The organism is Kordiimonas lipolytica, assembly GCF_042651265.1.
In the GTDB taxonomy this organism is placed as follows: Bacteria; Pseudomonadota; Alphaproteobacteria; order Sphingomonadales; family Kordiimonadaceae; genus Kordiimonas; species Kordiimonas lipolytica.
In genome coordinates, this window is record NZ_JBHSCR010000014.1 from 391,008 (window position 1) to 446,257 (window position 55,250).

The 55,250-nt window shown below is 55.0% G+C and carries 58 protein-coding genes and 1 tRNA gene (1 of these 59 only partly in view); 24 read left to right on the top strand and 35 right to left on the bottom strand.

Features of this window, described 5'->3' with window-relative positions; translation table 11 throughout:
• Positions 1-98: 98 nt before the first annotated feature.
• Positions 99-1,229: an NAD(P)/FAD-dependent oxidoreductase gene (locus ACFO5Q_RS14430; protein ID WP_068143831.1), complete on the top strand. Its 1,131-nt coding sequence runs from the start codon at positions 99-101 to the stop codon at positions 1,227-1,229.
• Here ACFO5Q_RS14430 and ACFO5Q_RS14435 read toward each other — a convergent pair.
• Genes ACFO5Q_RS14435 through ACFO5Q_RS14445 form a run of 3 tightly spaced genes read right to left on the bottom strand, consistent with a single transcriptional unit; the run spans position 1,226 to position 1,953 of the window.
• A complete protein-coding gene (locus ACFO5Q_RS14435; protein WP_068143832.1) occupies positions 1,226-1,483 on the bottom strand; it encodes a GlsB/YeaQ/YmgE family stress response membrane protein in 258 nt (85 codons plus the stop codon). The genes ACFO5Q_RS14430 and ACFO5Q_RS14435 overlap by 4 nt on opposite strands.
• Positions 1,480-1,728: a hypothetical protein gene (locus ACFO5Q_RS14440; RefSeq protein ID WP_068143834.1), complete on the bottom strand. Its 249-nt coding sequence runs from the start codon at positions 1,726-1,728 to the stop codon at positions 1,480-1,482. The genes ACFO5Q_RS14435 and ACFO5Q_RS14440 overlap by 4 nt, the downstream gene beginning before the upstream one ends.
• A 9-nt stretch (positions 1,729-1,737) precedes the next feature.
• Positions 1,738-1,953: a hypothetical protein gene (locus tag ACFO5Q_RS14445; protein WP_068143836.1), complete on the bottom strand. Its 216-nt coding sequence runs from the start codon at positions 1,951-1,953 to the stop codon at positions 1,738-1,740.
• 242 nt (positions 1,954-2,195) lie between these two features.
• Between ACFO5Q_RS14445 and ACFO5Q_RS14450 the strand changes: the two genes are divergently transcribed.
• Positions 2,196-3,560, top strand: a complete 1,365-nt coding sequence (locus ACFO5Q_RS14450; protein WP_068143838.1) for a methyl-accepting chemotaxis protein — start codon at positions 2,196-2,198, stop codon at positions 3,558-3,560.
• Positions 3,561-3,650: 90 nt separating this feature from the next.
• Here the strand turns inward: ACFO5Q_RS14450 and ACFO5Q_RS14455 are convergent, their stop codons facing one another.
• Both ACFO5Q_RS14455 and ACFO5Q_RS14460 read right to left on the bottom strand, forming a co-directional pair.
• Positions 3,651-4,109 (bottom strand): gamma-glutamylcyclotransferase family protein, encoded by a 459-nt coding sequence (locus tag ACFO5Q_RS14455; RefSeq protein ID WP_068143840.1) that lies wholly within the window; start codon positions 4,107-4,109, stop codon positions 3,651-3,653.
• Between the two features lie 80 nt (positions 4,110-4,189).
• Entirely contained in the window at positions 4,190-4,486 is a 297-nt protein-coding gene (locus tag ACFO5Q_RS14460) for a putative quinol monooxygenase (RefSeq protein ID WP_068143842.1), read from the bottom strand.
• 137 nt (positions 4,487-4,623) lie between these two features.
• Here ACFO5Q_RS14460 and ACFO5Q_RS14465 point away from each other — a divergent pair, with 137 nt between their 5' ends.
• A complete protein-coding gene (locus ACFO5Q_RS14465) occupies positions 4,624-5,034 on the top strand; it encodes a hypothetical protein (RefSeq protein WP_068143843.1) in 411 nt (136 codons plus the stop codon).
• A complete protein-coding gene (locus ACFO5Q_RS14470) occupies positions 5,012-6,328 on the top strand; it encodes a pentapeptide repeat-containing protein (RefSeq protein WP_156431855.1) in 1,317 nt (438 codons plus the stop codon). Before ACFO5Q_RS14465 ends, ACFO5Q_RS14470 begins: the two co-directional genes overlap by 23 nt.
• Positions 6,329-6,578: 250 nt before the next feature.
• On the opposite strand, the gene ACFO5Q_RS14475 is transcribed toward ACFO5Q_RS14470, so the two are convergent.
• The 6 genes from ACFO5Q_RS14475 to ACFO5Q_RS14500 form a co-directional block, all read right to left on the bottom strand.
• Positions 6,579-6,716, bottom strand: coding sequence for a hypothetical protein (locus ACFO5Q_RS14475; RefSeq protein ID WP_156431856.1), 138 nt, complete (start codon positions 6,714-6,716; stop codon positions 6,579-6,581).
• A 245-nt stretch (positions 6,717-6,961) separates the two neighbouring features.
• The gene (typA, locus tag ACFO5Q_RS14480; RefSeq protein ID WP_068143846.1) at positions 6,962-8,794 is read right to left on the bottom strand and encodes a translational GTPase TypA; all 1,833 of its coding nucleotides are present in this window, start codon (positions 8,792-8,794) and stop codon (positions 6,962-6,964) included.
• 132 nt (positions 8,795-8,926) lie between these two features.
• A complete protein-coding gene (locus ACFO5Q_RS14485) occupies positions 8,927-9,661 on the bottom strand; it encodes a substrate-binding periplasmic protein (protein ID WP_068143848.1) in 735 nt (244 codons plus the stop codon).
• Between the two features lie 1,240 nt (positions 9,662-10,901).
• Positions 10,902-13,520, bottom strand: a complete 2,619-nt coding sequence (locus tag ACFO5Q_RS14490; protein ID WP_068144086.1) for a TonB-dependent receptor plug domain-containing protein — start codon at positions 13,518-13,520, stop codon at positions 10,902-10,904.
• Positions 13,521-13,560: 40 nt separating this feature from the next.
• A complete protein-coding gene (locus tag ACFO5Q_RS14495) occupies positions 13,561-13,788 on the bottom strand; it encodes a hypothetical protein (protein WP_156431857.1) in 228 nt (75 codons plus the stop codon).
• A 74-nt stretch (positions 13,789-13,862) separates the two neighbouring features.
• Positions 13,863-14,783 carry an N-formylglutamate amidohydrolase gene (locus ACFO5Q_RS14500; protein ID WP_068143850.1) on the bottom strand — a complete coding sequence of 307 codons (921 nt, stop codon included), beginning with the start codon at positions 14,781-14,783 and terminating at the stop codon, positions 13,863-13,865.
• Between the two features lie 152 nt (positions 14,784-14,935).
• Here ACFO5Q_RS14500 and ACFO5Q_RS14505 point away from each other — a divergent pair.
• Both ACFO5Q_RS14505 and ACFO5Q_RS14510 read left to right on the top strand, forming a co-directional pair.
• Positions 14,936-15,011: transfer RNA gene (locus tag ACFO5Q_RS14505), tRNA-Val, on the top strand.
• A gap of 107 nt (positions 15,012-15,118) precedes the next feature.
• A complete protein-coding gene (locus ACFO5Q_RS14510; RefSeq protein WP_068143852.1) occupies positions 15,119-15,796 on the top strand; it encodes a DUF502 domain-containing protein in 678 nt (225 codons plus the stop codon).
• Between the two features lie 44 nt (positions 15,797-15,840).
• Here the strand turns inward: ACFO5Q_RS14510 and proB are convergent, their stop codons facing one another.
• Positions 15,841-16,998: a glutamate 5-kinase gene (gene proB, locus ACFO5Q_RS14515; protein ID WP_156431858.1), complete on the bottom strand. Its 1,158-nt coding sequence runs from the start codon at positions 16,996-16,998 to the stop codon at positions 15,841-15,843.
• A gap of 315 nt (positions 16,999-17,313) precedes the next feature.
• Here proB and proC point away from each other — a divergent pair, with 315 nt between their 5' ends.
• The 3 genes from proC to putP all read left to right on the top strand — a co-directional run bounded on the left by proC (position 17,314) and on the right by putP (position 20,998).
• Complete coding sequence (gene proC, locus ACFO5Q_RS14520) at positions 17,314-18,093, top strand: pyrroline-5-carboxylate reductase (RefSeq protein ID WP_068143857.1); 780 nt, start codon at positions 17,314-17,316, stop codon at positions 18,091-18,093.
• A 47-nt stretch (positions 18,094-18,140) separates the two neighbouring features.
• On the top strand, positions 18,141-19,406 hold the full coding sequence (locus tag ACFO5Q_RS14525; RefSeq protein ID WP_068143859.1) for a glutamate-5-semialdehyde dehydrogenase: 1,266 nt from the start codon (positions 18,141-18,143) through the stop codon (positions 19,404-19,406).
• 92 nt (positions 19,407-19,498) lie between these two features.
• Complete coding sequence (putP, locus tag ACFO5Q_RS14530) at positions 19,499-20,998, top strand: sodium/proline symporter PutP (protein ID WP_068143862.1); 1,500 nt, start codon at positions 19,499-19,501, stop codon at positions 20,996-20,998.
• Between the two features lie 3 nt (positions 20,999-21,001).
• Here the strand turns inward: putP and ACFO5Q_RS14535 are convergent, their stop codons facing one another.
• The 7 genes from ACFO5Q_RS14535 to nirD form a co-directional block, all read right to left on the bottom strand.
• Complete coding sequence (locus tag ACFO5Q_RS14535) at positions 21,002-21,490, bottom strand: Csu type fimbrial protein (protein WP_068143863.1); 489 nt, start codon at positions 21,488-21,490, stop codon at positions 21,002-21,004.
• Positions 21,487-23,802: a fimbria/pilus outer membrane usher protein gene (locus ACFO5Q_RS14540; protein WP_068143865.1), complete on the bottom strand. Its 2,316-nt coding sequence runs from the start codon at positions 23,800-23,802 to the stop codon at positions 21,487-21,489. The genes ACFO5Q_RS14535 and ACFO5Q_RS14540 overlap by 4 nt, the downstream gene beginning before the upstream one ends.
• Positions 23,799-24,527, bottom strand: a complete 729-nt coding sequence (locus ACFO5Q_RS14545) for a fimbrial biogenesis chaperone (RefSeq protein ID WP_068143867.1) — start codon at positions 24,525-24,527, stop codon at positions 23,799-23,801. Before ACFO5Q_RS14545 ends, ACFO5Q_RS14540 begins: the two co-directional genes overlap by 4 nt.
• A gap of 21 nt (positions 24,528-24,548) precedes the next feature.
• Positions 24,549-25,016 (bottom strand): hypothetical protein, encoded by a 468-nt coding sequence (locus ACFO5Q_RS14550; protein WP_068143869.1) that lies wholly within the window; start codon positions 25,014-25,016, stop codon positions 24,549-24,551.
• Between the two features lie 67 nt (positions 25,017-25,083).
• A complete protein-coding gene (locus tag ACFO5Q_RS14555; protein ID WP_068143871.1) occupies positions 25,084-25,605 on the bottom strand; it encodes a Csu type fimbrial protein in 522 nt (173 codons plus the stop codon).
• Between the two features lie 159 nt (positions 25,606-25,764).
• Positions 25,765-26,496: an ABC transporter permease gene (locus tag ACFO5Q_RS14560; RefSeq protein WP_068143873.1), complete on the bottom strand. Its 732-nt coding sequence runs from the start codon at positions 26,494-26,496 to the stop codon at positions 25,765-25,767.
• 99 nt (positions 26,497-26,595) lie between these two features.
• Positions 26,596-26,940 carry a nitrite reductase small subunit NirD gene (gene nirD / locus ACFO5Q_RS14565; RefSeq protein WP_068143875.1) on the bottom strand — a complete coding sequence of 115 codons (345 nt, stop codon included), beginning with the start codon at positions 26,938-26,940 and terminating at the stop codon, positions 26,596-26,598.
• A 374-nt stretch (positions 26,941-27,314) separates the two neighbouring features.
• On the opposite strand from nirD, the gene ACFO5Q_RS14570 reads away from it, so the two are divergent.
• Positions 27,315-28,493: a pyridoxal-phosphate-dependent aminotransferase family protein gene (locus ACFO5Q_RS14570; RefSeq protein WP_068143877.1), complete on the top strand. Its 1,179-nt coding sequence runs from the start codon at positions 27,315-27,317 to the stop codon at positions 28,491-28,493.
• A 54-nt stretch (positions 28,494-28,547) separates the two neighbouring features.
• On the opposite strand, the gene ACFO5Q_RS14575 is transcribed toward ACFO5Q_RS14570, so the two are convergent.
• The gene (locus ACFO5Q_RS14575; protein WP_068143878.1) at positions 28,548-28,787 is read right to left on the bottom strand and encodes a hypothetical protein; all 240 of its coding nucleotides are present in this window, start codon (positions 28,785-28,787) and stop codon (positions 28,548-28,550) included.
• Positions 28,788-29,122: 335 nt separating this feature from the next.
• Here ACFO5Q_RS14575 and ACFO5Q_RS14580 point away from each other — a divergent pair, with 335 nt between their 5' ends.
• On the top strand, positions 29,123-29,674 hold the full coding sequence (locus ACFO5Q_RS14580) for a DUF1697 domain-containing protein (RefSeq protein WP_068143880.1): 552 nt from the start codon (positions 29,123-29,125) through the stop codon (positions 29,672-29,674).
• An 11-nt stretch (positions 29,675-29,685) separates the two neighbouring features.
• Here ACFO5Q_RS14580 and ACFO5Q_RS14585 read toward each other — a convergent pair whose 3' ends face one another.
• Together ACFO5Q_RS14585 and ACFO5Q_RS14590 are read right to left on the bottom strand one after the other, a co-directional pair.
• Positions 29,686-30,849 (bottom strand): alpha/beta hydrolase, encoded by a 1,164-nt coding sequence (locus tag ACFO5Q_RS14585; protein WP_068143882.1) that lies wholly within the window; start codon positions 30,847-30,849, stop codon positions 29,686-29,688.
• An 88-nt stretch (positions 30,850-30,937) separates the two neighbouring features.
• Entirely contained in the window at positions 30,938-32,059 is a 1,122-nt protein-coding gene (locus ACFO5Q_RS14590) for a fatty acid desaturase family protein (protein ID WP_380084392.1), read from the bottom strand.
• A gap of 266 nt (positions 32,060-32,325) precedes the next feature.
• Here ACFO5Q_RS14590 and ACFO5Q_RS14595 point away from each other — a divergent pair, with 266 nt between their 5' ends.
• A complete protein-coding gene (locus ACFO5Q_RS14595; RefSeq protein ID WP_068143885.1) occupies positions 32,326-33,243 on the top strand; it encodes a glutaminase in 918 nt (305 codons plus the stop codon).
• Positions 33,244-33,251: 8 nt separating this feature from the next.
• On the opposite strand, the gene ACFO5Q_RS14600 is transcribed toward ACFO5Q_RS14595, so the two are convergent.
• The 5 genes from ACFO5Q_RS14600 to ACFO5Q_RS14620 form a co-directional block, all read right to left on the bottom strand.
• Positions 33,252-33,815, bottom strand: a complete 564-nt coding sequence (locus tag ACFO5Q_RS14600) for a DUF7010 family protein (RefSeq protein ID WP_068143888.1) — start codon at positions 33,813-33,815, stop codon at positions 33,252-33,254.
• A gap of 94 nt (positions 33,816-33,909) precedes the next feature.
• Positions 33,910-34,665, bottom strand: a complete 756-nt coding sequence (locus tag ACFO5Q_RS14605; protein WP_197420923.1) for a substrate-binding periplasmic protein — start codon at positions 34,663-34,665, stop codon at positions 33,910-33,912.
• A 118-nt stretch (positions 34,666-34,783) separates the two neighbouring features.
• Positions 34,784-36,181: a serine hydrolase domain-containing protein gene (locus tag ACFO5Q_RS14610; protein ID WP_068143892.1), complete on the bottom strand. Its 1,398-nt coding sequence runs from the start codon at positions 36,179-36,181 to the stop codon at positions 34,784-34,786.
• A gap of 67 nt (positions 36,182-36,248) precedes the next feature.
• Positions 36,249-36,665, bottom strand: a complete 417-nt coding sequence (locus tag ACFO5Q_RS14615; RefSeq protein WP_197420924.1) for a group I truncated hemoglobin — start codon at positions 36,663-36,665, stop codon at positions 36,249-36,251.
• A gap of 3 nt (positions 36,666-36,668) precedes the next feature.
• Positions 36,669-37,535 (bottom strand): DUF3034 family protein, encoded by an 867-nt coding sequence (locus ACFO5Q_RS14620; RefSeq protein ID WP_068143894.1) that lies wholly within the window; start codon positions 37,533-37,535, stop codon positions 36,669-36,671.
• Between the two features lie 162 nt (positions 37,536-37,697).
• Here ACFO5Q_RS14620 and ACFO5Q_RS14625 point away from each other — a divergent pair, with 162 nt between their 5' ends.
• Together ACFO5Q_RS14625 and ACFO5Q_RS14630 are read left to right on the top strand one after the other, a co-directional pair.
• Positions 37,698-38,897, top strand: coding sequence for an acyl-CoA dehydrogenase family protein (locus ACFO5Q_RS14625; RefSeq protein WP_068143896.1), 1,200 nt, complete (start codon positions 37,698-37,700; stop codon positions 38,895-38,897).
• A 14-nt stretch (positions 38,898-38,911) separates the two neighbouring features.
• Positions 38,912-40,015: an acyl-CoA dehydrogenase family protein gene (locus ACFO5Q_RS14630; RefSeq protein WP_068143898.1), complete on the top strand. Its 1,104-nt coding sequence runs from the start codon at positions 38,912-38,914 to the stop codon at positions 40,013-40,015.
• A gap of 86 nt (positions 40,016-40,101) precedes the next feature.
• On the opposite strand, the gene ACFO5Q_RS14635 is transcribed toward ACFO5Q_RS14630, so the two are convergent.
• A complete protein-coding gene (locus ACFO5Q_RS14635; RefSeq protein WP_082719674.1) occupies positions 40,102-40,812 on the bottom strand; it encodes an energy transducer TonB in 711 nt (236 codons plus the stop codon).
• Between the two features lie 338 nt (positions 40,813-41,150).
• Entirely contained in the window at positions 41,151-43,241 is a 2,091-nt protein-coding gene (locus ACFO5Q_RS14640) for a TonB-dependent receptor domain-containing protein (protein WP_068143902.1), read from the bottom strand.
• Between the two features lie 311 nt (positions 43,242-43,552).
• Here ACFO5Q_RS14640 and ACFO5Q_RS14645 point away from each other — a divergent pair, with 311 nt between their 5' ends.
• Together ACFO5Q_RS14645 and ACFO5Q_RS14650 are read left to right on the top strand one after the other, a co-directional pair.
• Positions 43,553-44,131, top strand: coding sequence for a PAS domain-containing protein (locus tag ACFO5Q_RS14645; RefSeq protein WP_082719675.1), 579 nt, complete (start codon positions 43,553-43,555; stop codon positions 44,129-44,131).
• Positions 44,132-44,242: 111 nt separating this feature from the next.
• On the top strand, positions 44,243-45,193 hold the full coding sequence (locus ACFO5Q_RS14650) for a DMT family transporter (protein WP_231727082.1): 951 nt from the start codon (positions 44,243-44,245) through the stop codon (positions 45,191-45,193).
• 31 nt (positions 45,194-45,224) lie between these two features.
• Here the strand turns inward: ACFO5Q_RS14650 and ACFO5Q_RS14655 are convergent, their stop codons facing one another.
• Entirely contained in the window at positions 45,225-46,004 is a 780-nt protein-coding gene (locus ACFO5Q_RS14655) for a substrate-binding periplasmic protein (RefSeq protein ID WP_068143908.1), read from the bottom strand.
• Positions 46,005-46,353: 349 nt separating this feature from the next.
• Here ACFO5Q_RS14655 and ACFO5Q_RS14660 point away from each other — a divergent pair, with 349 nt between their 5' ends.
• Entirely contained in the window at positions 46,354-46,734 is a 381-nt protein-coding gene (locus ACFO5Q_RS14660) for a helix-turn-helix domain-containing protein (RefSeq protein WP_068143910.1), read from the top strand.
• Here the strand turns inward: ACFO5Q_RS14660 and ACFO5Q_RS14665 are convergent.
• Positions 46,725-47,513 carry a substrate-binding periplasmic protein gene (locus ACFO5Q_RS14665; RefSeq protein ID WP_068143912.1) on the bottom strand — a complete coding sequence of 263 codons (789 nt, stop codon included), beginning with the start codon at positions 47,511-47,513 and terminating at the stop codon, positions 46,725-46,727. The two genes, ACFO5Q_RS14660 and ACFO5Q_RS14665, sit on opposite strands and share 10 nt — an antisense overlap.
• Positions 47,514-47,646: 133 nt before the next feature.
• Here ACFO5Q_RS14665 and ACFO5Q_RS14670 point away from each other — a divergent pair, with 133 nt between their 5' ends.
• The 5 genes from ACFO5Q_RS14670 to ACFO5Q_RS14690 all read left to right on the top strand — a co-directional run bounded on the left by ACFO5Q_RS14670 (position 47,647) and on the right by ACFO5Q_RS14690 (position 51,066).
• Positions 47,647-48,786: a fumarylacetoacetate hydrolase family protein gene (locus ACFO5Q_RS14670; protein ID WP_068143913.1), complete on the top strand. Its 1,140-nt coding sequence runs from the start codon at positions 47,647-47,649 to the stop codon at positions 48,784-48,786.
• A gap of 559 nt (positions 48,787-49,345) precedes the next feature.
• A complete protein-coding gene (locus ACFO5Q_RS14675; RefSeq protein ID WP_068143915.1) occupies positions 49,346-49,834 on the top strand; it encodes a hypothetical protein in 489 nt (162 codons plus the stop codon).
• Position 49,835: 1 nt separating this feature from the next.
• On the top strand, positions 49,836-50,309 hold the full coding sequence (locus tag ACFO5Q_RS14680) for a DUF4279 domain-containing protein (RefSeq protein ID WP_068143917.1): 474 nt from the start codon (positions 49,836-49,838) through the stop codon (positions 50,307-50,309).
• Between the two features lie 12 nt (positions 50,310-50,321).
• Positions 50,322-50,567: a hypothetical protein gene (locus ACFO5Q_RS14685; protein WP_068143919.1), complete on the top strand. Its 246-nt coding sequence runs from the start codon at positions 50,322-50,324 to the stop codon at positions 50,565-50,567.
• 295 nt (positions 50,568-50,862) lie between these two features.
• Positions 50,863-51,066: a hypothetical protein gene (locus tag ACFO5Q_RS14690; protein ID WP_068143921.1), complete on the top strand. Its 204-nt coding sequence runs from the start codon at positions 50,863-50,865 to the stop codon at positions 51,064-51,066.
• 20 nt (positions 51,067-51,086) lie between these two features.
• Here ACFO5Q_RS14690 and ACFO5Q_RS14695 read toward each other — a convergent pair whose 3' ends face one another.
• A complete protein-coding gene (locus tag ACFO5Q_RS14695) occupies positions 51,087-51,704 on the bottom strand; it encodes a TetR/AcrR family transcriptional regulator (protein WP_082719677.1) in 618 nt (205 codons plus the stop codon).
• A 92-nt stretch (positions 51,705-51,796) separates the two neighbouring features.
• Here ACFO5Q_RS14695 and ACFO5Q_RS14700 point away from each other — a divergent pair, with 92 nt between their 5' ends.
• The gene (locus tag ACFO5Q_RS14700; protein WP_068143923.1) at positions 51,797-52,276 is read left to right on the top strand and encodes a PaaI family thioesterase; all 480 of its coding nucleotides are present in this window, start codon (positions 51,797-51,799) and stop codon (positions 52,274-52,276) included.
• A gap of 200 nt (positions 52,277-52,476) precedes the next feature.
• Here ACFO5Q_RS14700 and ACFO5Q_RS14705 read toward each other — a convergent pair whose 3' ends face one another.
• On the bottom strand, positions 52,477-53,256 hold the full coding sequence (locus tag ACFO5Q_RS14705) for an RDD family protein (RefSeq protein ID WP_068143925.1): 780 nt from the start codon (positions 53,254-53,256) through the stop codon (positions 52,477-52,479).
• Between the two features lie 181 nt (positions 53,257-53,437).
• Between ACFO5Q_RS14705 and ACFO5Q_RS14710 the strand changes: the two genes are divergently transcribed.
• Positions 53,438-54,244 (top strand): hypothetical protein, encoded by an 807-nt coding sequence (locus ACFO5Q_RS14710; RefSeq protein ID WP_068143927.1) that lies wholly within the window; start codon positions 53,438-53,440, stop codon positions 54,242-54,244.
• 54 nt (positions 54,245-54,298) lie between these two features.
• Here the strand turns inward: ACFO5Q_RS14710 and ACFO5Q_RS14715 are convergent, their stop codons facing one another.
• Positions 54,299-55,105 (bottom strand): hypothetical protein, encoded by an 807-nt coding sequence (locus ACFO5Q_RS14715; RefSeq protein WP_068143929.1) that lies wholly within the window; start codon positions 55,103-55,105, stop codon positions 54,299-54,301.
• A gap of 61 nt (positions 55,106-55,166) precedes the next feature.
• Positions 55,167-55,250, bottom strand: partial view of a hypothetical protein gene (locus tag ACFO5Q_RS14720; protein WP_068143930.1) — the 3' end only. The gene runs 768 nt beyond the window's last position; only the last 84 of its 852 coding nucleotides appear in the window; its start codon lies off the right edge, out of view; the stop codon is at positions 55,167-55,169.

Sequence of the window (55,250 nt, forward strand, 5' to 3'; positions counted from 1 at the left end):
AAGTTCCCGTGACGTGAGTGAACAAAGATTTTCATCAATGGCGCCTTGCCATTGCGGCCACTTTAGACCACAAATTGCCCGGAAGAAGCAACGGATGTATGGCAATGGAAGCTGATTTTCTGATCGTCGGAGCCGGTATCGCGGGGGCAGGGCTTGCGTACCGCCTGACGCCACATGGCAGGACGGTCATGCTGGATATGGAAGAGCAGGCTGGCTACCACACGACCGGACGGTCCGCAGCCTTTTATGCTGAAACATATGGCGGCCCGAAGCTTCAGCCGCTCACCACTGCTTCCAAAGATTTCCTGACCAATCCGCCAGAGGGTTTCAGTGCGGCCCCACTGATGAACAAATTGGGTGCTATCCATGTGTTCAGGGAGAACCAGCGCACGCAAGCTGAGGCCGTCTTCAATGAAATGCACGGCGCCTTGCCGGGCGTTCGCATGCTGGATGCTGACGAGGTTCTGGAGCAGGCCCCGCACCTCAAAGAGGGCATCTTCGCCGGCGGCATTGACGACCCCGATTGCGGTGACCTGGATGTCGCTGCGCTCCACCAGGGGTATTTGCGTGCGGCTAAGAAAACGGGCGTGGAAGTGCTTCTGGGAGCAGGGCTTGAGGCAGCGGCGCACGATGGTACCATGTGGCATGTAAAAACCCGGTTGGGGCAGGTGAAAGCGCGTGTGCTCATCAACTGTGCAGGCGCGTGGGCAGACGACATTGCCCGCCGCGCTGGCGTTGAGCCGCTTGGGCTGAAGCCGCTCAGGCGAACCATCATTACGGTGCCGAAACATGAGGGCGTGCCGTTTGACCGCCACGGCCCGGTGATTATTGATGTGGACGAAGAGTTTTACTTCAAGCCCGAGGGTAATGGCTATCTCGTCTCCCCCGCCGACGAGACGGAAAGCCAGCCATGCGATGCCCAGCCAGAGCTGGAGGACGTTGCGGTCGCGGCCATGCGGTTTGAGGAAGCGACAGGGATGCCGGTTGAAAAGATTGAGGCCAAATGGGCAGGTCTCAGGACCTTTGCACCTGACAAGGCGCCGGTCATTGGGTTTGATGCTGATCACCCGGCCTTTTTCTGGAATGTGGGGCAGGGCGGCTACGGCATTCAGACATCACCTGCATGGTCTGAATTGGCAGCAAGCCTGGTTCTCAAAGAAGGTGTGCCGGACATGCTTGCCCGGCACGGTGTGATGGCTGAGGCGTATCGGCCTTGTCGCCTGCGTTAATGGCGCCTGCGTCGGCGCCTGCGGTGCCGGGTTTCGCCGAAGGCAAACACCAGGATCAGGGCTCCTGCAACGCCTGCAATGACATCGCCGATCCAGCCTGTGGGCCCAAGGCCAATCACGCCGAACAGGAAATTGCCTATCATACCGCCGAAGATGCCCAGTATGATGTTGCCAAGGGCGCCATAACCCTCGCCCCGGATGATGTGGCCGGCCAGGAAGCCGACGATAGCGCCTGTAATGATGGTTCCGATCATAAAGCCTGCTCCTCCTGGTTGGCGGGGTGTGTGCTGAAGCGGAACAGCATTGCGCCCGAAAAGCCTGTTATAACAGAGCCGAACATGTTGATCGGGCTGAAGCCCAGCAGACCGACAATGAACCAGGCCGCGATTGCCCCTATCGCACCCAGCGCGATGTCGCGGGTGCCGCCAAGGCTTTTTCCTTCAAGAAGTTTTCCTGCAAGCAGCCCGGTAAGGGCGCCAGCCAATAATGCACTGATCATGCTGCCCTCCTAATAGCGGTAGCGCCTGCCGTAACCGCGGTCATAGTCGAACTCGCGGCGGAGCTCGTCATTGCGGTATTGGCTGAGCGCATAAATGGCCCACATGGCAGCCACAGGCCAGCCAATGAAGGTCATCCACAAAAGGGCATTCATCAAACCCTGAAAAGGGCGCCAAATGGTGAAAAACACCATGGGTGGGAAAAGTATCGCCAATATCAGGCGCATCTGATCCTCCTCTATCCTCGCTATGTGTCGACATTTTTTTGTCTTATTTAAAAGATGTGGGAACAGACCGGTGTGTTTTCAAGTTTCGCCGCCTGCAAGCCCTGCTGAAAGCCGCCCCCGGGACGACGATATGTCGCTGCTGTTTTTGATACGCAACCGCCAGCTACTGTGCTATTGAGCCAATCAGGCACATGTTTATGTGGGTTAGGGAAGCCTCTCGAGGCTAGGGGTTGTGTATCGAGATGATCAATTTTCTGCGTAATTTCAAAGTGAATGTCCGTATCTGGACGCTGACTATTCTGGCGTTTCTGGGCATGATTTTCATCGTTTGGGAATTTTCGACGCTGGTCGCGGAACTACAGGCCGGACGCGTGTCGCAGGCTGAGTTCGAAAACCACCAGAACCTGGTGTATATTGTGACAGCCATTCTGATAGCGGCGATCTTTGCCCTGTCTTGGGCCATTACTGCCAGCATCATGGGGCCGCTCAGGCGCCTGCAGGCTGAGCTAAGCTATCTTTCTGAAGGCAAATATGACAAGCCGGTGACCGATACGGACCATGGCGACGGCATCGCCGCCATGGCGCGCGCGGCTGAGTTCCTGCGCAACAACGCGCTTGAGACCGAGCGGCTTCGGCAGGAAGCGGATGACGCGAAGGCGCAGCAAGCCGCGGCAGAGCGTGAAGAGGAAGAACGGCGCCACGCTGAGGAAACGCGCCGCCTGCAGGAAGAGCAGGACAAGGAACGCCAAATGAAGGCCGAGCGGGACGCGATGCGTTCTGACCTTGCGGACAGCTTTGAAAACGAAGTCTCCGGCGTTATCCAGTCGCTCTCCGGCGCGGTGGCCGAGTTGCAGATGGCAGCCGACACCATGACCGATGCGATTGAGCAAACCACGATGGAAGTGAGTGCGGCTGCGAGCGCAACCGACGCCACAAGCCAGGATATGATTTCCGTCGCCGAGGCCACAGAGGGACTGACGGGGGCGATCGGCGAGATCCGCACGCAAGTGGAGCAGGCGAATTCCATCAGCATCAACGCCATGACGGTTACCAAAGATGCCGCAGAGCGCGTAGGTTCGCTGTCGAGCGCGTCCGAACGGATCGCGGAAGTCGTACACCTGATCAACGATATCGCAGAGCAAACCAACCTGCTGGCGTTGAACGCCACCATTGAGGCAGCCCGGGCAGGCGAGGCAGGCAAGGGCTTCGCGGTGGTTGCCAATGAAGTGAAAAGCCTAGCGAACCAGACGGCACGTGCGACGCAGGAAATTGAAGAGCAGGTGGCTGCCATGCAGTCTGCCACCAAGGAAACCGTGGACGGCGTGAATGAAATTCACCGCACCATCAATCAGGTGAGCGAGATTTCCGGCATGATTGCCGCCGCAGTGGTGGAACAGGAAGCCTCAACGGGCGAGATTGGCCGAAGCGTTCAGAACGCCAGCCAGGGCACAGCCAACCTGGGCCAGAACGTCGGCCGGGTGCAGGAAATGGCGCAGAAGAGTGCCGGTGCCGCCAATGTTGTGAATGAAAGCACCGGTGGCCTGACCGACCAGGCCAGCATTCTGGAAGATTCCGTCAACCGCTTCCTGGCGCGCCTGCGCGGATAAGCTAGCGGCTTGTAGGATCAATAAAGGCTCGCCTTTCGGCGGGCCTTTTTCATGAACTGCAGCGAAGAGGCCGGCGCAGATGCCTTTGCCCTAGTTACGCTTTTTCGGGTCGCCGATCGGCCGGTGGCTTTCGATATGGTCAATGTACCAGCCAGGGAAGCCATAGCTTTTGGCTGCCTTCAGGACCTTTTCGATATATTCGGTTGTTGCCTGCTCGGGCTTCATATTATCGCACACATAAACAAGCGCAGGCACGATCTTGCCGCCGCGGGTCATCACCAGCATGGCCTCAGGCCGATACTTATAGTCCGTGAAGGATGACAGGTGCGTGGTGTAAAGCGTTTCAAGTTCATCGTGGGTCAGGTTCGCCAGAATCCCGTATACAACGCCGTCGCCGTTTTCGTGCAGATTGGCAACGGGTTGCATCAGCATTTCATAGCCATGAATGCAGGCTGGCGCAAACGCGCGCTTCTTGATGCCGGCTTCTTCCAAAACGCTCAAGCTGATAAAAGAACCGTAGAAAAAAACCTGTACCTTGCGGTCGGTCATATAACCCTCTCCCAATTTCCCCAGCAGTTTCTTATGAACACGCGCAGGCGTGTTGCGTCAAATATTATCTTATGTGGTGGCTATAGCTTTACTGGGGTCGCTTCATAGCGTTTCACATTGATCGACAAAACCTGCATGCCAGCAAGGGCCTGGCGGAACTTTGCCGTATTTTCCGATTTCAAGTGCCTGGCGAGGGCTTCCTTGGCTTCCCATTCCTCATAGAAACGGAAATTCCCCGGCATATCGATGTCTTCCGACATCTGGTAGGTGATGTTGCCTAGCTCCTTGCGCGCGGCGCGAACGAACTGTTCGAACGCTTCTGTCGCCTCGCGCCGGTATTCCGGCGATATCTCAATCAGGCCTGTTACAATCAACAAGTCGGGCCCTCCCGCAGTGCATTTGGGCCAGTATAGTCACAAGACCTTTCGCAGCTGTTAATGCCACGAGCGCCTTTTGGTTGCATGGGTGCGACCCTTGCGGTCATAGTTGGTGTGAACCAAGGATGGGGAGCGCCATGGTTGATGACAAAAGAACCGACGAGCAAGGGTACACAGATCCGGAAACGGGCAAGCCGATCATCTATGCCGACAATGTGCCTGAGTTGTTGCGGGGTGATTTGATGCTGTCACCAATGCGGCAGCGATATGCAAAACGGCTGGATGAAATGACGCACTTGGAGCGAGCCAAACGCGGTAAGTTAGCTTGGAATTCTTGGGTGATAGCTACAGCAGACAAATGGCTTACTCGTCACGACAGAGCAAACCAGATTGAGGTGGTTATCTCTGCTATAAATTGGATATGCTTCGAGGATGAACTTCCATCAAATGTAAAGTATATTTCACATACTAGCTTCGCTGGGTATTGCTTTCCATGCAATGTCTCTTTTCAGGGCATTACATTTAATGGCAAAGCTGCCCCCCCCTAGCATTCAGCTTGTCGAGGATGTTTCTTTTCCGATTTGCGTTTCATTTGTTGGGGCGTTTTTCTGCCAACAAGCTGATTTTCGTAATGCCTTATTTTCGGGGACTGTGGAGTTTGACAAGAGCAGATTTGTAGCGGACGCAAATTTTAGTGGGGCTGAGTTTCTGGGAAAAGCGCATTTTAGGCAGGTGCTGTTTGAGTGGTTTGCAGATTTCTCGGGCCACGCCCTAGGTTCGATAGGGCCCAATGAAAAGGGGGCTGCACGTTTTGTAGCACACGCGGACTTTCAACAAACGGTATTTGTTGGCGGAGCAAGATTTGCGGGAAGGCAGTTTGTAAGGGGCGTCGAGTTTATTAGCGCCGTGTTCCTTTCTCATTCAGATTTCTCAGGTTTCATTGTACGCCGAGGAGCTTCGTTTCAAGATGTATATTTCGTGGGAAATGCAAGATTTGCATATGCCACAATTGTTGGGGCTGCAAACTTTGATAAGTCGGTGTTTCTTAATGGGGCTAGCTTTGTTGCAGCTAACGTAGGAGCAGGAACATCTCTTGAAAATGTTGAATTTGGAAAAGTAGGCAGGGGACTGCCTAATGTCACTTTCGGGTGGTGGCCTGAACGATTGCGCATAATGTTCTTGGAATTAGTCGAAAAATCGAAGACAGAAAATTGTGTCCCAGATTTCCGAAGTGCGCAATTCGCCATTGCCCCCAACCTGGGACAAACTCATGTGGTGATACCGGATACACCTCCTCTCAGCCTACGCGCATGTGAAAGAATGTTTCTACCCTCTGAAGCATGGCGTGTCGCGGACTCTATGGCGGCGGCAAAGCTCCGGCGCATGCAAGAACTGGCAGCAGATGGACATCATCATTTAGTGGAAAAGCGCTTCTTTAGGGCGGAACTCCTGTGCCGCCGTGGGCATGAAGCTACGGTGCGGGAAACGCTGATGATCAACTTGTTTGAGCTGTTCAGCATGTGCGGCCTGAGTTTCCGGCGGCCTGTCATGTGGTGGCTAGGGTTGTTTGCTGTGTTCTTTGCCGTTTATGGCGGGTTTGCGGGGTTGTTTGAGGCTGGCTGGTCAGTGGAAGACAGCTTTCATCTTATCAATTATACCTTCTCGAACGCGACACCTGTGCTGGGTGTGATCAAGGCCAATGATAGCGCGGCTGTGCAGGCGCTGTTCACTGGCGGGCAGCCGCCCTGGGTGACGCTACTGGCGGGCGTGCATAACCTGATTTCCACAATCTTCCTGTTCTTCGCGCTTCTGGCCATCCGCAACTATTTCAAGCTGGGCTAGTGGCCTTTGCCCAGTGGACCCTGTTTGCAGCGCTGGCGGTACGCCAAACGGGTTCAGGGTGACAGTTGAGAAATAGTGATCACTGTCATGCTGAACTTGGATCAGCATCCATTAGTTTCGTGGATCAAGATAGATTCCGTTCCCTCGCGGCTTTCGCCGCTCGCCCGGAATGACGGAGTGCTGGCATGCGGGAACGCGCAGCAGGCTGGCCTGCTGCGGCGTAAAAATTCTTCATATGGCCGGGTGGCTGTTAGCCGCGCTTTTTCTTGAAGCGGGCAAAGAAGCCTTCGCCTGGCGTATAGGACTGGGCAGCTTCCCATTCCTGCAGCTGGCGGGCATATTGTGCTTTGGTGATACCGTATGTGGGCACAGGCTTCTGCTGTTGCATTGTCTCTTCCTTCGCTTGTCGTATCGAGCCTTTATGTTGGCCCTTTTGTCGTGTTTTTTATGGTGCCTCTTTGGGCGCCTCTTATTCACCTTATCTGGTGATGTTTTTCATAAATACAAGATACGGATTAATGCGGCATTAAAAAGGCGGCGAGCGGTGCAATAAAAAAGGCGATCCGTTTGGATCGCCTTTAGAATTCTCTTTTCCCCTGTACAGGCATGAAGCCTCAGGGAATGACAGCGGCCTTATTCAGCAGCCTTCGCGGCTTTCTTGCGCTCATGCGGCAGCAGGAAGCGCTTGCGCAGACGAATGCTCTCTGGCGTTACTTCAACAAGCTCGTCGTCGTTGATGTAGGCCAGTGCTTCTTCCAGCGGCAGCTTGCGCGGTGTGGTCAGCTTCACGGCTTCGTCCTTGCCAGCGGCGCGGATGTTCGTCAGCTGCTTGGCTTTTTGGACATTCACGTCAAGGTCATTGTCGCGGCTGTGCTCGCCAATGATCATGCCTTCATAGCACTCATCGCCACCTTCGATCATGATCACGCCGCGTTCCTGCAGGTTAAAGAGCGCATAAGTCACGGCCTTGCCGCTTGCGTTCGCAACCAGAACGCCACGCTGACGGCCCTGGATCGGGCCTTTGTAGGCGTCGTAGCGGTCGTAGGAGCGGTTCATGATGCCGGTACCGCGCGTGTCGGTGAGGAACTCGCCGTGATAACCGATAAGGCCACGGGCAGGGGCGTCAAAGGTCAGGCGGACCTTGCCGCCGCCTGATGGCACCATGCCGGTCAGTTCCGCTTTGCGGAGCGACATCTTCTCAACCACCGTGCCCTGATAGGCTTCGTCCACATCCACCTGAACCGTCTCGTATGGCTCCAGCTTCTTGCAGTTTTCGTCCATCTTCATCAGGACGCGTGGGCGGCTGATCGCCAGCTCAAATCCTTCGCGGCGCATGGTCTCGATCAGAACGCCAAGCTGCAGCTCGCCGCGGCCTGCCACCTCAAAAGCGTCCTTGCTTTCGGTTTCGGTGATCTTGATGGCCACGTTGCCTTCAGCTTCCTTCATCAGGCGGTCGCGGATTACGCGACTGGTCACCAGCTTGCCTTCGCGGCCCGCCAGCGGGCTGTCGTTTACGGCGAAGGTCATGGCAAGGGTTGGTGGGTCAACCGGGATGGAGTGAAGCGCTTCCTTGACTTCAGGAACGGCAATTGTGTCGGCTACCGTGGCGGTCTGCAGGCCGGCGATGGCAACAATGTCGCCCGCTTCGGCTTCTTCAACCGGCGTCCGCTCAAGCCCGCGGAAGGACAGTAGCTTCGAGATGCGGCCAACTTCGATCACTTTGCTGTCACGGCTGAGCGCGTGGATTGCGTCACCCACTTTCGCACGGCCCGTTTCAATCCGGCCCGTCAGGATACGGCCAAGGAAGTTGTCACGGTCCAGCATGGAAACCAGCATGGAGAACGGCTTGTCGGCGTTACCATCGGTCACCACTTTCGGCGCCGGAACATGTTCCAATACTTTCTCAAAAAGCGGGTGCAGGTTTTCGCGCGGGCCGTCCAGTGTGTCATCGCACCAGCCGTCGCGGCCGGAAGCATAGAGGATCGGGAAGTCCAGCTGGTATTCGTTGGCATCCAGGTTCACGAACAGGTCGAATACTGCGTCGGTTGCAGCGTCTGGGTCTCCGTCCGGCTTGTCTACCTTGTTTACAACCACGATTGGCTTCAGGCCAAGTGCCAGTGCCTTCATGGTTACGAACTTGGTTTGCGGCATCGGGCCTTCGGCTGCGTCCACCAGCAGAACAACGCCGTCAACCATCGACAGGATGCGCTCAACTTCGCCGCCGAAGTCGGCGTGACCTGGGGTGTCCACAATGTTGATGCGGGTGTCGCCCCACATCACGCTGGTGCATTTCGCCAGGATGGTGATGCCACGCTCGCGCTCCAGGTCGCCCGAATCCATCGCGCGTTCTTCAACGCGCTGGTTTTCGCGCACGGTGCCCGACTGTTTGAACAGGTTGTCCACCAGCGTGGTCTTGCCGTGGTCAACGTGGGCGATGATCGCGATGTTGCGAATATTCTTACTCATGTCTGCTTCCTGGGGGCTGTCGTTGCCCCAACTTAAAAAAGGCTTCCGCTGTTATCGGAAGCCCCCAAATAAAAGATTTGCGCGGCTTATACGCGGGAATGACCGTTGCGGCAAGTGGAAAGGGCAGTGGTGCTAGGGTTTCGCTGTCTTCAAACAGTCATAAAGCTTGCTGCCCTCGGCAAAGGCTGCTGATCGTTTCTTGGACAGTGCCAGATACTGGCCGCTGGCACCAAGGGGCGGTTCCAGAATTCGGATGCGTTGCGGGATTTTCGATTCCGTCATGTGGTAGATGATCATGGCCGAGCTGTCGGCAATGAAATCTATGCGCCCGGACAAGAGGTCGTCTATCAGCGATATGCTGTCGCTGCGTTCCACAAGGGTTGCGTTGCCGTCCCTGACAAAAGCATCGAAATTGTCTTCAAGGAGGGCTTTGGTTCGCACGCCCACTTTTTTGCCCCTCAGGACTTCCAGGCTGCTGAAATGGTCTATGGGGCTGTCTTTGCGAACAATCAGGCTTGGGATCAGGTCAACAAGGGGGCTGACTGGAAAATCGAAATACGCCAGTCGGCTTTCTGCGAAATTGGTGGGAATCACCGCATCTACAATGCCGACCTGGGCCATCATGTAGGCGCGGTTCCATGACGGCGAGATGATAAATTCAACGCTAGCACCACACTTGGCGGTAAGGCTTCTGACGGCATTCACAGCTGTACCGGTTAAGGTGCCCTCTTCGGTTTCACGCACAATAAGGGGCGGTGCCACAATCGCAGAAACGCGAAGTGTAGGTGTTTCAGTGGTCGGGCCGGCGTCGAGCACTGTTCCGGAAAAGATGAATGCGCCAGCCATAAGAAGCGTCGCAATATGCAATCGGGCCCTCCTTGATGAGAGGAGTGCTGCTACTCTCGTGTGAACAGTATACCGCAATCCACTATAGGAAAGGTTAATGATTGTCATTGATTGGTGCGCGCGGCGCCCTGTCGCTCCACCGCCACCGCTTACCGATTAAAGCCTGATTTTGTCGGAGCGAGGTGCGAAGGCTAGGCAGAACAAGATCAAGGTATCGGGAACAGTAAACATGGGCCGTAACGTAGATGAAACGATAGATATCTCCTACAAACTGCTTGGAGTTCTTTGGGTTATTGCTTTGATTTGTCTTTGCGTGAGTTTTGCGGTGGATGAGCATGCGGCAGACTGTCAGTTGGCGACCTACCACATTGATAAATGTTGATCTTTTGGTCAAATCCACCAAAAAGTGTATTTTGCGTCAAGGTGATCATCCGGCAGTATTTCTCGGACCAAGCCGATGCGGGTTGAAAGCCTATCCTTGGGGAGGAGCCGTTTTTTGGATGGGGGCATCTTGCAGACAATTGGCATATCCTGCGGTTTTTAAACGAAAAAAATAGCTATTGCGCCGCTGGTTTGGTGGGGCAGGGCCAAGGCGCAAAGATTGACCTTGCGCCGTATTCAAATTGGCAAAGAAATTGAAAAGCTGTGAGTCGTTGCTGGATTTCTACGTGTCTGAACAAGTGGGCCAACTATTGGGCCAAGTTTTGTGAAAAAAAATTTCAAAAAGAGCACTAGTTAAAATCCATACATTTCATAAACTTATCTAAAATTAACAGATTTTCAAGGATTCGTGACCTACCCTGTACTTGGAATTTGAGTACGAAGCATTTATCTTAATGCTTAGCGGGTAGCCCCCGCGAATGCCCTCCGTGGGCGTTTCCTCCCTGAGCCTGGGCCACGCGAAAGCGTGGCCTCTTTTTATCCGGCAAATATTTTTCGGCACCTGTGGCATTTTTGCTAGGGGGTTCCTCTGCCAACCTCGGCAAGCGTTTCCTGCTGATTTGCGACACTTGGGTTTAGCGATGCGAGCGGGGCGGTCAGCCTGACACATGTGCATTATATTGGCGATGAATGGCGGAGCGAGCGCTCTAGGGCCATTTTCGGTGCATTTCGCATTTTTCACTTATGGGTAGAGTATTGCGAACGCTAGAAAATACGACTCGCTTGTGGCGAGAAGGTCTGCATTTCCCTGCGGTCGTATGCATGAGCCAAAAGAAAAGGGGCGCCGAAGCGCCCCTGATAAACCGTTTTGGGTCAATCCTTAGAAGGTGTAACGAGCCCGTACATAGTACATGCCACCGTTGAAGCCCATTGGGGCCGTTACCGGATACGCGGCACCAGCCACGCCAGCCCATGGGTTGGCGTCTGGGTAGTTGTCGAACAGGTTGTTCGCGCCAACGACAACTTCCAGGTTCTCCATCACATTGTAGCCAATCTCGGCATCAAGGGTGATTTCGGACCCTGCGAACACTGGCAGGCCGAAGGAGTCAAGGTGACGCTCGGTGTATTTGCCAAAGTAGTTCACCCGCGCCAGCATGCGCCAATTGTCTTCATTATGCGTGAAGGTGGCGTTGAACCGGGTTTTAGGCAGGTTGTTTTCCAGCTGGTCCTGACGAAGCTCATCAATGCCACCGCCGAGGACTTCTGTCTTGGTGTAGTTACCAGCAACTGCGATGTTGCTTGAACCGCTATCGAACAGATCCAGAGGGATCGTTGCTACAACGTCAATGCCCTGCGTGCGGGTGTCAAAGTCGTTGATGTAGTAGCGGAAAGCAGCAAGGTCAGCTGCGAAGCTCACGCCGCTATCCAGCAGTGCCTGACGTTCGGCTGCAGTCAGGATTTGCGTAGCAGACTGCGAAATACGGTCGGACACTTTAATGTTGAAATAGTCAACAGTGATGCTTGCTGCACCAACATCCCAAGCCATGCCAAGGGTGAAGGCATCGGATTTTTCAGGGCCAAGAGGCTGAGCGCCTTTGGAGACCGAAACAGGGTTGGTTGGTGGAATGGTACCACGCTGTGCAAGTTGCAGGCGGCCATCAACTTCCTCGAACACTGTCGAGATGTTCACAACCTGTTGCTGACCAACAGTTGGTGCCCGGAAACCGGAGCTGATGGAACCGCGGATGCGGAAGCTGTCGGTTACTTTGTAAAGACCGCTGATCTTGAAATTGGTCGTGGAACCAAAGTCAGAGAAGTCTTCCCAACGGAGAGCCGCGCCGAGGATCAGGTTCTCGGTTACGTCCGCTTCCATATCAACGTAGAACGCGATGTTGGAGCGGTCCCAAGTGCCTGCAACCTGTGGGCTGAAGCCAGAGAAACCGTTGGCGCCAATACCGAAGCCTTGAGTGCCTTCGATGATGTCTCCAACGTCATTCTCGAGCGCGAATGGCTCAGCCAGCACGCCTGTCTCCCAGGATTCGACCTGGCCAATACGAGCTTCAAACTGCTCCTCGCGCCATTCGAAACCGGCGGCTACGTTCAGGTCAGAATAGAAGCCAACGTCGATTGGGTAGGAAAGATCGGCGTTGAAGTTCTTTTCAAGCTGAATGTAGGAACCAAGCTCGAAGTTGTTGGGTGTTGCAGAGCCAAGGCTTGGGTTCACCGTGTTGTTGATGAAGAAGTCAGCCTGGTTGCGGCCCACATGCATGGAAATGTCGTAAGCAAGACCGCTTTCCATTTCACCGCGGTAGCCGAGAGCGATCGCTGCGTCGTTCAGTTTACCGCCGAACTGTGGCGTAAAGCCGCCTGGGAACATTTCGTTAAACACGAAACAGTTTGGATCAGCGAATACTTGAGCGAGCAGCGCGTCCTCGTTATCTGCGCCAACGATGATCGGATCAACCACAGTACCAGTGGTTGCTTCGCCTTCGTTGAAGTTGATGCCGCCCGGGCAGGTGATGCCGTCATCTGGCGTCATGTCACCTACAAGGCGCTGGGTGCCAGATACGTTCACACCGGAACGGGTGTCCGGGTTACGGAAGAAGAAGCCGCCTTCAACTTCACGCTCGGCGTAGTTACCGAACATATAGGCTTCACCGGAACCAGTGTTCAGGCCGGCATTCAGGAAGACTTTCCAGTCGTCACGAACTTCAGGTTGACCCCAGATCTGGGCATATGGCTGGCGAACATTGGTGTTGCCGTCAGCAATCAGGCCCAGGGCATCGTCACGCTGGACGCTGCGGCTGGTTGGGTCTTGCTCGCGCCACTCGGCGGAGAAGTTTGCAAAGCCGTCAGGGCCCAAAGGCAGGCCGATGTTGGCCGCGAACATACGCTGGTCGCCGTCGCCTTCAAAAGTCTGGCCCCATTTGGCTTCAACAGTGCCGCCTTCGGCATCGTCGCGCAGTACGAAGTTCATCACGCCCGCGATGGCGTCAGAACCATACTGTGCGGCCGCGCCGTCACGCAGCACGTCAACTTGCTTGAGTGCGATCGCAGGAATAACTGAGATATCAGGGCCCTGCGCGCCATCGGAAATACCGCCACCAAGGAAGGCGATTACAGCTGCGCGGTGACGACGCTTACCGTTCAGGAGGACCAGCGTCTGGTCTGGTGCGAGGCCGCGAAGGTTCGCTGGGCGAACAAGTGTCGCGGCATCCGAAATTGGCTGCGCATTTACGTTATAGGACGGCACAACAGTTCGCAGCAGGTTCGACATGTCGCCGTCGCCCTGGTTTGCAAACTGATCACCGCTGATGACGTCAACAGGTGCTGGCGTATCTGCCGCAGAACGTGCTGCCCGACGTGAACCGGTTACAACAACTTCTTCAATTGCCAGTCCGCCGTCGTCGGCAGAAGCATTGTCTTGCGCGCTTGCCGCAACAGTTGGCAATACTGCCGCCATCGCTACGCAAGACGTACCTAATAGGAATTTTTTCATGGTGTCCACAGAACCCCTCCGTGTTTTTTAAGGTGTGGTTTCAGTTCTTCGCTGCCAACCTCCCAGAAGCACAGCGAATGCACTCGATACCTACAAAGACGGATAGTAAGCCTGCTTTAGGAATAAAAAGATCAGAAAAAGGGTGCTTTTCTTCGTTGTGGCCAAGAAAAGTTAAAAAGTGTTGTTTTTGAAACACTTGTGTACTGTTTGGTCTAGAAAAGGAAATTTTGTTACCAATATTCGCCTTGCGCGCAATTTTTGGGAACACATATCTGCCCTGTGTCAGCTTGGTTACAATGGCTTTCGTGACTTGTGGACGGGTGATTAATTGGGGGTGGTTGGCTATTCTGCGGCCTTGGGTAGGTCAGTGCACTGCCGGCGGGCGTGGAGTTCTGTGAAGCGAGCAATTAGGTTTTCGCTAAACCACTGAAGTTTATCGTGAATTTCCCCAAACTCGGGCAGCGGCTCCAGTTTGTTTTCGTTCATATAGATGGCGCGGTTAATTTCAATCTGCAGCGCGTGCCGCCCCTGGTTGGGGTTGCCATAATACTGCGTGGTGAAGCCGCCGGAATAGGGAACATTCCGGCGCACGCGGAAGCCGGCGCGGATCAGAAGCTCCTCTGCGATGGATGTCATGTCACGGCTGCAAGCTGACCCCCAGTTATCTCCCAGCACTATATCCGGGCCGTATCGCTTCCCATCCCTGTTTTCTGACGGCATGGAGTGGCAGTCGATCACGACCGCATAGCCAAACTGTTTCCGTCGGGTGCTTATCAGAGCGGCTAGCTTTTCATGATAGGGCTTATAGACTTGATCAATCCGGAAAAAGGCTTCTCGGGCTGGCAGCTGCTTCGTATAGATGGGAACATTTTCCGCCACCAATCTTGGGATAATTCCCAGCCCGGCTTTCACCCTGTGGGTTTCCTGGACCATTGTTGGGTCAAGGGCAGGGGTGAACATGGTGGGGTCCAGTTCCATCTCGTCCCGGTTCAGGTCCAGGTAGGCGCGAGCGTGGGTTGCGACCAATAGTGTGGCACCAGATTCTGGGGCGCTCTTGAATAGGCGGTCCACAAAGGCATCTTCCGATAGCCGCAGTGTATGGTCTGAGAGGTGTGTGGCTGCCCGCATGGCTTTTGGATAGAAGCGTCCGCTGTGCGGCAGGGCAAAAACGAACGGCCCCGGTTTGGGGGCAGGCCGGCACAGGTAGGGGGCTGGCGCCTTCTCGATATTCCCGCTCGTATCGTCGCAGCTTTCTTGTGTCATGGTTTTACCCTATCGCGATTTCGGGGCGAAGTCATCGCAGATCTTGCATGTGGACGGGCTATAAAATTTGGCTTGCGCGGGCGTGGGCAGCGGTGTAAACACTGGCCCGTTCCCACCCGCTTGCGGGTCGGGCCTCCACATATGAATGGGACGGTCGGTTAGCTCAGTTGGTAGAGCGCATCGTTGACATCGATGAGGTCGTTGGTTCGAACCCAATACCGACCACCATTTAAAATCAAGCACATGCAAAACATATAGACTTTCGGCGCGGTACTCAGTGTATCATTAGCGCATCGCACGGAAGTGGCCTCAAGTGCCGAAGGGAGAAAAGTGTTATGGACAGTGAAAACAAGCCATCCCTGCTGGCTCAAATTCGCCGCAACATGCTTGTGGGGCTGTTTACGCTGATCCCCATCTGGCTGACCTTGTTGCTGATTTCGGTAATCCTGGAATTTATCAATGATCTGGCGGCGCCGATTATTAAGTGGATGACGGCGGGCGTCCGGCCAGATAATGCGCTTTATGAAATTATAAAGTCGCCCTTCTTCAATACGTCGCTTTCGGTGATTGTTCTGTTGCTTCTTTTTTATGTGGTCGGCTGGTTGGCGTCGCGTTATGTGGGGCAAAAGGTTCTCACGCTTTTCGAGCAGACGGTCGACCGCATCCCGGTGGCGAAATCCATTTACCGCACCATCAAGCGGCTCGCGGATGCAGTGCAGACCAGCTCGAACGATGTGGAGCGGGTTGTGTTGATTGAATTTCCGTCGCGCGACATGAAGACTGTCGGGCTTGTAACCCGTACGTTCAAGGACACAACAACCGGGCGGGAATTGGCGGCCGTTTATGTGCCGACAACGCCCAATCCCACGTCAGGGTATCTTGAGATTGTGCCGGTGGAATATGTCACGCCTACCAACTGGAAGATGGATGAAGCCATGTCCTTCATTATTTCCGGTGGTGCGGATGTGCCGAAAACCTTTAACTATGACAAAGCAGCCCCGCGCCAGGAATAGCGCGAGGCTGGTGAATGGTTTATTGGGTGTCCATGCCTGCCTGGCTAGGACGCCACTTGTTGCAGGTCTTCTGTTGGCACATCCCAAGACAGGTGATTGTCGTTGAGGATCACCAGATTTTTCGTGGTTATCACATCCGGTACGGCGGAATAGCCCAGAAGCTCCCCTGTTGTGGCTTCCGGGTGCCGCGCCAGCAAAAGCACTTCGTCTGAGCTGAAGTTCGTCAAGCCGCGGGCAATTTCCTGCCCCTTTTCATCATAGATATGCAGGATGTCACCCTTCTGGAATGTATCCGCCACGGAAACGATATCCGTGTGTTTGACTGCTTGCGGGCTTGAAACCAATTCATCGGCGGCGCTCTGTTTCAGGATCAGGCTGCCGGCTACCTGCAGCCTGTTGGTCAGCCATACTTTCCAGGCGGAAGCCGGTGTGCCGATTGCGGTGCAAGTTGTGTGGCGGCGCTCACCCTCAAGAACGGATAGAAGTGGGCGTTCAATCACGCCTTCAGCGATGATCGTGCTGCAACCGGCATGCTGTGCCATGTTGGCTGCCTGCAGTTTGGTGTACATGCCGCCGCTGCCCAGCGCGTTGGTGCCGGTGGTTGCCTCCAGATAGGTGCTGACATCCTCCAGCTTTTCGATGAACTGGGCGCCAGGCTCTGATGGGGGGCGGTCATAAAGTCCGTCGATGCTGGTCAGCAGGACAAGATGATCGGCCTGAATCATCTGGGCCACTTTGGCGGCCAGACGGTCATTGTCGCCCACGCGCAGTTCTTCGGTTGTTACCGTGTCATTTTCGTTCACGATTGGCATGATGCCATTCTCGAACAGGCGCTCTAACGTGTTCTTAATATTGATGAACCGGCGGCGGCCTTCCATGTCGCCCAAGGTGACCAGGATTTGCGCTATATCGAAACCGAATTCGTGGGCGACCTGCTTGTAGGCGTTCAGGAGAAGCGGCTGGCCGTAAGCGGCGGCGGCCTGCTTGTCCAGAATGCCTGCTTCCTCCGGTGTCTTGCCGATCGCGTTCAGTCCGAGGGCGACTGCGCCTGAGGACATAAGCACCACCTCGTAGCCTTGTTCCTTGAGGCGCGCAATGTCGCCCATCAGACCGTGCATGAAGGCATACCGCAGCGTCAATTGCTGGCTGTGGGCCAACAGGCTTGAGCCGATTTTGACGACGATACGCTTGGACATAGACACTACAGAATCTCCTTTTTCATGGCCAAAACTCGGCCCCTCATATAGGGGGCATTGTTTAAATATGCCAGAAATATTTTGAATTAAAATTAATTTCAAACGAAATGGTTGGTGAAAATATTCATATTATCTCATAAAAAACATTAGCTTATGGCTAAAATATGCGTCAGTGTCCCTGACCTTCTAGAAATTTAGACTTGAAAATATCATTCGAATTCTAATATTTAGCTCCAGCCGAGCAGCCACGCTTTTGTCGGGGCAATGCGCTTGGCCAAATGAAATCAAATGCCGGACGGCGTGAAGAAATGGAGTGAAAGAATGGATATTCTGATGGTCGGTTGTGGCCGTATGGGCGGGGCAATGCTGGGATGCTGGAGCACTCGCGAGGATATTCATTTTACTGTTGTGGACCCGGCTAAGCCGGATGTGCCTGCGGGCGTTCGTGTGCTGAGCGAGGCTTCCGCGCTGGGTTCAGACCAGTTCGATATCATTATTATCGCGGTCAAGCCGCAGATGATCGAAGCTGTCATGCCGGATTATACCGCTCGCCTCAAGGATGGTGGCTGCATGGTTTCCATTGCGGCGGGGTTCAGCATGGATAGCCTGAGGCGTGTGCTTGGCGATGCTCCTGTGATCCGCGTCATGCCCAACCTGCCAGCGTTGATTGGCAAAGGCGCCACTGGAATCTATGCCACCAACGATTGCCCGACCGCCCTTAAGGAAACGGTGGGGGATCTGATGGGGCGTATCGGCAAGGCAGTCTGGGTTCGGTCCGAAGACGAGCTTGATCGCCTGACAGCCGTTTCCGGCAGCGGGCCAGGTTATGTATTCCAATTTATCGAAAGCTTTATCGAAGGTGCCAGAGAGCTCGGCTTTGCTGAAAAGGACGCCCGCACGCTGGTTATCCAAACCATGGTTGGTGCGACTGAGATGGCCGCCAGCACAGATGCACCGATCAGCGAGCTGCGTACTTCAGTTACCAGCAAAGGCGGCACCACGCAGGCTGGCCTGGCACAGTTGCGGCAGGATCATATGCTGGACCTGTTGATGAAAAGCACGACCAAAGCCGCTTACGAGCGTGCCCTTGAGCTTAAGTAAGCCCCTGGCCGCACCTCATTTTTCCAATAACACAAACGGAGCCATTCATGACCTCCCTGTCCAACGAAATCAGAGAATATGTCCATTTGCTTGCCAAGCGCGCGAGTATCGCTTCCAGAAAGCTGGCAACGGCAACGACTGAGCAAAAGAACGCTGCCCTGTTGGCTGCAGCACGGGCTTTGCGCGCAGACAAGAAACTGATTGTGGCAGCGAATGAGCGGGACGTTTCCAGCGCGCGCGAAGAGGGCCGCAACGATGCCTTTATCGACCGCCTGATACTGAACGATGATCGGGTGGAGGCGATGGCAGATGCGCTTGAGGCGATTGTCGAATTGCCGGACCCTGTTGGGCGTCAATTGGCGATGTTCGACCGCCCGAACGGCTTAAAGGTTGAACGTGTAGCCGTGCCGATTGGTGTCATTGGTATGGTCTACGAGAGCCGCCCGAACGTGGGGGCGGACGCCGGTGCCTTGTGCCTCAAGTCAGGGAACGCAGTTATTTTGCGCGGCGGATCCGAAAGCTATCATTCTACAAGCGCCATTGTTGCTTGTATGAAGCAGGGCCTTAAGGAAGCCGGGCTGCCGGAAGATACAATCCAGTTTGTTGACACGCGTGATCGGGCCGCTGTAACGCATCTTCTTAAGTGCGCGGAATATGTCGACCTTGTAATCCCACGCGGCGGCAAGGGCCTGGTGAAACTGGTGACGGAACAGGCTGAAGTACCAACACTTCAGCACCTGGACGGGAATTGTCACACATATATCCATGCGGCAGCTGACATTGATAAGGCAGTGGCAATTGTGAAGAATGCCAAGCTGCGCCGTACAGGTATTTGCGGCGCCACGGAGAGCCTTGTAATCGACCGCGAGATCGCGCCAGATGTTCTGCCGCGCCTTCTTGATGCCATGCCAGACTGCGAATTCCGTGGTGACGGGCTCGCCATGACAATCGATGACCGGATCAAAGAGGCTGCTGAAGACGACTTCAGTACCGAATATCTGGATGCTGTCCTGTCAGTGAAGCTGGTGAACGGCGTGTCGAACGCTGTTTCATTCGTGGACCAGCATTCGTCCAAGCACACGGACGCAATCATTACTGAAGATCAGGAAGCCGCAGACCTATTCATGGATATGACCGATAGCGCCGTGGTGATGCATAATGCGTCAACCCAGTTTTCTGATGGCGGTGAATTCGGCATGGGGGCCGAAATCGGCATTGCCACCGGCAAGATGCATGCGCGTGGGCCGGTGGGGCTCGAGCAGCTGACAACCTTCAAATACAAGGTGCACGGTAGCGGCCAGACAAGGCCCTGAGGTGTAACAGCGAAACCATGATGGGCGCCCGGCACCTGTGTGACCGGGCGTTTGCTTAACAGATATATCAAGAACCGAAGGGGTAGGAGACAATGCAGATAGAAGTGATGATTTCACTGGCGGCCTATTTCATTTTGATGATGGGTATTGGGCTCTATGCCTACAAGAAATCCACCGATGACGTATCCGGTTACATGTTGGGTGGCCGGCAACTTAGCCCGGCTGTGGCATCCCTTTCTGCCGGCGCATCAGATATGAGCGGATGGATGCTGATGGGCTTGCCGGGGGCAGTCTATGTCTCTGGGCTATCGAGCGCCTGGATCGCGGTTGGCCTGATGGCCGGGGCATTCCTGAACTATCTGTATGTGGCACCGCGCCTGCGGGTCTATACCGAGATCGCGGATGACGCGATTACCATTCCAGACTATTTTGAAAAGCGATTCCATGACAGCTCGCACATGCTGCGTGTCCTGTCCTCTGTGGTCATCATTATTTTCTTCACGCTTTATACATCTGCGGGTGTGGTTTCCGGTGGCAAGCTTTTTGAGGCTTCCTTCGGCATGTCTTATGAAGTAGGCCTGTTCGCGACTGCAGGCGTGGTTGTTGCTTACACACTGTTCGGCGGCTTCCTTGCGGTAAGCATGACTGACTTCGTCCAGGGCTGCATTATGTTTGTCGCCCTTATTCTGGTGCCTGTTGTCGCTTTCTTCGACATGGGTGGCGGGAAGGCCATCTCCAATACAATTGGTGAGATCGACCCGGGGCTCATGAATATGTTTGGCGGGCTGACGATCGCGGGTGTTGTCTCCAGCCTTGCCTGGGGGCTTGGGTATTTCGGTCAGCCGCATATCATTGTGCGCTTCATGGCGATCAGGACGCTTCGCGACGTGGCAACTGCACGCAATATCGGCATGAGCTGGATGCTCATCACCGTTATTGGTGCGGTGGCTACGGGTAGCGTAGGGCTTGCATATATCGTGAAAAACGGCCTCAGCCTCGAAGACCCGGAAACGGTTTTCATCGTGTTGTCTGAGCTTCTGTTCCACCCCTATATTGCGGGCTTCCTGCTGGCGGCAATCCTGGCTGCGATCATGAGTACCATCTCGAGCCAGTTGCTGGTGTCCTCCAGTTCATTGACGGAAGATTTTTACAAGACCTTCCTCAGGAAAGAGGCGTCGCAGAAGGAATTGGTGTTGGTCGGGCGCCTGTCCGTTCTTGCCGTGTCGCTGGTAGCCATCGGGCTGGCATATGACCGATCCAGTACGATTCTGTCGCTGGTTTCCAACGCCTGGGCTGGCTTTGGCGCAGCCTTTGGACCACTGATCCTCCTGAGCCTGCACTGGCGTCACATGACGCGCGATGGTGCGATGGCAGGTATGATTGCCGGTGCGGCGACCGTACTGTTCTGGATCTATGCGCCTATCACCATTGGTGGCAAATCGCTTTCTGACAATCTCTATGAGATGCTGCCAGGATTTGCGGTCAGCATGCTGGTGTCGATTGTTGTCAGCAAGATGACGGAAGGCCGCGGCGAGGCCGAACGGTCAAAAGCACTGTTCGCGGAAATGGAAACTGAACTGGCAAAGGGCTAGGGGCTACCATTCGACCGTAACAATGATGGCATCGGAATAGAGGCCGGGGGCTGCGTTCTGTCCCCCGGCGATCCGGCCATAGACCGTGTAATTCCGGATTTCGCAGCACAAGAGCGACAGGGTATAACCGTCCGATACGACGGAAGTCCCGCCAGCGCCATCGGCCCAGATGGCTGTATGGGTGACATCCGTATAAAGATTGTAGAGCAAAGTATTACGACCGGAAGCCATTTTCCTGTCTGTCTTCTTGCCGTTTTCGCCCATGCTCAGCGATACCAGATAGGAAATGCTGTCCCCAATCGTGTCCGAGCCGCAGCTGACCTCGACATTGCCTGTGCTGTCGACAGCTTGTTGGGTCAGGGCATTATAGGTCCCGAAGCTTACGGCAGTGGCATTGACGGTGCAATAGCAGCCGGTGCCGCTACAGCTTGCTGCCGCCTGCCAGGACAGCAGGAAGATTGAAGCAAGCATGTAAAGGGCGGCGCGGGTCATCGTTGTATCCTCTTACAAACAACAGGGCGCGATACTGTTTGGCCTATCGAAGCAGAGATTGCTTGAATGTCTATTGTACAGCTTCCTGACGGCATATGGACAAAAAACCGGCGCGCTTTCTGCAGGCCCGAGACATAAGCCATCCCCCGAAAGCCGATTGGGATATCTTCGCCATCGTCTGCGGCATGCATCCTTGAACCCGGAGGAAGATCGTTGCCGTCCTCATCAACAATGTGAAACAGCGCTGCTGTCACTGCCTGCACAGGGAAGTCGGCAGATACGCCGCTGCGTCTTTTGGGAACCACGCGAAGCGAGGTCTTGCCGATATCTGCCGAAAGCGGCAGGTCCAACGGATCGATGGAAAGCCTGTTTTCCTCATAAGCGCGCAGGCCCGTGACCAGTGCATGGCCTGACTTGTTCGTTTTGGTGACAACGCGGTTGTCCTGCATGACGTCCACACCTGCAAAATTGCCTACGCTTACGAGGGCGAAGCTGTCGCGGACGGGCCGCGAAAGATAAGCATCGCCCTTGAGGATAACCAACCCACCCTTGAGGCCCAGGCGCGCCGCATCACGGCCATACCAGTGGCTGACATCAAGTGAGGCAATAGCTTTTGGGCTATCATAGGTGACGCCGGCCCTGCCGCTTTGGGTGTCGTCCTGCCGAATTTCCGCGCGGTAGCCCAGCCCACCCTCATATGGGGCGTTTTGATTGATCCGTGTGGTACCCGCCCAGTCACGGCCTGTTTTTTCCATCGTCACATTGCCAGCCGTGCGCGCCCCCAGCCGGGTTGTGAAGCTGATAAAAAGGCTGGTCTCCCGGAATGCACCGACACGGCGCGAGAAGTTAACGCCCAGCCCGCCCAGCTTGCCGAGTTGCACCGAATAGGTGGCGCCGATGACTTCAAAGTCGTCTCTGTCGCGTTCGTCAACCCGGGTGTAATTGACGGAAATAGACCCTTTGGATTGCATCTCGAACCCGATGTTGGCGCTGCTGCGGCTGCGTGCGGGGCGGAAGTCTTTACTCTCGCCCAGGCGCGTGAAGTCGGCGGTTGTCATTTCATGGGACGCGAATATGCCGAACGTCTGTGATGACCAGCTGGCGTCAAGTTGCAGTAGCCCGCCGACATTTCCGCCGCGAAAGCTGACGGCTGTCGATGTGGAAAGTTGGCCGCCAAAGGGCAGCTTCCAGTCGATGAAGGGGCCAAGGCTTGCTTGTTGGGTTGATCCTTCAAGGTGCATGCCGGCGGTGAAGCTCTGGCTCAACCCTTTGCGGAAACTGCCGGCTATGAATGGTTCCTCATAGTCGTTGCTGGTTGTCCCATAATTTTTCCGCAGCATGCCAAGGGACGCCGAGTAGGAGGCAAGGCCCGGTGTTAGCAGGTCGCGGTTGGCATAGAAGGGTTGCATCAAGACGGTTTCCCTGCCCAGCAGGTCTCGCACCACGACGCGCATGTTGCCTGCGCCCGTGATGATGGGCAGATGCTGGATGGTGAAAGGCCCAGGGTCTATGGGAAGGCTCGACCGTTTGACGTCATTAACGAAGATATCCGCAGTTGACGGCAGTGAGGCAGTGCCCGAGACGGTTGGTGTCGGGAAAGTAATGAAGCCGGGCTGCAGGTTGAAGTCTGTGCCGAAGCGGATGCCTGCAAATCTGACGGGTCGCCCCCAGCCACTGGCCCTTGTCACGCTGTCTCCCAGGTCCAGGCGAAGGCGCTTGTCCGGGAAGTCGATTGTCCATGTTGTTTCAAGCCGGGTCAGGCTGGCGTTCCCTGTCAGGTCTCTTCCCACGAAGGTCGCGTTGCCGGTGCCGCGTTCGGAAAACACAGATAGTTCAGCCAGGCCCCCGCCAAAATCGCTGCCGTCCCCGATTTCCAGGGACAGGTCGTAGTTGAGGAACATGCCCAGTGGTGTTGGGTCCGGGGGAACATGCCGCCAACGCTCGCCCACCTGATGATGAGGAAAGCAGCTTGCTGCACAGCTGATGTCCAAATGCTGGCGGTGCGTATCAAATTCATAAGACAGGCCGGGAATAGCCAGCAGGGGCAGCAGTGAAAAGGTACGGTATGACCGGGGTGTTATAATTGGTGGGACCAGCCCAAGCGAGTCGAGGGCCCGAATGTCCAGATAGAAGTCATCTGGCGTTTCAAGCGCCGCATATATGCCAGGCTGGCTGATGCCGTTCACGGCGACTGTGGTAAAATAGAGTGATTGACGCGGCTCTTCAGCGTCTTGTGCCAATCCGGTGTCGGCAATCCCGAAGATCAGGATTGCCAGTCGGAACAGGGACATCAGCTGAAGGCGCGATGTCATTTTTCCGCCGGAAGTGTTTCCTGATAGATGCCTTGGTCGGTCGCGGCCATTACTTCGAAGCTGTCAGGAAGTCTGGCGGCAAACGGCTCAGCGGTATCAAGACGCCATGTCATTGTCGATCCTGGCAAAATATATTGATGGGTGTTGGCTTCAAAGAAGATTTCATCGTCTTTCACCAGCCTGATGCCCGCCACCAGCGCGTGCGCATTGCCACTGTTTTCAACGGTTGCCCAAAGGCCGCCATCCTGGATGATCTTCCACGACAGGGGCGGCTGGGAAACAGTTTCAGGCTGCAGGAATACCGGAATGCTGATCCGGACGGCAAACTGAACCTGGCTGCCAGAGTCCTCATCAGGTGGGGACGGAACCTCCTGAATATACAGGCGATAGGTGCCTTCCCTGTTCCAGTCGTCATGTCGTGTACCCAGCGCTATGCGAACAACCTGTTCTTCACCGGCTGCTACACTGAATATTGGGGGGCAGGCGATGAGATTGTCTGAGTCCGCATATTGGTCTTTACCACCCGTTTGATCCCACTTGACCAAGCGTAACTGCACGACAGTGTCAGTGGTGCCGCGGTTATGGATGGTCATGGCAGCCAGAGCTGTGTCTTTTGTGAGCGTGATCCGGATCGGGCTGACTTCAAGGGAAGCCGCAGCCTGTGCTGCCTGAAACGGGGCAACTGAAAAAAATAAAAGCACCAAAAATCGTGCGACGTTATTCATGAAAAATTGCTCCCTGCTTCCCTAGAAATCCAGCGCTAAAATGGTGATTTCGCCTGAAGCGCCAGTTTCTCTTTTTTTGGCTGAGTTTCCTCTAGGTAACTGATAGTAGGACGCCTGGCCATATAGATTGCCTGCCTTGTTGATATTTGTTGACTGGTAGGCAGCTGTTTTTATCGAGACGGACTGCTGCCCTGGCCTTTGCACGGCTAGCTGATAATCGGTCTCACGTGTGCATAAAATTTCGAGCGGTTCTGCAGAACCTGCCACCTGTACTCTGGCCATGCGGACAATGCAGCGCGGCAGAACCACAGCTGAGACGCCAATGCGCGCGGTGGGTCTTTTAGTGTTTTTGTGCAAGTTGTTTTCTTGGGGGCTGTCTGCGGCGGCTTGCTGACTGGCAAGCAAAATCTGAGACCAGATGGCCAGAATGGCCGCGCTTCTGGTGGCAGAGCGATGCCAATGTCTGGTCAATAAATCCGCAAGTGTCATGCGTGCATCACCTGTTTCAGCATTGCAGCATTCGCCTTTCCTTCCCCATATGAAGCAGTATAACTCTCTAGAAAGTTACTGTCACTGTTACGGTGTCGCTATAGGACCCGGGGGCTGCGTTCTGAAGCGCAAACAATCTGCCATATACCGTAAAGGTCTGGTTTGATCCGGTACCTGTATCGGACACAGTATCGACGCCAACAGTATCGCCCCAAACTGTGGTGCGCTGGGTGTTTTGATAGAGCGAATAAGTCAGGTCATTGGCGCCGGATTCCATAACGCGGGTGGTCACTGTTGCGCCTTGGCCCGTGCCCTCATCCAGGCCGATGTCATAGTCGGTCGTGTTAGTGCAGAGAACGGTCAGTGTTACGGTGCCATCGATATCTGTTGCAGAAAACGGGTCATAAACGCCAAAGGCCAAATCTGTTGCGCTGACGGAGCAGGTAGCATTCACGGTTGCAGTGACCTGAAATGTATCGGTTTGCGCCGACGCGCCCGAAGTTGCGGTCATCCCCAACAGTAAAGTCGCACTAACAAGGGCAAGAAACTTTGCCACGTGATACCGTATCTGAGTTTTAAAATACTTCATATCTCCAGCTCCTTGTTGGCTAGAAAATATATCTACATATAGCTTATATGATGTATTCTTAATTTTATTTAAAGAGATCACAATCTGTCTTGTGTTTGTTTGCGGCAAACTGTCGCGATATAACGCTATTAATGATACCATGAGTTATTTTTTACATCTTTAAGGCGCTTTTTCTGACGTGAATTGCTCTGCCTGTGGCCGAATGAACAAGAGGAAAAGCGTTGCTGACAGCCCGGCTGCGGCAAACATCATACACATCACCATGATCTGGTAGCGCGCTGCGACAAGGGGCGATACGCCGGAAAGGATTTGCCCTGTCATCATGCCGGGCAGCGATACCAGCCCAACAGCAAACAAGCTGTTTGTGATGGGAATGAGGGCCGCTTTGAGGGCCACCGAGCGTGCGGTCAGATAGTCGTCGCCGCGCTTCATCTCTGCGGCGAGGCGTTCTGCAGCAAGGCTGACACTGTTCATTGAAGCTGCGAAAATCATCCCAGCCAGCGGGACCATGACTTGCGGTTTGAACCACGGGTCGGGGCGCAGAACTCCTTGTGTGATCAGGGCTAGGACAGAGCCGCCCCCAAGTGCGATTGCCAGTAACGCGACCGGATACAGCGTGCGTCTGGAAAGCTTGGTTGTCCTTAGTGAAATCCAGCTGGAAACAAGGGCCATTATGGCCAGAACCGAGACGACCACCCAGGGCGTTTCCGCTGCGAACAGGTAAACCAGGAAATACCCGATGAGCGACAATTGAAGGATCATTCGGGCAAAACCATATAGGGTTTCCCTCGCGTCACGTGACCATGTGTGCAGGATGGCGACCACGACGGCGACCGGCAAGAGCGCCAGCGCCAGATTGGCCAGTGGGATAGTGTGGGTCGCATCAGCCATGTTTCGGCTCCTGATTTTTATCTACGGCAAGTGATAAGCACGTTCGATTTTTATCAGGAAAGTCATATATTCACACGCTGCAATTCTTTAGCGTGTCTGTCATGCGGCTGCGCCTTCTTCCTTTGGTATTGCCAGATAGATGTTCCCTTTTTCGTCAGTTTTTGTCTCAAGGGCGGGGGTGCAGCCTTCGTTCGCGCCCTGTGCGGTGCCGGTTTTCAGGTCAATCACCCAATTATGAAGCGGGCAGGCAACGGAATGGCCATGCACAATCCCTTCCGACAAGGCAGCGTGTTTGTGTGGGCACTCGTTTTTCAGGGCAAAAATCCTGTTGTCCGAGGTACGAAACAGCGCCACTTCAAAGGCGCTCGTATAAATGCGGCGGGCCCCGCGGGCCGGGATGTCGTCAATATGACAGACAAGGGTAAAAGTGGGTTGAAATGTCATCGCTTCATCCTGCTGGGATTTTATTCTGATTGGGCGTCTTATTTTCTGCCTGCTGTGTCCGGACTCTGGCGTGAATTAGCAAGGCACGTGCCAGCATGGGAGGTGCTCAAGAATGAAAATAAAAACAGAGATTTAGTCCTTTTTTGAGACTATTGATGCAATTCCAACGAGAAAAACCTGATTATAATTTAGACATCGGCCAAAAAAATAGTCAGCCCAACTAACTCAGGGCGCCAAGCATGCTGGGGCGGCGGTGGGCAGGTTGCACCGGATAGTCATATGGGCTACAAAAGCCGCGCCCTGTTCGACATATGCTGGCGCCCGCCTATGTCATAGACAATCAACCGATTTGTGACTTTTCAGGAGTGCTTCCCATGCAATCATTCATCCCCCCGAAACGCACACTGATGGGGCCCGGCCCATCGGACGTTCACGACCGTATCCTCGAGGCAATGGCACGCCCCACACTTGGTCACCTGGACCCTGAATTCCAGCGCATGATGGAAGAGCTGAAGGAAGGCCTGCGTGCACTTTTCAAAACTGAAAATTCCATGACTTTCCCGGTCTCGGCTCCCGGTTCAGCGGGTATGGAAATGTGCTTTGTCAACCTGATTGAGCCCGGCGACAAGGTCGCCGTGGTCAAGTACGGTGTGTTCGGCGAGCGGATGAAGGAAAATGTGATCCGCGCCGGTGGCGTGCCTTTGATGGTGGAATTTGAATGGGGAAAGGCCCCGCTGCCGGCAAAAGTGGCAATGGTGCTGGAAGCCAACCCAGACGCTAAAATTCTGGCCTTCGTGCACGCAGAGACCTCCACGGGGGTGTGTGCAGATGCCAAAGCACTGTGCGATCTGGCGCGGGAATATGATTGCCTGACCATTGTTGATGCCGTGACCAGCTTGGGTGGCCTGCCGGTTGAGGTGGACAAATGGGGCATCGACGCCATTTATTCCGGCAGCCAGAAATGCCTTTCCTGCACGCCGGGGCTTTCACCTGTAAGCTTTTCCGAGCGCGCGCTGGACCGCGTGCGGGCACGTAAAACGCCAGTACAAAGCTGGTTCCTGGATCTCAGCCTGGTGATGGCATACTGGGACGGCACGGGGGGGCGGTCCTATCATCATACGGCGCCTGTGAATCCGCTTTACGGCCTGCATGAAAGTCTCGTGATGCTGTTCGAAGAGGGGCTTGAAGAAAGCCATGCCCGCCATGCGGTGATGCATGAAGGCCTTGTGGCAGGCCTTGAGGCAATGGGGCTTGAAATGCTTGTGGATGCCGACGTGCGCCTGCCCATGCTGAACGCGGTCAAGGTGCCGGACAGCATCGATGAAGCCGCGGTGCGTGCGCATCTCCTGGCGGAATATGATCTGGAAATCGGTGCAGGGCTTGGGCCGATGGCGGGCAAGGTATGGCGTATCGGGCTGATGGGAACATCCGCACGCGAGGAGAATGTGGAACTGTGCCTGACCGCACTCGCCGACGCGCTTGGCCGGCAGCAGATGCATGTGGATGGCATCAAGGCGCTGGAAGCTGCGCGCGCCGCCATGAGCGACGACTAGGCTTCAAAAGTCAGTTCCTGCAGATGATAGAGGGCGGGGATTTCCCCGCCCTTTTTACTCGCTCTTACCAATCAATTTGCGCCACATGCGTCTTTCGCACGCCAGGCTGCCGCCAGTAAGCGTGCTGGTGGCGGCCAGAACGATCAGAAGCCACATTACTTTGTCTGCCTGTTCTGTGCCTTTCAGCAAGAGGGCGCTGCCGATCAGCGCGGCAGCCCACAAAATTGCCTGGGTAACTTTTTGGCGTCCGCCGGCGTTTTTTTGGTTGATATCAGGTTTGGTGTCCTCGGTCATAACTTTCCCTTTTTGTTTCCTTGGGGTTCTTTAATGTAACCTATAGGTATCAAATAGGGATAAATTAAGGCCATGTCAAGAGCATGCCCAAATTTTGTCTATGATGGACTTGATCCAAAGCCTGGCGCAGTTCGTAAAAGAGACATTCCTCGTTTAAGCGACCCCCAAAGGGTCTCCTCCCTCTCCATCCAAAGGAGGCCCTCGCTGACTGACCCGCCCCGTTCCCCCGAGGGCGGGTCAATTTTTTGGCGTCCGACCGATCATTCAGTCCAATTTACATCTTGAGGTCGTCATATTATGCCGCCATGGTGCGCGGAAACTGAGATGGGAATGTTATGACCAAATTCGTAGCGCTGTTGCGTGGCATCAATGTGGGTGGCCACAAGAAAATCAACATGGCGGACCTTAAGGAAGTGGTGTCAAAATGCGGCTTTGCGGGCGTGCAGCATTATATCCAGTCGGGCAACCTGGTCTTTGATGGCAAGGGCACGGCAGAGGCGGCCAGGAGCAAGCTGGAACGCGCCATCGAAAACGCCTTCGGCTTTCCTGTGGATATTATGGTGCTATCGGAAAACGGCTTCCGCGGGGAAGTAGCGGCCTGCCCATTTGCTGATGGCGATAGCCCGAAAGGTGAGCTTGATCCCAAGTTTCTGCAGTTAGCTTTCCTGAAAGGTACGCCAGACGCAGCGCATATCGAAACTCTCTTCAGCGCATACGAAGGGCCGGAGATGATTGCGTATAAGGGGCACACGATCCATATCTATTTCACTGAAGGGTCTGGCCGGTCAAAATTGACACCATTGCTGACCGACAAGAAGCTGGGTGTGCCAGCCACTGCGCGCAACTGGAACACGGTTCAAAAGTTACTTTCCATGCTGGACGGCTAGGCTTGCGAGCTTCAGTCTTCGTCAAGTACGCCGTGCGCTGCTTTTAGCCCTGTCTGGATGTCGGTATTGTCTGGAAAGCGCTTGATGCCGATCTCAAAGAGAGGCAGTGCTTTTTCGGGCATGCCGCCTTCAAGATAGGCATTGCCGAAGCTTGTCAGCCAATAGGCGCTGGTGTGGGTCAGGAACTCAGGGAAGGCGTCCAGCACTTCCGTCAGTGTGTTCATGTTGCCTTCACGAACCGATATCATCGCGATTCTGTGGATCGTCTCATTGTCCACCTCTGGCGCGGTGCCATATTTTGAAGCCCGCGCCTCGTAGAAGGCACGCACCGCGGGGATGCCGCCGAAGGCCTGATATTCGGCCACATCTTCGAACCGTATCCAGCGATAGTCGGCGAAGGCTTCATTCAGGCCCAGGGCGATTGTGCGGTAGGCGGTGGTGACATGCTCTTCGTCGGTATATTCCTTGACCGTCCATTTGATGCGGTCGCCGGCATTTGCCTCAAGCGATTCCCGGATGGCTTGTGCTGCCAGAGTGACCACGCCTTCATTGTCAGCAATTGCAATCACAAGCTTGGTGTTAGAGTGTGGCGCGGCCTTGAGTGTTCCAGTGAACGTACCAATAAAGTCGCGGTCAAGCGGCCAGGTGCTGGCGGTGACATAGGTGTCGAACAGGGTGCTGTCGGCGATAAAGCTGTTCATCACCATGCGCCCGGCATATTGCCAGCCGAACAGCAGGCGGACATCCCCAGCGCCGTAGCGGTCGGTCATGAAGGGTAGTAGCTCGTCCTTGAGGAAGCGCTGGTAGGCGGCAGCATTTGCAACGAAGTCGGCGGCGCGGTCATCGAACACGGCGGAGCTCTCGATGCCAACAACGATCAGATCAGGGACTTTGCCGAAATCCCCAAGGCTTTTCGCCAGCCCGATGCCGTGACTGAAATAGCGTTGGCCATCCAGCAGGTACAGGACCGGATAGCTTTTGCCCGAGCTAGCGTCATGGCCTTCTGGCAAGTGAACGCGAATAAAACGGTCGCCATCTAGGGCCGTGGAGCTAATGCGGTGGCGCGTCCCCACCACAATGGCTTCTTCGCCAGTTGCCGCACTGATATTTTTGCTGAAGGCGGGCGTCGCAAAAAGCAGCGCACCAAGCGCCAACACAAAAAGTCGATAAGCCATAAAGCCGGATCCCCATCTGGAAGTTTCGTTACCTTGTAACGTCAGTGAGGCACTATTGCTATAGGCGATTGGTTTAGCCGGGGGTGCTTCAGGCTGCCTTCTGAGCATCCTTCTGTGCAGCTTTGGCTTCACGCCACAATTGTGCAACAGCAGCCATCAGGCTTGGGCGCGTGGCCGCAAGATACAGGCGGTTGTCCGGCAGCTCGGCCTTCAGCCGGAAATAGGCTTTCTCAAGCGAATGGTATGGCATGCCAGGAAACAGGTGGTGCGTTGCATGGAAGCGGAGCCCTACAGGTGCCCAAAGCGCAGAGATATAGCGGTTGCCAGGGATGTCCACGCTATCGAGGAACTCTTCCTGCTGGGTCATGCGCTCGCGCCCGCCGTTCCTGTAGGCGTGGGCGGCCAATGTGCGCAGGCCGTTCAGCACAAAAATCAGGATCGTGACTACATACCACACGGCCAGGAGCTTCCAGGGCAGGGTACCCATATACATCAGGCCAAGGGCCACATAGGCATAGATGCCGGTGAAGATGTCTTCCAGGAGCCAACCCGCGACCTGATCTTTCTTGGGCTCTGGCCGGATATAGGCGAAATCAATGACCAGCGAGCTGGCACGCTTCCAAACATAGCGGCGGAAGGCGGGAATGATCAGCGTCAGCGGCATCAGCACCGTATAGCGCAGCAGCAGCAGGCCAGGCACGATCAGCGCCTGCACGATGAAAGCCACAATCTTCCATGGTTTGTCCACGGCGAACGGCAGATATTCGCCGTCTTCTGCCGTGCCGTATACTTGCGGTTTATGGTGGTCGATATGCACGTCGGCATATGTATAAGCCGGCACCATCATGGGCATGCCGCAGAAGGCATTGAAAAAGCGCCTGAAGGCCGTGAAAGTACCTTTGCGGAAATGCGCGATCTCATGAATGAAGATAACGGCGCGGTAGAGGCCGAGCGTGGCCACAACAAGGGCAAGGATTTGCATCAGCGAATAGTTGGCAGCCATGGTTGCCACAGCAACCGCGCCCCAGCCGATGGCAGCTGAGAGCGTAAAATCTGTCCAGTAGATGCGGGCGTCAGGCTTCCACAGATCCTTCACCAGCTTGCGCGCTTCCTTCAGCGGGAAGTCAGCCGCTTCCGGGTGCTTGCCCGAGCGGACGGGTGCACCTGTCGCCGCGTCTGTCACCTTTTCTACAGTCATACTCTCTTGCATGTCATTCTCTTGAGCTGCGATCATGTTCGGACCACAGCGAAAATCAGTTGTGCGCCTAATTGCCATAAAATCGCCGAAAGGCAAAGCGTCTTAAAGCCGCACCTGCCTCACAAATCCTTGACTTTGGGCAAGCGCCCGGCGGCTTGTGGGGTATTTCTGTGGCCAAACTATGTTCCGCGCGCAGGGCAGCGGTGCATAATTGTGCTCTTTTTTTCAGGCCTTTGTCCGTCTAATCTTGCGGACTGGACAGAGAGGAATTTTGGAACGTGCTCGATTATCAGGCATTGCTGGACTATATCGCTGAGGCAGTGCAGCCGCATTTCGGCAAAGGGAAAGTGGCGAATTATATTCCTGCGCTGGGGCGCGTGCCGGCCAGCAAATTTGGTATGGCAGTGCAGTTGGCGTCCGGTGAAAGCTTCACGGTCGGGGATGCGTTTGAGCCATTCTCTATCCAGAGTATCTCGAAGCTTTTCGTGCTGGAACTCGTCATGTCCCACTTTGGCGACATGGTCTGGACACGGGTTGGCAAGGAACCATCGGGCGACCGCTTCAACAGCTTGATCAAGCTGGAAATGGAACAGGGCGTGCCCCGCAACCCCTTCATCAATCCTGGCGCACTCGCGACGCTTGATCTGCTGATGGGCCTGAAGGGTGATACCAAGCACCGTATCCGCAACTATCTTCGGTTTTTGGCGATGAATGAGGCGGTTGATACGGATGCTGCGGTAATGAATTCCGAACTGGCGCACTCGGACCTTAACCGTGCGATGGCCCACCTGATGAAAAGCCACGGCAACATCGACCAGGATGTCGATACTCTACTGGAAACATATTGCTACCAGTGCGCCATGACCATGAGTTGCAAGGATCTGGCGCTTGCGGGCTTGCCGCTCGCAACAGGCGGTTATTCGGCCCTTCATGACGCTGCCGTCGTCTCTGCAGCGCAAGCCAAGCGCATCAATGCCGTGATGTTGACATGCGGTATGTATGATAGCGTCGGCAGCTTCGCCTACCGTGTTGGCGTGCCAGCCAAAAGTGGGGTGGGCGGCGGCATTCTGGCGGTTATACCAGGCAAGATGAGCGTGGCAGTCTGGTCGCCGGAACTGGACCAGTTCGGTAACTCATACGTGGGTACAGCTGCGCTTGAGATGTTCACAAGCATGACCCACAGCAGTATCTTCTAGGAACAGGGTTAGCCCGCGTTCACAGCTCGCCAGCGCTTTTCCAGGATCACGATTGTTACCAGATAGACCGCGACAACAGCCAAGGGCACCGCAAGGAAGCGGTCGTTCGGGAATAGGTACCAGGCGCCCAGGACGAGGCCTGTACGAACAATGCCGTGAAATAGCCCAACCCAGTGTTCAATGGCCCATGAGAGCGGCACCCACATCAGCCCCGTCAGGATGCCAACTGTAAGCGGCAACGACGTATAGTCCTGCTGCAGGAAGGGAATGGCAATGGCAAAGACAAGAAGGGCCATAACAACAGTCTGAAGGAACAGGCTGTCGAAGGTGTTCTTTGGCCTGTTTTTGCCAAGCAGGTCTTCACCTGTGAATTTAGAGATCAGTACACCGAGATAGAAGATCGATCCGGTACAAATGAACAATAGCCACACTGCGTGCTGTGGCGCGAGCTGGGGTGCCACGGCACCCACAATTGCCCAGGCAATGGTTCCTGCGACCGGCATCGCCAGGAAGCGGCGTTTCTTGTAATCGGCCCTCTGGTCTTCCAGCGATCTGGTTGCTTCAATAGTCATTGGTTTTCCCCCACCGTTTTCCTAATTGCAGGTTTTAGTGAGACAAAGAAGGGGAAATGTCCAGCCCCGTTGTGAGCATGGCGAGTGTGGCAGGTTAGTCCACAGTCGATGTGGCTGCCTGCATCATGTCGAAGTTGCCTTCACCTACAAGCTTCTTGTACGCCACCTCTATTTTTGTCGCGAGTTCAGGGCGCAGGTTGGCCCCGCCTGCCAGGTAAAGCGTTAGTCCTATGTTGAGGTCATATACTGGCTTGAATGCGCCCCGCCAGGCTCCGTTATGCTGTTGTTCTGTGCTATAGTTGATCATGCTGCCAGGGAAAAGGTCCACACGCTCGGCCTCTACCATCTTGAGGGTGCCGGGCTGGTCAAGGTCCGTTGATCGGATGATGCTGGCCTCCGGCAGGCCGGTGCTTTGCAGAATGCTGCATGAGATGTCACCACGAACGCAGATGACGGAAAAGTCCCCCGCCATAAGACGTTCGTGCGTGTAGATGCGCGTGTCATCCTTGCGTGCAAACAGCCTGTAATTGTCAAACGCCAGGGGCACCAACCACCGAAAGCGTTTCTCCCTGTTGGGGATGCGGGCGATGGAATAGATCAGCACATTGTCCGCCGTTTCGGCATAGCGTACCGCTCGTGCCCAGGGACCAATGGTGATGGTATAGTCCAGCTCAGTTGCTTCCATTACCTTGTTGACGAGCGCCGTGGCTTCTCCGGCAACGCTGCCATCATCGGCGGGGAAATTATAGGGTGGATAATTTTCTGTGACGATAAAGACATCCGCGGCGCGCACGCAGCAAAAGCTGCTGAAAATCAGCAAGCCAACAAGAAACACTAAGCTCTTGACCAAAAGCCGACGCCTCCCCATTGCACGCCCCACCATTGAATTGTAGCCGGATAACGGCTTGGGCGCACGTGTTTGTTGGTGGCAGGGTCACGCAGTGGTTGTGTTCATGCCTTTGCTACAGTTACTCCAGCGCTTTCAACACATCCGCTGCGAAGCTATGAATCTGGAAACCTTCGCCGCCAGCAGGGTCATGCCCGCGCCGCACTATCACCAAATTCTTTGATGGGATGATCATCAGTATCTGGCCCCTGTTGCCGAGGGCCGCGAAGCTGTCATTCGGTAGTTCCGGAAAGCGTTCGTTATAGAGCCAGAATTGGGCGCCGTAGCCCGGGATTGCGCTGCCATTTGCGCGAGCAGCAGGGGGCTGGCTTGGGGCTGAGGTGGCTACATATTTGGCCCAGCCTTCAGGCAGGATGCGCTCGCCGTTCCAGGTGCCGTCATTCAGATAAAGAATGCCAAGGCGCGCCAGATCCCGCGACGTGGTCCATACCTGGCTGGACATCACAAAGTTGCCGCCCCAGTCCACCTCCGGCACGGTATCCAGCATGCCGATCTTGTGCAGCAGTGCCTCGAAAGGAAACTCCAGATAGGCCTGTTCGTCGCCTATCGCGTCCTTGAGTGCGCGCACAGCAAGAAGCGTATCGTTATTGGCATATTTCCAGCGGCTGCCCGGATTTACTTCAAGGGATGTGCGCATGGCCGTGTCGTCCACCCGACCACCACCGATATAAAGCCGGTCTGTGCGGTTACCCGCCTGGTTGCTGTCCAGTCCCGATGCCATATGCAAAAGGTTTTCCAGCGTGATGCCCTTGCGCGGATCAAGCGGCGACTGCCAGCTTGCCACTGGTGCGGGCGCTTTTATGTCAATCTGTCCTTCTTCTACCGCTGCGCCGATGACACTGGCGGCAATGGATTTGGCGACGGACCATGTGCGCTGGCTGGTGCGGTGGGTATAACCGTCGATATAGCTTTCAATCAGGATTTCATCCGGGCTTGCAACCAGAAGTGCGGTGGTGAAGGCATCCTTGCCGTATTTAGGGTCCTTGAAAGCGCGGGCTACGAGTGCGGCAAGTGCTTCATTGTCTGCCTCTCCATAGTTAGACGGGATGCGCGACCATGGGGCGCTGTCATTGCGCGCCGGAACGTCAATATCAATGCGGGGCAAGGCTGCGGTGGTCTCCGCCTTTGCACCAACAGGCAACTGCGTGCAGCCAAGATGGGGACGCCATTGGCTGATGCGTGGCGGAAGCGTATCGCTGAAGGCAACGGTGACGCGCTTGGCGTCATGATCGATTTTTGCTTCAAGTGTTGGCACAACATCAGCTACCAGTGGGTAGATGCCCGTCAGTTCCTGCGCTTCTATCTGCTCTGGCGACTTGCCGCCGTTGAAAGTGGCGCTGCAGGTGAAGGCAGCCTTATAGCCAGCTGCATAGGCGCGGATCGTGGCATCGGTTTCTTGTGCGAACCCGACTGTGGAAACGCTGGTAGCTAGCACCAGCGCGGCGATGACATTTTTCATGGTTGTGTCCCCTTTTTCTCAGAGTGTCATCTGAGGCGTGGGAACGCAAAGTCAAATGGCTGTGAACTCACCGTTCGACAATATCTCGCTTCATGGGGGCCAGGATCGCCAGCAGACGGTTTTGCGTGTGAAACGGTACATCGGCCTCACTCATCGCCTGTTGCAGTTGTTCCACCAGCGCATTGAATTCAGCCTCTGTGATCCCAAGCTTTATGTGGGATTTCTTCATGTTCACGCCCTTGTACCGGCAGGGGCCGCCAGTGGCCTCGCAGATCTGGTCCACCAGCAGGCGGGCCAGGCGGTCTTTCTTGGTTTGCTTGAATTGGTGGGCGGTGCGTGGGTCCGCGAATGTCCGATCCACCAGCCGGTTGGTAAAACGAGTTATGTTGTCGAGCCCGCCCAGATCATCATAAAGGCTGTCGGCATTCGCGACCGGCGCTGCACCGAGCAATGCAGCGGCAAGAATGAGTGTCTTCAGTTTCATGATTTAAAACCCCAGTTGGAGAGACAGGTAGAAGCCGCGCTGACGCCCTTGCAGCGCGATTTTCCCAAGGTCAGTATAGGCGGCAGTGATGGTGAAGTGCTTGCTTGGCAGCCAAACCACATAGGCAGCCATGGCATCGTCTTCTTCCGCGAAAGCCAGGTTGTCGGGCTTAGTACGATAGTCTGCGCCGACTACAAAATGGCGGCTCAGGAGGTAAGCGGCAGACCCTTCAAACTGCAGCGACCTGCCCGAACCGTTCGGGCCTCCAAAGCCCAAAAGGCCGAACTGGTTGGCTCGCGTCGCCCGCGCGGTGCCGGTGAGCACCAAGCTTTTGTCCAGAAGGATTTTGGTGGCAGCCAGATAGAGATCGATATCGTCATCACCTTTGGCGCCGACCGCGCGCACAATCGCGCCTTTGTCGGCTTTCTTATACTGCGCGCCCAAGGAGACCTGCGGCATCCATTTATCCTGGTCATAGACAGCATCCCCGAACACTTTCACCTTGGCGCCGACGATGTCCTGGTTGAACTTGAACCCGTCCCCCAGGCCCAGCCTGCCGCCGGCGCTGCGGGTGTTAAACCATTGCCGGGTGAAGCTCAGCTCAAGGCGGTCGAAAAGCCCCACCGTGACGCCTGTGGCGTTTAGGGTGAAATCACCTGTCGTGACATAGGTATGGTGCGCACTGCCGCCGATTTGGCGGTTGGTGCCATAGCCGGAAATAACGGCCCAAGGGTTCAGGCCACTGCCGCCAGCTCCTTCAACCTGAATCACACCTGGTGTGGCCAATATCTTGCCGCTGCCAAAAAGGCTCTCCTCGGCGTGGGCCGCTCCAGTCGCGATAAGGGCCAGAAATATCAGTATTTTTTCCATGCGAAGCAGCTTTCCATTCCCCAGGCGTTATAATGCATACTTAATTGGTCAGTTATTAAGAACGAATAAAAATTCATTCTCTGTTACGACAAATCTTGATCCTTGGATGATGCGGCCTAGTTGATGACATGAAAATGTGTTCAACCAACAGCGAGTCGACCAATGCGTCTTGAATATAGCGATGAAGACCTGGCCTTCCGCGCGGAAGTGCGGGCGTTTCTGGAAGAAAGGCTGCCAAGCCATGTTTCCGAGCGAACAAAAGCTGGCCTCGGGCTTGAGAAAGAAGATTATCTGAACTGGCAGCGCACCCTCTTGGAAAAGAATTGGGTGGCGCATTCATGGCCAGTTGAGCATGGCGGATCAGGCTTTACGCCGTTCCAGAAGCACATCTTTGAAGAAGAGTGTGTGCGGGCTGGTGCGCCGGAGCTGCCGCCATTCGGCCTGTCGATGCTTGGCCCTGTGTTGATTGCTTTCGGTTCCGATGAACAAAAGGCCCACTATCTGCCACGTATTCTCGATGGCACTGACTGGTGGTGTCAGGGCTATTCCGAGCCGGGATCAGGGTCTGACCTCGCAAGCCTGAAGACTAAAGCCGTGCGCGACGGTGATCATTATATTGTCAATGGCCAGAAAACCTGGACCACGCTTGGTCAGTATGCGGACTGGATTTTCTGCCTGGTGCGCACCTCCTCAGAAGGCAAGCCACAGACCGGCATCAGCTTCCTGCTGATTGACCTGAATACGCCCGGCGTGGAAATGCGTCCGATCATCACGATCGAAGGCGGCCACGAGGTGAATGAGGTGTTCTTTGACAATGTCAAGGTGCCAGCTGAAAACCTTGTTGGTCAGGAAAATATGGGCTGGACCTATGCCAAATACCTGCTGCAGCACGAACGTGTTGGCATTGCAGGCGTGGCAGCCGCCAAGGAAGGTCTGAAGCGTCTGAAGAAGATTGCGGCCGAGACCGATGACGGCGAAGGTGGCAAGCTGATTGATGATGCCCATTTCGCGGAACGTATCGCCAATGTGGAAATCGATTTGATGGCCATGGAACTGACAAACCTACGTGTGCTTGCGGCCGCCCAGGCCGGTGGTGCGCCGGGCGCTGAAAGTTCCATGCTCAAGATCAAAGGGTCAGTGATCCGTCAGGAAATCAGCGACCTGATGCGCCGGGCTGTTGGCCCATATGCGCTGCCGTTCATGCCGGAACTGGATCAGATGGGCTCGAACGCCGAGCCGCTTGGGCCTGATGGGGCGCATTTGTTCGCAGGCCAATATTTCAACCGCCGCAAATATTCCATTTATGGCGGCTCAAACGAGATTCAGCGCAACATCATCTCCAAGATGATCCTTGGGCTTTAAGGGAGGGTACAGTTATGGATTTCAATCTCTCTGATGATCACCGCATGCTCAAGGACATGGTGTCTCGCTTTGTGCGCGAGCAATGCGATTTCGAAAGCCGCCTGAAGCTGATCAGCTCGGAAAAAGGGCATGATGAAGCGGTGTGGGCACAAATGGCTGAACTGGGCCTTGTGGCTGCGGTGTTGCCTGAGCGCGTTGGCGGCCTGGGTGGCTCTGGCCTTGATATCATGGTCGTGGCCGAAGAGCTCGGCCGCGGTATCGTGGTGGAACCTTTCCTCGCAACAGCCGTTCTGGGCGCAGGCCTGTTGGCTGAAGAAGCAGCGGAAGGCCGTGGCCCGGCACTTTTGGACGATGTTATCGGCGGTGGCCACAAGCTGGCGTTTGCCCATTATGAGCCGGGCGCGCGCTACAATGCCGCGAAAGTTGACGCGAAGATCGAAGGCGGCAAGCTTTCGGGCGCGAAGTCGATGGTTGTCAACGGCGGTGATGCGAACACTCTGATCGTGTCGGCCAAGGACGGTGACAAGCTGGTGCTGTTGCTGGTTGCGACTGACGCCGATGGCGTGTCCATGCGTACCTTCAAGACCAATGATGGTTTCGGCGCAGCCGAGATTACCTTTGACGGTGTTTCCATCGCTGCAGACGATGTGCTGCTCTCAGGCTCTGCGGCCGAAGACGCCCTTGGCCGTGCAATTGCGCGCGCTACACTGGCGCTTTGCGCGGAAAGCCTGGGCGCTATGGAAAATGCCCGCGACGCGACGCTTGAATACTTGCGCACGCGCACGCAGTTTGGTGTGCCTATCGGCAAATTCCAGGTGCTTCAGCACCGCCTTGTGGATGTGTGCCTGGAGATTGAACAGGTTCGTTCGATCGTGCTTCTCGCGGCGTCCAAACTGAATGCCGAGGACCGTGACAAGCATCTGTCAGCTGCCAAAGCCCTAGTTGGCCGTGTGGGCCGCCAGGTGGCTGAGGAATCAGTTCAAATGCACGGCGGCATTGGTGTGACATGGGAACTGGAACTGGCACACGTTGCCAAGCGGCTTGTGATGATCGACCATTATTTCGGTGATACCGACTATCACCTGAAGCAGTTCCAGAAGCTGTCGAAAGCGGCCTAAAGCCTGCATTCCGAAACAATAGAAAGCCCGGCCATTTGGTCGGGCTTTTCTTGTTTTGCCTCAGTGTGTCGTGTGCCTCGGGCTGCCTATCCTTTTGCGCCGATCCTGTAGCTGAGCGGGATGGTTAGTGACACGCTCTCTTTGTTTTCCGGCAGTTTCGGGAAGCTGATGCGCCGCATCAGGTCGATGGCTTCGTCGTCGAGGATCGGATTGCCCGAACTTTCAACAACCTGTTGGGCCATGATCGTGCCGTCCATGGCAATCTGTACTTTGACCCTGACGGTGCCCTCAATGCCTTCTTCTATAAGCTGTGTCGGATACCCCTGATTGCGCGCCAGAATTCGGGATACATCGCGCTGCCAGCCTTTCCAGTCCGGTGTGGCCTGGGCCACTTGCACTTCTGCGCCCAATCGAGTTTGTTGGTCATCCATGTTGAACCGCAGCGGAATCTTGAAATTGAAACTGGAAAGCCCTTCAGGCAGCGGGGGCAGCGGATTGATCCTGTTCAGGATTTGAAGCACCGATCCGTCAAGCACATTGTGCCCGGACGACTGGTTGATCTTGAAGCCGATAATGTCACCGTTTTGACCAACGGTAACCTCGACCTTAACGGTACCCTCCAGCTTGGCGTCCAGGGCACGCTTGGGGTAGCGTTGCTTGGAGGCGAAGGCGTCATAAACCCGTTCGCCCCAAGTGGCGAGATCATAATCTTGTGCGGAAACAGATGGTGAATTGGCGCAGCAAATAAGCGCAAACAGGCCCAGGGCGAGCATGTTTCGGGGGGACGTCGGCGACATTGCGCGTTCTCCTTGCGGAAAGAGCTAAAGCAGTAAAACGCAAAACTGTCGGGCAGGCCTTTCACACCGAAAATCGGATGGTTGTCTGTCCTCTGTAGGAGAGAATAGGTAACATTAGTTTAAATCAAATTAACAGCATTTTAGTGCCGGGCGCGCACGCCACCTTTGGCCGGCTGGCCTGGTTCAAGAAAATGTGATCGGGGGAGGGCTTATAATTTTGGTTTTCAGCCCCATTTCTGATGGGCCCGGGGCGATCCCCTACCTCCCCCCCCTGAAGCTCCGGGATTGCCCGTGCGTCAGCCCCCATTAGGCGCACGGGCTTTAATTTTTTGGCGGTGTTAGAACTGACCCGAAAAAGAGATGCGGAAGCCCTGGTCGCGGACACGCTCCGAGATTTCAGTGCCGATGAATGTGTCGCCACGGGTTGGGCTGTAGAGATAGCGAATTCGGTCCCTGCCGACCCCGCCGATGCTCCAGGCTCGCAGGGTAATTCTGACGCCTTTGACGGCGGTGGTCTCAATAAAGCCACCCCAGCGACTGGCGCCTTCAAAGTCTTCAAACTCATTGACGAAAAAGCCATGCCAATTGAAGCGGCTGTTATAATCAACGCCCCAGGACCATTCGGTGTCCGGTATGTCATGACGGAACTCAACGACATATTCGAGCGGAACGAAGTTATGCAGGCGCCGTTTTTGGCCAGTGAGCGGGTCCAGGAAGCTACTGTCTTTCGCATCAAGCTCCACTTCAATCAGGCCGCCTTTCAGAACTTGGTCGGTAGGGATGCTAGCCTGGGCTTCCAGGCCCCAGCGCCTGGCGCTTCCTACATTGGCACGGCCCTGTCTGCCTGAAGGCAGGATGATGCGCTCCAGTACATCATCTTTCCATTCATAGAATAGTTCGACAGATAGTGCGCCACGTTCGCCAAATTGGTAGTTGAATGTGCCCTGCAGCCGGTCAGTGCGGTCTGGCCTCAGGTTTGGGTTGCCCGCGAACACGCGGTCATCGGATGCGTCTGCGCTTGCAGCAAAATCTCCAAAATCCAGTTGACCGACACTGCGTTCAGCGGAAAGCCCGACCTGCAGATCAGGTGTGACCGTATAGGTGATGCCAACGGAAGGCTTCAGGAACTTGAAAGTCTGTGCCTGGTCAGTTGCGCCGCTTGTGGAAATTTGGCTGATTTCGGCTTTAATGCCTCCGTCCATTGTTAGTGTGTCGTTCAACTTCCACACAAGATTGGTAAAAGCTTCTGCACGCTTTTCTTCCACGCGCACGGGCTTGGCGGGCAGGGCAAAAAGCTCAGCCCCGGTTCCGTCTGTCTTCACAATATCAAGGCTGGCATTCAGGGTGTTGAAGGCGCCTTCTATTCCGAACTCAGGCTGCACCATTGCGCCACCATTTTTACCAAGCGTTGTTCGGAAAATGGTTTCCGTGTTTTTTTCTTTTGCCGTGAAATGCGTCGTGTCCAGCAAAGTTGCTTCAGGCATTTCGTTGGTGATCAGGTCGCGTGCCGTCCAGTCCGCTATGGTGGTCAGGCCAATAAGCCGCCATTTCCAACCGCTTTCGAAAGTGCGGGACCAGTCGGCGCCGAATTCTCCTGAATACTCTTCAAAGTCGTGGTCATCGAAAAAACGGTCGGCGACCGGGTCTGTTGGTTCTCCTGTGCCGCGGCCAAGGCGCTCTGTGTCGCCGTACCAGCTGTCAAAACCAAATCGACCGTTCAGTTGAAGCCTGCCGCCAAAGACGTCACGCCCTGCATCAAATGACAGCGAGGCATCACGGTTGCGTTCGTCCCGCACTTCGGTTTGCAGTCTTGTCTTGGTCCCTTCGGCATCACGCGCAGTAATAACCGCGTCGCGAGATTCATTGATCATGAAGCTTTCCAGCTGGAATGATGTATCCCAGCCAGCCAGTTGGGTCGAAAAGGAGGCACCTGCAGATGGCATGATCCGGTCCGGTCCTACCTTGCGGATGTCAACGGACCAAGTGCCGGTGCTGACATTCTTCAGCCGTACCACATTCGCCACCATGCTTTGGCCTGCCGCTTCGCCAGCGCCAATGGCGCCGCGCTGCACTTCGATATGGGAAACCTGTCCCGCGGGTATCCGTGAGAGGGCTTCACTTAGTCCACCGGACTTCGATGTGGGGCGAGTGCCGTCGATCAATACATTGCCAGCGGTGCCGCCGAAGCCTCGTGCACTGGAGCCGCTGTCGAAAACGAAGCCAGGCAGCCGGTTGATCATGTCCAGGGCTGTTTGAGGGGTATATTGCTCGAAGAACTCGGCATCAAAAGACTGATGATCGACGTCAATAACCACTGATGCACTGGCCCCTACCGCCGCATCAGACGCTGCTGCTGACGCGAAAGAAGAAGCAAGTACGATCCCGAATATAATGGAACCGCAGGCCTGTCGTGTGGCCTTGGTTGGCATTCCAGAATTCCCCAGAGTTAACCCACGGCAGGGCTGCGCAGGATTAATATGTTATATTGTTCGGCTTCAGCCTACAGTCAAGGCCTTGATTTGGATGCTCTTTTGCGGTGAGTTGAGCCCGGCTCGCGACAAATCGTTTCAACCATTTTTGACTTTTGTCGCCACTCTCATCCTGCCTTCACTGGGCATCAAGAGAAGAGCACAATACTGCCCGATAATATTCCAACTAATTTTGTACGAATTTACAATTGCGAAAGGAATTCACCCATAAGGTGACCTTGGGGCGTAATCGTTGTTCGAGGGGTATTTACATGGTTCCTGGAAATGCAGGAGACGGCACTTTAGGGTCATCATTTGAAGCGTCAAGCATCGCTGGAGAACTAGACGAACTACCATCCGCAAATGCCGATATGCAGCTATTGGTCGGCGAGGATTCCATGCGCGCTGGTATACGTAGTGCACAGCTTCGAGAGATGTTTGATCACTATATTTCGCTGCGCCCGGAAAAGGGCAAGATGCCGCCCCGAGATTCATTCAGCCCTGCAGCACTTCCACGCCACCTGCCCAATATATTTCTGGTGGAGGTAGAGCCCCAGGAAGATGGCGTGCCGGATTACCGCTACCGCGTATTCGGGACGGCTCTCAGCGTCCTCTTTGGTGCGGAAATGACCGGGAAATTGGTCAGCGAATTCACCGATCATAACCGTGCTGAACGCTCCCGCCGTATTCTGGATCACGTGGCGCTTCTGCGGCGGCCGGTGCGTACGGCTGGCAACTTTGTCTCGAAAAACGGCATGTCGGTGTTTGGCGAGTCTATTGTTCTGCCTTTTGGTGAAGAGGGAAGGGTGACGCACATTCTGGCGGATCTCGATTACGATCAGGTCGACTAGTCTCTGACAGTTCTACATTTCGTTGAAACGTCCGAAATTGGCGTGCAGAAAGCTGCGCGGCACACTATGTTGCGAGGTGATCAAGGCATAGGTGCTCAAAAGGAAAACATCGTGACACAGCCAAGTTTGCAGATGGGCCCGCGCCAGTGGGGCCTGCTGGCAATGCTTTCCATCCTTTGGGGTGCATCCTTCATGGCCATTGAGGTCGCAGTCGGAGCGTTGCCGCCACTGACTGTGGTGGCCATCAGGGTCTCATTTGCCGCATTTGGACTATTCCTGTTTATGAAGGTAACCCGTGTGCCGCTTCCTGGCGCCGGGCACGCGGACAGATGGAGGGTCTGGGGCGCGTTGGCCGTGATGGGACTTCTGAATAACATTATGCCATTTTCCCTTATAGCCTGGGGGCAGACCCAGATTGCATCCAGCCTTGCCTCCATCCTGAATGCCACGATGCCCCTGTTCACTGTTTTCGTTGCGCACTTCTTTATTCATGATGAACGACTGACAATGCGGCGCTTTTCAGGTGTTCTGATCGGCTTTATGGGGGTCGTGTCCATTATTGGGCCGGGCAGTCTTGCCGGCATGTCCGGTGAATTGATGGGGCAGTTGTCGGTTCTTGCGGGGTCACTCTCCTATGCCTTTGCGGTGGTCGCGGGAAGGCGGTTTGTCGGGCTTGGATTGCAGCCTGTCCAGATGGCTTTTGGGCAGGTGACGATGGCGGCCATCATGCTGGTTCCTGCCGTTCTTGTCATAGATGCGCCATACCTGTTGCCGCTGCCTGAAGCAAAGGTTTGGGCTGCACTGCTGTCACTGTCGCTCCTGTCTACCGCGCTTGCTTATCTTCTGTATTTCCGTCTGATCGCCGAAGCAGGCGCGACCAGCGCGTCCCTGGTGACGCTCACCATACCGGTTGTAGCAACCACATTTGGCGTGCTGTTTCTGGGGGAGCGGCTGGAAGCCGGTCACGCTGCAGGGCTGGTGCTGATTGGCGTTGGTCTGATGGTGTTGGACGGCCGTTTGATCAGGCGGCTACGAAACCGGCTTGCCGGGCGTGCCCTATAGGCCGCGGGCGGGGTGTATGCAGGGAAGAGCTTCAGGGCATATAGACTATCGGGGATAGCCCAAGTTTTTTCAGATAGTCTGCCATTTCACCGGATGCGGCCAATTCTTCCAGTCTGTGATTGAACTCTTTGATGAATGCCTTGTTGTTGGCGGTGTCATGGCAAACGATACGGATGCTGGGCACTGGAATGGGGTCATAATTTGGGTCATGAGGCGGAAGCTCCTGGCCCAGGCTTTTAAACACGAAGTAGGCGTCCGGCATATTGGCGATCATGGCATCAACAGTTCCTGTTTCCAGGATTTTGGCCTTGTCGACCTCATCTGCGATCGGCACATATTCAACGCCGATATCACCCATTGAATTCGGGACTTTTGCACCAAGGGCATACGCCAGTTTCTTGCCTCGCAGGTCTGCCTGACTGTGGATGATAGAGGTTGCATCCCGGGAGAATATCCGCATGGGCGACCTAAGCATGGCGCTGCTTTCGATATAGCTTTCGCCCTCGCTCCAATCGCCTGTCCGCATGAGCGTATCAATGCTTTTCGGGTAGATGCAGCTTGTCCTGTCGCGCTTGAAGCTCCGCATGGCGCGTTTATAGGGAGCCACCAGATAGTTCTCCTGTGCCAGGTCAGAGCCAAGAGTGAAGCGGGCATAGTCATTATAGAAACCGCTGCCGTCAGCATCGAGTGTGATACCCCAGCCGGTGGCGAAAATATGGGGAATTTTAAGTTCTGGATGATGAGCCTTGCTGGGGCGCGTGACAATTGTCAGAAGGAAAACAAAGACTAATAACAGGGGAATGTGACGCATCCAGCAGTCCTTGATGAAAGGTTGATCGGTTCCTTCACTGGTGACTATAGCAGTAAAGATCAAGAATGCGCAAAGCCTGAGGGCGTCTGCGGGTTTCGGCGGGTGTTTAACCGGAGTAATGGCTCTTGATTCGTTGGATAGATTGGTCGCACCAGCCCAGATAGTTTTTCTGGAACCGATGGCCTGAAATCTGTGTCATCTACATGAATAATTGCTCTTCCGACAGGCCATAAGGATAGGTGGGGCTTTCGGCTTTCTACACTGACCCACGGCTTGCTGGACGAATCAATAGGCTTGTATTTGGTGGCGATTGGCGCAAGCCTGTAGGCATGAAACAGAGAGTGTAGCTATGACCCCTGCCGAATTCAGATGCCTGCGCGAAGGGCTTGGCTTGTCGGAGCGCGATATCTCCATGCTAACACTGGCTACGGAAGCACAGGTGAAAGCATGGGAGCAAGGGCGCGAGGCCGTGCCTGAGCGAGAAGGCGGCCTGTTGGCGGATCTGGAGCGCGAGGTTGAGCGCCGCCTGGCAGGCGCGCTTGAGCACGCTCAAGCGAAAGATGTAGTTACCCTCAAGCTCTTCAGAAATGCACTTGATTTCAAGAAAAGCGGGCCGGACATGAGCCCCATACCGCCGATGCTTGCCTATCGCTGCCATTCGGCCTTAGTCGGGCGGCTTTGTCGGGCCCTCAAGCGCGATGGTCGCAATGTTACTGTCATCTATTCTTGACGCGGCATGTGGGCTGCCGGGGTCAAGCCTTGGGATGTCAGAAAGGCCTGAAGCCTACCGTCCTTGATCAATTCCTCAAGATGGCTGTTGAAGCTTTCTATGAATGCCTCATTGGTTTCAGACCGATAGCAGACCAAGCCGATTTCAGTTGAATCAATCGAGAACCTCGGGTCAAAGGGCGGCAGGCCCGTGCCCAAGCTGTCAAATACAAACTTGGCGTCCGGCAAAACCGCTACCAGTAAATCTGTCCGGCCTTCCAGAAGCATACGCGCTTTGCCAACTTCGTCCGACACGGCGACAAAGTTGGCCCCAGAGCCTTTGAGAAGCTTGGGTGCATCCGACCCCAGCGCAAAAGCAACTGTCAACCCTTTGAGGTCTTCGAGCCGGGCCGGTGGGTGGGTGCCATGTGGGCTGAAAATGCGGGACTGTGCCGCCACCACGCTGCGGCTGCCAACGAATTGGTCTGGCTTTTTAATCGTGCCTGTGCTGACCAGATAACCGAGGCTGTTTGGATAGAGGCAGTCTGCCTGCTTGGCAAGGAATGCACGTTTTGCTCGCTTATAAGGCAGGATTTCATAGTCAATCGAGCCAAGGCTTGTTGGCAAGACCAGTTTGGCAAGATCGTTATAGAAGCCGGTACCATTGGATTTCAATGTCAGGCCCCAATCGGTGGCCATAACATGCACGGAGTCCTCAGCGGCACAGAGCGATGGTGCTACTGAAAAGAACAATCCGTATACTGCTGCACCAAAGGCGCGGCGTGCCAGTGCGAGGACCATAAGTTATTGCTTCCCACATGCGCCCCCCAGCGCGCTACCAGCATACCGTCTAACTTATCTCCTTGGCAAATGCTGGTCGATTGCCTGATGTATGGGCAGGGGGGTAGAATGATGCAGCAAGGAAGGATTGAGGATGGTACGTTTACTGCTGTTTTTGGGTGTTTTTCTGTTTGCTGTGGCACCTGCTTCAGGGGCGCAGAAAATTGAGATTGCTCCACGCGAAGAGGCCCTGACATTTGCTCGTTCTTATGAGAATGGGATTCCGCAAAAGCTATTGCTGGTTATTCGTTACGAAAACGAAACAATAACTGGAATCGATGTATCTCAGGCGCTTGGTCGGCCGGTGTTTGATCCGATCATTCTCTATAATGAACTTGGGCGTGACGCTATTCTCGCCGCCTTGGAGGTGATACCTGACAGCGCGGCCGTGACCCTGCCGATCACAAGTCTTGGGATGCCGGTTGGACTCGGCGGCAGCCACATCGCTGCAGGCGCGAATTTTCCGGCTCATGCTGATGACGCTGAAGTGGAGGACGGGCCGTTCCTTTTTCCCAAACAGGTCCAGCCGACGCATTGGACAGCGCCGATTCCATCGGGGGATGGGCTGCTGGACTATGAGGCAGAACTTTGCTTTGTGCCCTTGCGGGATTTCCCACCGGTGCGCACATCGCGCGAGATAGGGTTGATCCTGTGCAACGATGTGACCGACAGGGCATTGCTTCTGCGACATATTGATGCGTTTGACATTGAGTCCGGCCAAGGCCTCACAACAGGCAAAAGTGCTCCCGGCTACTTGCCGGTGGGAAACCTGTTTGTCATCCCGCTGGATGCTGAAGGTTTTGCCCAGTCCTTGACGCTCGAGCTATCGGTAAATGGGGAAATCCGGCAGTCGGCACCTGTGTCACGCATGGTCTGGGGTCTTCCTGAAATTCTCCGGGAAACTGAAGCTCGAAAAGACCGCCAGTGGGTTTTCCGTGGCTCCCGGGTCGGTCTGCCGACCCGCAACGGCAGGGTGCCGGCGCGTGCCATGATCATGTCAGGTACGCCCGCGGGTACCGTGTTTGAAGGTATTCGCACCATGCACAAGGTGCGTGGTTTTCTGGACTATGCCCTAGGTGGATGGGACCGCCCGATGCAGCAATGGGTCGTAGACCGGTACATCCGTGAAGAGCAAAAGCTGGGGCGGTACTTGAAGTCCGGGGATATAGTCCATGTGCGGGTTGACCGAATGGGCGAGCTTCGGAATCCTGTCAAAATCTCTAGGGATGAATGACCATAATAACTTGCGAAAGTGCAGCCTTAGGTCCCGGTTTTGTCCTTTTATTTCCGCGCCTTGAAATAAAATTTCACTTTTTAATCTTTTCCTTGTTGACAATTGCGTGGCGCTTCGGTTAGTGATGCAAATATCGGATGGCCTCAATAGGAGGGGCCTCGAGTATTTAGGATTTTAGGAACATGACCACCCTTTGGAAACAGATGTATGCAGTGAAAGGCGCGCAGTTTATTTGCGTCCGTCTTGCATGCATTCCGGAGGGGAGAGAACTTTAAGCCACCAGGGCTGAAAAGTTGAAAAGGTTCCAAACCCCTCCGAAGCATCGCTCCGGAGGGGTTTTTTGTTGAGCCACCGACTTTGAAGCCCGCAATCAACCCTGACGGAGCCTGATTGAAGCAGACGATAGAAAGACCCGAGTACGGCACGTTTAGAGTTGAATTTGCGAGGACAAGAAATGAACCCCCGGGGTGCGGTAAGCGACCTTTGCCAATCCTCGGGGTCCATAAATTGAAAGAAACATGGCCCGGGATATGCATGGGCAAAATGGTGAGACAGAGACATGACAGCAATTGTTAACATACGGCCCGGCGAGACGGGCGAAGAGCGGTTTAACGAGTTCCGAGAGGGTCAGCCGCTGAAGATTGCTCGCGCACGGCGGGGCTTTGGCGGCTTTATTACGCTCGATTTGGGCGATCCGTGCGAAGCGGATGCGGTCACGGGCGATGCCCAGTGGCAGTGGCATCTGTGGATCTACAGCTGTGACTGGGACCTGTATCTGGATGATGCACGGATTCTGTGGCGGCGTGAAAGCGATACCGCGCGGGCCAGTCACATCCTGTCGAAACTGGAAGGCGAAAGCCTTACTGAGATTGAGCATGACAAGGCAGACGACTGTTTTGTGTTCACCTTTACAGGTGGGTTCCGTCTGCATGTAGACCCGGACTTTTACGGCTATGACGCCGGGGATGACCTGTTCATGCTCTTTAAGCATGGCGAGCGCGATGTGCTCTCCTATTCCCCGAAACGACGTTTTTACAAGGCAGCTTAAGATGACCAGTGCAGCGTATGACATGACCGTAGACCACCCTGATTTCGAGATCAGCGTGAGCCTGGAGATTGATACACAGGAAAGTTCACCCGACGCGGTGACAAAATCCTTGGGCGTCTTTCCAAGTCTTGTCACGCGCAAGGGCGAGCCTGAGGCGCCGGAAGGCGAACACCATAGCGTGCTTACGCACCAGGCGCTCAATAGCCATAATATCTGGCGGCTCGACAGTGGCCTCCCTGCTGCCAACACAACGCTCGCGGACCAGATTGACGCGCTTCTCGACCGCCTGGAAGGCAAGGAAGATGAAGTGCAGAAGTGGGCGGAAGGCGCGCATGTGTTTGTCGCGGCCTATGCTTACCACCGGGTGCCGGTTCTGACCCTGAGCCCTGAACAGATGAGCCGCATGGCGGCGCTTGGGGTGACGTTGGAGGTCGATTTGCATGACCTCACGCATGCCCAGGATAATGATAATTAACGGAGACAGACGATGGAAAAATTTCATGACGTAATGCTGCCGCGGGATGTTGAGCAGTTCGACCTGAAGAAGGGTGCTAAGGGCGCGATCATCGGGTCTGGCCTCACTCACCAGCGTGTCTATACCGCCGAGTTTCCAAGCATTCGTGGCGGTGCTTCCACCCTGCTGGAGCTGGACGCCGACGCGTTCGACAGCCTTGGTGAAGTTGTGGTTGTCGCCGGTTGGCGCCAAAGCGCAAGCCAGATGGGTCATCACTAGATGCCTGCCTTGCTGGCATCACTGAGTGCATTGATTGAGTTTCTTTAGCCCCTGATTCCTCCCCCGGCCTCCCCTTTGGCCATCAGGAATCCCCTGGCGTCGGCATCCTCCCCTTAAACCGGCGCCAATCCTCAGCCCCCTCGCTTCCGCGAAGGGGCTTTTTTTTAGGTTCAGCCAGAGTCCTGTGGCCGATTTGCAGCAGTCAGTTGTGGAGTGAGCTTGGGAAAGCAGATTCCACTTCACCAAATCTTTGCCTCACCGTCGAATGGGCTAAAATGACAATCGGGAGTGGGGAATGCGCGACAAGTTTTTTGATATCGCAGATACGGCGGCCGAAACCTTTGCCAAGCTGGTTTTGTTGCTGCTGTTTGTTGCTTGTACCATTTTCCTGATGGTTGATGCCGCGCCTGTTGGCATCGTTTTCTTCTTTGTTGTGCTTAGCTTTGCCCGCTGGGTTTGGGCGAAGCCGTCCGAGACGGACGATCAATTGGTTGATTGACCCTTCGCGCGTGTTCGGGCCTACACCTTCAATAGAATAGACAGTTCGTCGGCTGCGTCCAGAATAGGGCGGGACGACCTTTCCACGCGCGCGCTAATGAGCGCCCCTTCAAACGCGGACAGAATCAATGTGGCTGTCGCCCGGACCCTGGCACGAGGCCAGTCATGGCTTAACAGCATATCTGTTATGGCTTGTTGCCAGTGCCCGAAAGACGCTTTTGCAACCGGGGTGATGATATCGGAAGTAGGTACTGTCTCAAGAACTGTCGTTGCGACCGGGCAGCCGTCAGTGAAGCCAGACTTTTCCATCCACTGAGACAGCAGCGCCGCATAAGCCTGCACGAAATCGGCCGGACTTTCGGCCGAACCTGCCAGTTCGCGGAAAGTGCGTGTGGCAACCTTGCTGGCGGCCTCAAGGGCCGCGGCGCCAATGGCCTCCTTGCCTTCCGGGAAATAATAATAAAGCGATCCACGCGGCGCGCCGGACCGTTTCAATATTTCTGCTGTTCCGGTGGCGGCATAGCCCTGCTTGCGGAACAATACAGCCGCAGCATGAATAAGGGCAGCCTCATGCTTTGAGCGGTTTTGAGCAGTCTTTTTTCGCTTGGATTCTGGCTTTTCGGCTATGGCGTTGCTCATGGAAAATTCCCGAAATTTGACTCTTGGGCTTGACTTTGGTTAAAAGTTATACAGATCAGTCTATATAATCAACAATTATCGAGGATGGAAAAATGACACAGGAAGCAGTTGGCAGCGAAGCCGGATACCAGCATGGAGCCAGAGAAGCGGTAGAGATGGTAGCTGAACGCACCGTTGCGACAACGGAAACGATGCGAGCTATCGTGCAGGTTTCACCCTTCACGCGCTGGACCGGGTGTGAAGTTCTGACGTGCGAGGAGGGCGTGTGCGAAGTACGGATGCCTTTTCGGAAAGACCTGACGCAGCATCATGGCTTTGTCCATGGCGGGATCATCGGTTTCCTGTCAGACAATGTCTCGGCTGCTGCTGCCGCGAGCGTTGTGGGCGATGTTGTGACTGCCGACTATAGCGTCAAATTGCTTGCCCCGGGAATTGGTGATGAGTTTATGGCGCGGGGTGAGGTTGTAAAAGTCAACAAGAGGCTGGTGGCTGTCGAGAGCCGCGTTTTCGCGGTAAGTGACGGAAAACAAAAGTTGATTGCCGTCGGGGCGGCTACTATTTTACCAGTATAAAATAAACTTTTAATTGTTTTTTGTTCCCAAGGCAGGCGGGAACGCCTATGGTTATTTCTTGTCGAGAACTGGTTTTGGGGGATGACTTATGTCGGACGGGACAGGCACGCGACGCGAGAAACTAACTATATCGACCATTCTGTGGGCGCTTTTGACCGCCCTGTTCTTTTCGGCTGCTTTCTATCTTGGCGAAGGATAGATCACGAGATGCGCTGAAATTCCGTGGCGGCCATCAAGTCGCCGATCAAGGTTGATTTCGAACCCTTCGCATTTACATGGAAAATGGCGCGAAAGTCGTCTGCTTTCTTTGCGATGTTGGGGTCCGTATTGTCTGGAAGGCCTACATCATTCGGAAGTAGCATCATCTGGCTGCTGCCGTAAGCATTGCAGGCAAAATAGGTTCCCCAGAAGCTGCTTTCTTTCTCCACCAGCTTGATGCCCAGGGCCTTCTCCAGGTCGTGGCGGGCGTCGCCAATTTCGGCCTGGCGTGTGCCAAATATCATTTCCTGCTCATCCGCTTTTTTCCCCTCTTTGGGTTCAGATGACGGCGCCTGAATGGGGTGATCCACGGTCTTCTTCATCTTGAGGCGCAGGCCAAAAATGGGGTCGAAGGGCGCGTGATCCTGCAGGAACAATTTCAGCGGCAGGTGGAAGCTGATAATGATAACCCCGAAGGGAAAGAAATACAGGCCCCTGGCCAGGGAGGCCCAGCTGACAGGGGCTGCGCCGCCTTTCGTGACACGGTAGCCCAACAGGCGGGCACCGATTGTGCTTCCATGCATCATCAGTGCCGGCAAGGCAAACAGAAGGGCATTAAGCGCCACAATCATGGTGAAGTCAAAGCCGGTCAAGACATCGGGCTTGCGGTCAAAAACCAGTTTGAACAGGCCAAATACACCAATGAACCCGATAACTGCATCAATCGCGAAGGCGGATACCTGCCCAAACCAAGGCGCTTCCCTCAAAACTGTCTTTTTCACCGCCACCCCTACAGTCTACATCTTTACCTGCATTCTTTAGCGCAGGCTTGTATTTATCCCTCTACAGCATAATGAGTGTTTTGTTAACACGAATTGACATCCTGTATCGCTTTGATTTCATGATCGCAAAAGCGTGGGCGTGATAGTAACGTGCGGTGATATACGGGAGAGGGAAACTGGAATGACAGGACATAGTGGTAAGGCCAATGCAGAAGGCATGGTTTCACTGATACTGCGCGACGCCGGGCGACTGTTTGCTCGTGTGTGGAGTCGGGCTGTCATCGTCTGTTTTGTGATGGTCTTCTCCCTTTTGGCCATCGGCGGCGTGCTTCAATTGTTTGGCGTTCCGATTTTTGAGGTTCAGCCCGAACCCGGCTGGCGGTTTGATATCTTTCTTTTCAATTGGTTGGGGTGGCTGCTCAACTATCTCGCATATATGGTTCTAGTGGGAAAAATGCTGGCCGGGAATAGCCGGGCCGGGAAGATACCTAATGGCCTGATGGTGCGCGCCGGGGTGCCGGTGTTTATGCTGATGGCAATGCCAAGTGCGTTCGTATCCACCTGGATGCCTGACGGGGATTTGACGCGCGAATATATCATTATGATGGTGCCTCAAAGCCTCTTTGACGTGTCGCTTTCTGTCATTGCACTTTTTTGGTTTTTAAGGCGCCTGGCGCGCCGGGCAGATGGGTTGGCCAGTCCAGATTGGCGCGAAATGCCCACCAGAGTTTCACTCACGCTGGTGATCTTGCTCGCGGGTTTTCTGATCGGGTCTGAACTGTTGTACACAGCACTTGGAAGCATCGAGTGGCAGGTCATGACAGGTAGCGACGACCTTTCTGCCATCATGGGGCTCGTGGCCTTGATCGGGGCGATTGTAGCGCTTTACCTGAATGTGATTGTTACCCCCAGCTTGATTGCGGCTTGGTACCGCAACCTGCCGTCTGTGAAGGCAAGCAGCAGCGGGATCAAGGAAATATTCGCATAGGCGGCTTACAGCTGCTCTTGTGCTGAAGCGCAGGACCGGTTCCGGAGAAACCCATTAATGCCCCAGCGTCTTGCGCTCCAGCGGGCCCAGATAATAGGTCGGGTCAATGCCTCGGGCTGAAAGGAAAGCGGCCAGTTCGCCACTGTCTCTCAGTGTTTTGATGCGGGCATTGATGCGGGCAATCATGTCCTCGTTTTCCACTGTGCGGTGGCAAACAATGGCAATGTTGTCGTCATTGATAGTGAAAGACGGATTGTAGGGTGGCATCGGCTTGCCAAGTTCGCGGAAGACAAAAAGCACATCCGGCATATAGGCGATCATCAACTCAACTCTGCCGCTGATCAGAAGCTCGGCTTTGCCTTTCTCGTCATTGACCGGAATGAAGGATGCGCCAAAACCGTCCAGCAGGCGTGGGACTTCCGCCCCCATTGGGTAGGCGATCACCCTGTCTGTCACATCTGCTTTTTGAGAAACCGCTGGCGTGTCATACCGGGAAAAAATATGGGCCACGCTGCGGAGCATGAAATAACTTTCCACGAGTCCGGACGTATCATCGACGATTCCGGTGGCGGCCATATAGTTCAATGTGCTGGGATAGTGGCAACCCGTTTTGTCCTGGGCAAATATCCGGTTCGCGCGGCGGTAAGGCACGATGTCGTAGCGCGGGGTGCGGGCAATTTCATCCAGAACCAGGTGCGCCAGATCATTATAGAAACCTGTACCATCTTCAGCGAGCGTCATGCCCCAGGCAGTGGCATAGATTTTCCCTGCCTTTTTTTGGGCGTCATCGGCCTGCTGTGCCGATACGTCTACCGTTAGGGTAAGGAAAAGGAATGCTGAGATAAGTCTCGTTACAATCATAAACGGTCCAGTTGCGACCCCAATATTCATGATAGGCCAACAGGGCTTGGCAGGCAATGGTTTAAGGTTTTGGCTGCGGCAGGTAGCTTGCTGCATCAAGGCGGTTTTCCAGCATCAGGGCGTGTGCCTTGCCGCCCTCAAGGAC

Bases quoted from the DNA above. Each gene is read 5' to 3' on its own strand.
- ACFO5Q_RS14430 (WP_068143831.1), top strand. From the start codon at position 99: ATGGCAATGGAAGCTGATTTTCTGATCGTCGGAGCCGGTATCGCGGGG.
- ACFO5Q_RS14435 (WP_068143832.1), bottom strand. From the start codon at position 1,483: ATGATCGGAACCATCATTACAGGCGCTATCGTCGGCTTCCTGGCCGGC.
- ACFO5Q_RS14440 (WP_068143834.1), bottom strand. From the start codon at position 1,728: ATGATCAGTGCATTATTGGCTGGCGCCCTTACCGGGCTGCTTGCAGGA.
- ACFO5Q_RS14445 (WP_068143836.1), bottom strand. From the start codon at position 1,953: ATGCGCCTGATATTGGCGATACTTTTCCCACCCATGGTGTTTTTCACC.
- ACFO5Q_RS14450 (WP_068143838.1), top strand. From the start codon at position 2,196: ATGATCAATTTTCTGCGTAATTTCAAAGTGAATGTCCGTATCTGGACG.
- ACFO5Q_RS14455 (WP_068143840.1), bottom strand. From the start codon at position 4,109: ATGACCGACCGCAAGGTACAGGTTTTTTTCTACGGTTCTTTTATCAGC.
- ACFO5Q_RS14465 (WP_068143843.1), top strand. From the start codon at position 4,624: ATGGTTGATGACAAAAGAACCGACGAGCAAGGGTACACAGATCCGGAA.
- ACFO5Q_RS14470 (WP_156431855.1), top strand. From the start codon at position 5,012: ATGGCAAAGCTGCCCCCCCCTAGCATTCAGCTTGTCGAGGATGTTTCT.
- ACFO5Q_RS14475 (WP_156431856.1), bottom strand. From the start codon at position 6,716: ATGCAACAGCAGAAGCCTGTGCCCACATACGGTATCACCAAAGCACAA.
- typA (WP_068143846.1), bottom strand. From the start codon at position 8,794: ATGAGTAAGAATATTCGCAACATCGCGATCATCGCCCACGTTGACCAC.
- ACFO5Q_RS14490 (WP_068144086.1), bottom strand. From the start codon at position 13,520: ATGAAAAAATTCCTATTAGGTACGTCTTGCGTAGCGATGGCGGCAGTA.
- ACFO5Q_RS14500 (WP_068143850.1), bottom strand. From the start codon at position 14,783: ATGACACAAGAAAGCTGCGACGATACGAGCGGGAATATCGAGAAGGCG.
- ACFO5Q_RS14510 (WP_068143852.1), top strand. From the start codon at position 15,119: ATGGACAGTGAAAACAAGCCATCCCTGCTGGCTCAAATTCGCCGCAAC.
- proC (WP_068143857.1), top strand. From the start codon at position 17,314: ATGGATATTCTGATGGTCGGTTGTGGCCGTATGGGCGGGGCAATGCTG.
- ACFO5Q_RS14525 (WP_068143859.1), top strand. From the start codon at position 18,141: ATGACCTCCCTGTCCAACGAAATCAGAGAATATGTCCATTTGCTTGCC.
- putP (WP_068143862.1), top strand. From the start codon at position 19,499: ATGCAGATAGAAGTGATGATTTCACTGGCGGCCTATTTCATTTTGATG.
- ACFO5Q_RS14535 (WP_068143863.1), bottom strand. From the start codon at position 21,490: ATGACCCGCGCCGCCCTTTACATGCTTGCTTCAATCTTCCTGCTGTCC.
- ACFO5Q_RS14540 (WP_068143865.1), bottom strand. From the start codon at position 23,802: ATGACATCGCGCCTTCAGCTGATGTCCCTGTTCCGACTGGCAATCCTG.
- ACFO5Q_RS14545 (WP_068143867.1), bottom strand. From the start codon at position 24,527: ATGAATAACGTCGCACGATTTTTGGTGCTTTTATTTTTTTCAGTTGCC.
- ACFO5Q_RS14550 (WP_068143869.1), bottom strand. From the start codon at position 25,016: ATGACACTTGCGGATTTATTGACCAGACATTGGCATCGCTCTGCCACC.
- ACFO5Q_RS14555 (WP_068143871.1), bottom strand. From the start codon at position 25,605: ATGAAGTATTTTAAAACTCAGATACGGTATCACGTGGCAAAGTTTCTT.
- ACFO5Q_RS14560 (WP_068143873.1), bottom strand. From the start codon at position 26,496: ATGGCTGATGCGACCCACACTATCCCACTGGCCAATCTGGCGCTGGCG.
- nirD (WP_068143875.1), bottom strand. From the start codon at position 26,940: ATGACATTTCAACCCACTTTTACCCTTGTCTGTCATATTGACGACATC.
- ACFO5Q_RS14570 (WP_068143877.1), top strand. From the start codon at position 27,315: ATGCAATCATTCATCCCCCCGAAACGCACACTGATGGGGCCCGGCCCA.
- ACFO5Q_RS14575 (WP_068143878.1), bottom strand. From the start codon at position 28,787: ATGACCGAGGACACCAAACCTGATATCAACCAAAAAAACGCCGGCGGA.
- ACFO5Q_RS14580 (WP_068143880.1), top strand. From the start codon at position 29,123: ATGACCAAATTCGTAGCGCTGTTGCGTGGCATCAATGTGGGTGGCCAC.
- ACFO5Q_RS14585 (WP_068143882.1), bottom strand. From the start codon at position 30,849: ATGGCTTATCGACTTTTTGTGTTGGCGCTTGGTGCGCTGCTTTTTGCG.
- ACFO5Q_RS14590 (WP_380084392.1), bottom strand. From the start codon at position 32,059: ATGCAAGAGAGTATGACTGTAGAAAAGGTGACAGACGCGGCGACAGGT.
- ACFO5Q_RS14600 (WP_068143888.1), bottom strand. From the start codon at position 33,815: ATGACTATTGAAGCAACCAGATCGCTGGAAGACCAGAGGGCCGATTAC.
- ACFO5Q_RS14610 (WP_068143892.1), bottom strand. From the start codon at position 36,181: ATGAAAAATGTCATCGCCGCGCTGGTGCTAGCTACCAGCGTTTCCACA.
- ACFO5Q_RS14615 (WP_197420924.1), bottom strand. From the start codon at position 36,665: ATGAAACTGAAGACACTCATTCTTGCCGCTGCATTGCTCGGTGCAGCG.
- ACFO5Q_RS14620 (WP_068143894.1), bottom strand. From the start codon at position 37,535: ATGGAAAAAATACTGATATTTCTGGCCCTTATCGCGACTGGAGCGGCC.
- ACFO5Q_RS14625 (WP_068143896.1), top strand. From the start codon at position 37,698: ATGCGTCTTGAATATAGCGATGAAGACCTGGCCTTCCGCGCGGAAGTG.
- ACFO5Q_RS14630 (WP_068143898.1), top strand. From the start codon at position 38,912: ATGGATTTCAATCTCTCTGATGATCACCGCATGCTCAAGGACATGGTG.
- ACFO5Q_RS14635 (WP_082719674.1), bottom strand. From the start codon at position 40,812: ATGTCGCCGACGTCCCCCCGAAACATGCTCGCCCTGGGCCTGTTTGCG.
- ACFO5Q_RS14640 (WP_068143902.1), bottom strand. From the start codon at position 43,241: ATGCCAACCAAGGCCACACGACAGGCCTGCGGTTCCATTATATTCGGG.
- ACFO5Q_RS14645 (WP_082719675.1), top strand. From the start codon at position 43,553: ATGGTTCCTGGAAATGCAGGAGACGGCACTTTAGGGTCATCATTTGAA.
- ACFO5Q_RS14655 (WP_068143908.1), bottom strand. From the start codon at position 46,004: ATGCGTCACATTCCCCTGTTATTAGTCTTTGTTTTCCTTCTGACAATT.
- ACFO5Q_RS14660 (WP_068143910.1), top strand. From the start codon at position 46,354: ATGACCCCTGCCGAATTCAGATGCCTGCGCGAAGGGCTTGGCTTGTCG.
- ACFO5Q_RS14665 (WP_068143912.1), bottom strand. From the start codon at position 47,513: ATGGTCCTCGCACTGGCACGCCGCGCCTTTGGTGCAGCAGTATACGGA.
- ACFO5Q_RS14670 (WP_068143913.1), top strand. From the start codon at position 47,647: ATGGTACGTTTACTGCTGTTTTTGGGTGTTTTTCTGTTTGCTGTGGCA.
- ACFO5Q_RS14675 (WP_068143915.1), top strand. From the start codon at position 49,346: ATGACAGCAATTGTTAACATACGGCCCGGCGAGACGGGCGAAGAGCGG.
- ACFO5Q_RS14680 (WP_068143917.1), top strand. From the start codon at position 49,836: ATGACCAGTGCAGCGTATGACATGACCGTAGACCACCCTGATTTCGAG.
- ACFO5Q_RS14685 (WP_068143919.1), top strand. From the start codon at position 50,322: ATGGAAAAATTTCATGACGTAATGCTGCCGCGGGATGTTGAGCAGTTC.
- ACFO5Q_RS14690 (WP_068143921.1), top strand. From the start codon at position 50,863: ATGCGCGACAAGTTTTTTGATATCGCAGATACGGCGGCCGAAACCTTT.
- ACFO5Q_RS14695 (WP_082719677.1), bottom strand. From the start codon at position 51,704: ATGAGCAACGCCATAGCCGAAAAGCCAGAATCCAAGCGAAAAAAGACT.
- ACFO5Q_RS14700 (WP_068143923.1), top strand. From the start codon at position 51,797: ATGACACAGGAAGCAGTTGGCAGCGAAGCCGGATACCAGCATGGAGCC.
- ACFO5Q_RS14710 (WP_068143927.1), top strand. From the start codon at position 53,438: ATGACAGGACATAGTGGTAAGGCCAATGCAGAAGGCATGGTTTCACTG.
- ACFO5Q_RS14715 (WP_068143929.1), bottom strand. From the start codon at position 55,105: ATGATTGTAACGAGACTTATCTCAGCATTCCTTTTCCTTACCCTAACG.